The sequence below is a fragment of the Streptomyces altiplanensis genome, from assembly GCF_053591575.1.
On sequence record NZ_JBSFUB010000062.1, the window covers coordinates 1 to 43,141 of the forward strand.

General features: G+C 73.0%; 37 protein-coding genes, 1 pseudogene and 1 riboswitch. Of the genes and pseudogenes, 18 read left to right on the forward strand and 20 right to left on the reverse strand.

The window, feature by feature from the left end; genetic code table 11:
• Positions 1 to 60: 60 nt before the first annotated feature.
• The 4 genes and pseudogenes from ACWD0Y_RS24165 to lanKC form a co-directional block, all read right to left on the reverse strand.
• Positions 61 to 1,065, reverse strand: a pseudogene (locus ACWD0Y_RS24165) (hypothetical protein); the annotation flags it as partial.
• Complete coding sequence (locus tag ACWD0Y_RS24170) at positions 1,062 to 2,825, reverse strand: ABC transporter ATP-binding protein (protein WP_450262403.1); 1,764 nt, start codon at positions 2,823 to 2,825, stop codon at positions 1,062 to 1,064. The gene ACWD0Y_RS24170 and the pseudogene ACWD0Y_RS24165, both read right to left, overlap by 4 nt.
• A 156-nt stretch (positions 2,826 to 2,981) precedes the next feature.
• Positions 2,982 to 3,104: a SapB/AmfS family lanthipeptide gene (locus ACWD0Y_RS24175; protein WP_093801060.1), complete on the reverse strand. Its 123-nt coding sequence runs from the start codon at positions 3,102 to 3,104 to the stop codon at positions 2,982 to 2,984.
• A 79-nt stretch (positions 3,105 to 3,183) separates the two neighbouring features.
• Positions 3,184 to 5,763, reverse strand: a complete 2,580-nt coding sequence (gene lanKC / locus ACWD0Y_RS24180; RefSeq protein WP_450262404.1) for a class III lanthionine synthetase LanKC — start codon at positions 5,761 to 5,763, stop codon at positions 3,184 to 3,186.
• A 242-nt stretch (positions 5,764 to 6,005) separates the two neighbouring features.
• Positions 6,006 to 6,080: riboswitch (cobalamin riboswitch) on the forward strand.
• Between the two features lie 113 nt (positions 6,081 to 6,193).
• On the opposite strand from lanKC, the gene ACWD0Y_RS24185 reads away from it, so the two are divergent.
• The 7 genes from ACWD0Y_RS24185 (at position 6,194) to ACWD0Y_RS24215 (ending at position 14,103) form a co-directional block, all read left to right on the forward strand.
• The gene (locus ACWD0Y_RS24185; protein ID WP_450262405.1) at positions 6,194 to 7,444 is read left to right on the forward strand and encodes a prenyltransferase/squalene oxidase repeat-containing protein; all 1,251 of its coding nucleotides are present in this window, start codon (positions 6,194 to 6,196) and stop codon (positions 7,442 to 7,444) included.
• A 5-nt stretch (positions 7,445 to 7,449) separates the two neighbouring features.
• Positions 7,450 to 8,118: an SCO2322 family protein gene (locus tag ACWD0Y_RS24190; protein ID WP_450262436.1), complete on the forward strand. Its 669-nt coding sequence runs from the start codon at positions 7,450 to 7,452 to the stop codon at positions 8,116 to 8,118.
• A complete protein-coding gene (locus tag ACWD0Y_RS24195; protein WP_450262406.1) occupies positions 8,115 to 9,248 on the forward strand; it encodes an energy-coupling factor transporter transmembrane component T in 1,134 nt (377 codons plus the stop codon). The genes ACWD0Y_RS24190 and ACWD0Y_RS24195 overlap by 4 nt, the downstream gene beginning before the upstream one ends.
• Positions 9,245 to 11,038, forward strand: a complete 1,794-nt coding sequence (locus tag ACWD0Y_RS24200) for an ABC transporter ATP-binding protein (protein ID WP_450262407.1) — start codon at positions 9,245 to 9,247, stop codon at positions 11,036 to 11,038. The genes ACWD0Y_RS24195 and ACWD0Y_RS24200 overlap by 4 nt, the downstream gene beginning before the upstream one ends.
• Positions 11,035 to 11,889: an ECF transporter S component gene (locus tag ACWD0Y_RS24205; RefSeq protein WP_450262408.1), complete on the forward strand. Its 855-nt coding sequence runs from the start codon at positions 11,035 to 11,037 to the stop codon at positions 11,887 to 11,889. The genes ACWD0Y_RS24200 and ACWD0Y_RS24205 overlap by 4 nt, the downstream gene beginning before the upstream one ends.
• A gap of 242 nt (positions 11,890 to 12,131) precedes the next feature.
• Positions 12,132 to 13,355 (forward strand): cytochrome P450, encoded by a 1,224-nt coding sequence (locus tag ACWD0Y_RS24210; protein ID WP_450262409.1) that lies wholly within the window; start codon positions 12,132 to 12,134, stop codon positions 13,353 to 13,355.
• Between the two features lie 217 nt (positions 13,356 to 13,572).
• Positions 13,573 to 14,103, forward strand: coding sequence for a hypothetical protein (locus tag ACWD0Y_RS24215; protein WP_450262410.1), 531 nt, complete (start codon positions 13,573 to 13,575; stop codon positions 14,101 to 14,103).
• 157 nt (positions 14,104 to 14,260) lie between these two features.
• Here ACWD0Y_RS24215 and ACWD0Y_RS24220 read toward each other — a convergent pair whose 3' ends face one another.
• The 6 genes from ACWD0Y_RS24220 to ACWD0Y_RS24245 form a co-directional block, all read right to left on the reverse strand.
• Positions 14,261 to 15,532, reverse strand: a complete 1,272-nt coding sequence (locus ACWD0Y_RS24220; RefSeq protein WP_450262411.1) for a cytochrome P450 — start codon at positions 15,530 to 15,532, stop codon at positions 14,261 to 14,263.
• Complete coding sequence (locus ACWD0Y_RS24225; RefSeq protein WP_450262412.1) at positions 15,529 to 16,155, reverse strand: GTP-binding protein; 627 nt, start codon at positions 16,153 to 16,155, stop codon at positions 15,529 to 15,531. Before ACWD0Y_RS24225 ends, ACWD0Y_RS24220 begins: the two co-directional genes overlap by 4 nt.
• Positions 16,136 to 16,495 carry a DUF742 domain-containing protein gene (locus tag ACWD0Y_RS24230; RefSeq protein WP_450262413.1) on the reverse strand — a complete coding sequence of 120 codons (360 nt, stop codon included), beginning with the start codon at positions 16,493 to 16,495 and terminating at the stop codon, positions 16,136 to 16,138. Before ACWD0Y_RS24230 ends, ACWD0Y_RS24225 begins: the two co-directional genes overlap by 20 nt.
• The gene (locus ACWD0Y_RS24235; protein ID WP_176710300.1) at positions 16,492 to 16,911 is read right to left on the reverse strand and encodes a roadblock/LC7 domain-containing protein; all 420 of its coding nucleotides are present in this window, start codon (positions 16,909 to 16,911) and stop codon (positions 16,492 to 16,494) included. The genes ACWD0Y_RS24230 and ACWD0Y_RS24235 overlap by 4 nt, the downstream gene beginning before the upstream one ends.
• A gap of 133 nt (positions 16,912 to 17,044) precedes the next feature.
• The gene (locus ACWD0Y_RS24240) at positions 17,045 to 18,733 is read right to left on the reverse strand and encodes an ATP-binding protein (RefSeq protein WP_450262414.1); all 1,689 of its coding nucleotides are present in this window, start codon (positions 18,731 to 18,733) and stop codon (positions 17,045 to 17,047) included.
• 385 nt (positions 18,734 to 19,118) lie between these two features.
• Positions 19,119 to 21,236, reverse strand: a complete 2,118-nt coding sequence (locus tag ACWD0Y_RS24245) for a bifunctional glycosyltransferase 87/phosphatase PAP2 family protein (RefSeq protein ID WP_450262415.1) — start codon at positions 21,234 to 21,236, stop codon at positions 19,119 to 19,121.
• A gap of 368 nt (positions 21,237 to 21,604) precedes the next feature.
• On the opposite strand from ACWD0Y_RS24245, the gene proP reads away from it, so the two are divergent.
• Positions 21,605 to 23,035, forward strand: coding sequence for a glycine betaine/L-proline transporter ProP (gene proP, locus ACWD0Y_RS24250; protein WP_450262416.1), 1,431 nt, complete (start codon positions 21,605 to 21,607; stop codon positions 23,033 to 23,035).
• The gene (locus ACWD0Y_RS24255; RefSeq protein ID WP_093801048.1) at positions 23,032 to 23,364 is read left to right on the forward strand and encodes an antibiotic biosynthesis monooxygenase family protein; all 333 of its coding nucleotides are present in this window, start codon (positions 23,032 to 23,034) and stop codon (positions 23,362 to 23,364) included. The genes proP and ACWD0Y_RS24255 overlap by 4 nt, the downstream gene beginning before the upstream one ends.
• A gap of 142 nt (positions 23,365 to 23,506) precedes the next feature.
• Here ACWD0Y_RS24255 and ACWD0Y_RS24260 read toward each other — a convergent pair whose 3' ends face one another.
• From ACWD0Y_RS24260 to ACWD0Y_RS24270, 3 genes are all read right to left on the reverse strand, one after another.
• Entirely contained in the window at positions 23,507 to 24,628 is a 1,122-nt protein-coding gene (locus tag ACWD0Y_RS24260) for an amidinotransferase (protein WP_450262417.1), read from the reverse strand.
• A gap of 127 nt (positions 24,629 to 24,755) precedes the next feature.
• Positions 24,756 to 25,274 (reverse strand): hypothetical protein, encoded by a 519-nt coding sequence (locus ACWD0Y_RS24265; RefSeq protein ID WP_450262418.1) that lies wholly within the window; start codon positions 25,272 to 25,274, stop codon positions 24,756 to 24,758.
• The gene (locus ACWD0Y_RS24270; protein WP_450262419.1) at positions 25,274 to 25,927 is read right to left on the reverse strand and encodes a hypothetical protein; all 654 of its coding nucleotides are present in this window, start codon (positions 25,925 to 25,927) and stop codon (positions 25,274 to 25,276) included. The genes ACWD0Y_RS24265 and ACWD0Y_RS24270 overlap by 1 nt, the downstream gene beginning before the upstream one ends.
• Before the next feature lie 100 nt (positions 25,928 to 26,027).
• Between ACWD0Y_RS24270 and ACWD0Y_RS24275 the strand changes: the two genes are divergently transcribed.
• Positions 26,028 to 26,504, forward strand: coding sequence for a GNAT family N-acetyltransferase (locus ACWD0Y_RS24275; protein WP_450262420.1), 477 nt, complete (start codon positions 26,028 to 26,030; stop codon positions 26,502 to 26,504).
• An 80-nt stretch (positions 26,505 to 26,584) separates the two neighbouring features.
• On the opposite strand, the gene ACWD0Y_RS24280 is transcribed toward ACWD0Y_RS24275, so the two are convergent.
• Complete coding sequence (locus tag ACWD0Y_RS24280) at positions 26,585 to 28,648, reverse strand: DHA2 family efflux MFS transporter permease subunit (protein ID WP_450262421.1); 2,064 nt, start codon at positions 28,646 to 28,648, stop codon at positions 26,585 to 26,587.
• Between the two features lie 149 nt (positions 28,649 to 28,797).
• Between ACWD0Y_RS24280 and ACWD0Y_RS24285 the strand changes: the two genes are divergently transcribed.
• Together ACWD0Y_RS24285 and ACWD0Y_RS24290 are read left to right on the forward strand one after the other, a co-directional pair.
• Positions 28,798 to 29,880, forward strand: a complete 1,083-nt coding sequence (locus ACWD0Y_RS24285) for a peptidoglycan-binding domain-containing protein (protein ID WP_450262422.1) — start codon at positions 28,798 to 28,800, stop codon at positions 29,878 to 29,880.
• A gap of 174 nt (positions 29,881 to 30,054) precedes the next feature.
• Positions 30,055 to 30,717, forward strand: a complete 663-nt coding sequence (locus ACWD0Y_RS24290; RefSeq protein WP_450262423.1) for an HAD-IA family hydrolase — start codon at positions 30,055 to 30,057, stop codon at positions 30,715 to 30,717.
• 148 nt (positions 30,718 to 30,865) lie between these two features.
• Here the strand turns inward: ACWD0Y_RS24290 and ACWD0Y_RS24295 are convergent, their stop codons facing one another.
• Positions 30,866 to 31,447 (reverse strand): TMEM165/GDT1 family protein, encoded by a 582-nt coding sequence (locus ACWD0Y_RS24295; RefSeq protein ID WP_450262424.1) that lies wholly within the window; start codon positions 31,445 to 31,447, stop codon positions 30,866 to 30,868.
• 247 nt (positions 31,448 to 31,694) lie between these two features.
• The gene (locus ACWD0Y_RS24300) at positions 31,695 to 32,498 is read right to left on the reverse strand and encodes an ABC transporter permease (RefSeq protein ID WP_450262425.1); all 804 of its coding nucleotides are present in this window, start codon (positions 32,496 to 32,498) and stop codon (positions 31,695 to 31,697) included.
• Between the two features lie 175 nt (positions 32,499 to 32,673).
• Here ACWD0Y_RS24300 and ACWD0Y_RS24305 point away from each other — a divergent pair, with 175 nt between their 5' ends.
• The 4 genes from ACWD0Y_RS24305 to ACWD0Y_RS24320 all read left to right on the forward strand — a co-directional run bounded on the left by ACWD0Y_RS24305 (position 32,674) and on the right by ACWD0Y_RS24320 (position 38,156).
• Positions 32,674 to 33,360, forward strand: coding sequence for an HNH endonuclease family protein (locus ACWD0Y_RS24305; RefSeq protein WP_450262426.1), 687 nt, complete (start codon positions 32,674 to 32,676; stop codon positions 33,358 to 33,360).
• A 99-nt stretch (positions 33,361 to 33,459) separates the two neighbouring features.
• A complete protein-coding gene (locus ACWD0Y_RS24310; protein ID WP_450262427.1) occupies positions 33,460 to 35,139 on the forward strand; it encodes an alkaline phosphatase D family protein in 1,680 nt (559 codons plus the stop codon).
• A gap of 240 nt (positions 35,140 to 35,379) precedes the next feature.
• On the forward strand, positions 35,380 to 37,296 hold the full coding sequence (locus ACWD0Y_RS24315) for an FAD/NAD(P)-binding protein (protein ID WP_450262428.1): 1,917 nt from the start codon (positions 35,380 to 35,382) through the stop codon (positions 37,294 to 37,296).
• A 218-nt stretch (positions 37,297 to 37,514) separates the two neighbouring features.
• On the forward strand, positions 37,515 to 38,156 hold the full coding sequence (locus ACWD0Y_RS24320; RefSeq protein WP_450262429.1) for a DedA family protein: 642 nt from the start codon (positions 37,515 to 37,517) through the stop codon (positions 38,154 to 38,156).
• Here ACWD0Y_RS24320 and ACWD0Y_RS24325 read toward each other — a convergent pair.
• From ACWD0Y_RS24325 to ACWD0Y_RS24335, 3 genes are all read right to left on the reverse strand, one after another.
• Positions 38,153 to 38,380 carry a DUF2277 domain-containing protein gene (locus ACWD0Y_RS24325; RefSeq protein WP_450262430.1) on the reverse strand — a complete coding sequence of 76 codons (228 nt, stop codon included), beginning with the start codon at positions 38,378 to 38,380 and terminating at the stop codon, positions 38,153 to 38,155. The two genes, ACWD0Y_RS24320 and ACWD0Y_RS24325, sit on opposite strands and share 4 nt — an antisense overlap.
• A gap of 59 nt (positions 38,381 to 38,439) precedes the next feature.
• Positions 38,440 to 38,832 (reverse strand): hypothetical protein, encoded by a 393-nt coding sequence (locus ACWD0Y_RS24330; protein WP_450262431.1) that lies wholly within the window; start codon positions 38,830 to 38,832, stop codon positions 38,440 to 38,442.
• Positions 38,833 to 39,165: 333 nt separating this feature from the next.
• On the reverse strand, positions 39,166 to 40,098 hold the full coding sequence (locus tag ACWD0Y_RS24335; protein WP_450262432.1) for a MurR/RpiR family transcriptional regulator: 933 nt from the start codon (positions 40,096 to 40,098) through the stop codon (positions 39,166 to 39,168).
• Between the two features lie 213 nt (positions 40,099 to 40,311).
• On the opposite strand from ACWD0Y_RS24335, the gene ACWD0Y_RS24340 reads away from it, so the two are divergent.
• Positions 40,312 to 40,866: a flavoprotein gene (locus tag ACWD0Y_RS24340; RefSeq protein WP_450262433.1), complete on the forward strand. Its 555-nt coding sequence runs from the start codon at positions 40,312 to 40,314 to the stop codon at positions 40,864 to 40,866.
• Positions 40,867 to 41,133: 267 nt separating this feature from the next.
• On the opposite strand, the gene ACWD0Y_RS24345 is transcribed toward ACWD0Y_RS24340, so the two are convergent.
• Entirely contained in the window at positions 41,134 to 41,523 is a 390-nt protein-coding gene (locus ACWD0Y_RS24345; protein ID WP_450262434.1) for an excalibur calcium-binding domain-containing protein, read from the reverse strand.
• A gap of 876 nt (positions 41,524 to 42,399) precedes the next feature.
• On the opposite strand from ACWD0Y_RS24345, the gene ACWD0Y_RS24350 reads away from it, so the two are divergent.
• Positions 42,400 to 42,699: a hypothetical protein gene (locus ACWD0Y_RS24350; RefSeq protein ID WP_450262435.1), complete on the forward strand. Its 300-nt coding sequence runs from the start codon at positions 42,400 to 42,402 to the stop codon at positions 42,697 to 42,699.
• The last annotated feature ends 442 nt before the right edge of the window (positions 42,700 to 43,141 follow it).

Genomic DNA, 43,141 nt, shown 5'->3' on the forward strand with positions numbered 1-43,141 from the left:
AGTGCACGCGGGCCACCTTCAGCCCGTCCCGCAGCGCCCGCCCGTACACCGCGACGACGTCCTCCAGGGACATCGCGGCGGAGTCGAGGATCTCGAGGCGTCCGGTGCCCGCCCGGGCGCGGGCGGCCCGTGCCCGGGGGCCGTGAGGCGGCGGAGTACCACGGTCAGGCGGGAGCCGGCGGTGCCCAGGGCCTGCATCAGGCTCTGGAGGGCGGGCAGCAGGGCGTACATGAGGTACGTGAGGGCGCCCACCAGATCGCCGGGCGTCACCCCGCGGCTCAGCAGCCAGGGGGCGGTCACCAGCAGCAGGACCACCGGCAGCCGGCCGCCCACCGCCACCGCGAGCACCCGCAGCACGCCCCAGCGCGCGAGGGCGCGCGCGGCGCGGAACTCGGCGGCGAACCGGGCGTCCGCCTCGGCGGCCGTCCGCGTCCGCGCACCCGCCGCGGTGATGTCCCGCAGCCCGGCGGTGGTCGCGTCCAGCGTCTGCGCGACCGCTTCGTCGGCGGCGAGGAACGCCTCCTGGCGGCGGGCCATCGGCCGCAGCGTCACGAGGAACAGACCGAGACCGAGGACCAGCGGCGGTACCACGACGAGCAGCAGTACGGGCGCGAGTGAGGCGAGCCCGGCCAGCGCCCCGGCCGCCGTGAAGACGAACGACCGGGAGACCATCACCAGTCCGGCGAAGGTGTCCCTGGCGATCTCCACCTGATGGGTGAGCCGGGACACCGCCGCATGGTCGGCGTCCCGCAGGGCGCGGTCGACGACACGGCGTACGAGGCCGTCGCGCAGGGGCTCCACCAGCTCGGACACGGCCCTGAAGACCCGCCCGGTGCCGTACGCCCCGGCCGCGACGGACACCGCGGCGGCCGCCAGCCAGCCCAGCCCCTCGGCCGTACGGCCGGCCAGGAATCCGTGGTCGAGGGCGCGGGCGAGGGCGTAGCCGAAGAGGAAGGTCTGCGCTGCTTCGAGCAGCGACCAACCCGCCAGCCTGGCGAGTACGGGCCGACGCCGGTTCAGGAAGCGCAGGCCCTCGGTGCGCAGGCGGGGGGCGTCGGCCGTCATGACGGGCCTGCCCCGCCCGTGCCGGCGTCCGTGCCCGCGTCCGCGTTCACGTCTGCATCCGCGTCCGTGAACACCGCGCGGTAGTCGGCCAGTTGCCGCCAGAGACGCGCGTGCGGTCCGACCGCGCGGATGCGGCCTTCGTGGAGCCAGGCGACCCGGTCGGCGCGGGCCGCCGTCGAGGTCCGGTGGGCGATGATCAGGCGGGTGCCGGCACCGGCCTCACGGGTCAGGGCCTCGCCGACCCGCAGTTCGGTGACCGTGTCCAGGTTGGAGGTCGCGTCGTCGAGGATCAACAGCCGCCCGGGGTGGGCGAACGCCCTGGCCAGACCCAGGCGTTGCGCCTCCCCGCCGGAGAGCGGAGCCTCGGCGCACGGGGTGTCGTAGCCGTGCGGAAGGCGGCGTACGAAGCTGTCCGCGCAGGCGGCGCGAGCCGCCTCCCGCACGGTCGACGGGCCCGGTTCGTCGACGCCGAAGGCGATCGTGCCGCCGATCGTGCCCCCCAGCAGCGCGGGCCGCTCGAATGCCTGGCCGACGGCGCGGCGCAGTACGTCGTGGGGCAGCTCGCACAGCGGAACGCCGTCGAGCGTGACCGTTCCCGCGTCGGGATCGGCGAGGCGGCCGGCGACGGCGGCGAGGGTGGACTTGCCGGAGCCGGAGCGGCCGACGAGGGCGAGCGAGGTGCCGCCGGGGACGGTGAGATCGAGGCCGTCGAGGATCGTCCGGTCGCCGTGGGCCACCGTGATGCCGCGCAGCTCCAGCGTCCCGTCGCCGGGCGGGAGCGGCGTGCCGCCGTGCGCGGTGGCCGGTACGGCGAGCAGTGCCGCGAGGCGGCGGGCCGCGCCCCGGCTGCGCACCAGGCCGTTCAGCCGGCCGACCAGCATGCCGATGCCGGTGGCGAGCGCCGCGTACCGGGCGGCGGCGAGCAGTCCGCCCACCGAGAGTTCACCGGCCGCGAGACGGATTCCGGCCACCGCCAGTACGGCGATCTGGAGCAGGGGCACGATCACGGCGGCCTGTGCGGTGGAACGTCCCTGGACCCGCCACATCCGGTAGCCCTGGGCGCTGAGCTCCGCCAGCGGTTCCAGGATGCGGGCCTGCTCGCGGCGGGCCGTGCCGGCGGCCGCGATCGTACGGGCGCCGCCCACCGCCTCCACGAGGCGTGCGGCGATCTCGCCCTGGCGCTCCTGGTAGTGCGCGACGCTGTCGCCGGACTCGCGGACGAAGGCTTTCAGCAGCAGGACGAGCAGCGGCATGCCGACGAGGAACGCCCCTGCCGTCCACGGGTCGACGAGTGCGAGGGCGACGAGCCCGCCGACGGGTGTCACGACGGCGGCCACCGTGCCCGCGAGCGCGGCCGGGGCGCCGCCGGCGTGGGCCGCGTTGCCGACCAGGCGGGCCACGACGTCACCGGGCGGGTTCCGGTCCGTGGTGCGCGGGCCGGCCGCGAGGACGTGCCGCAGCAGACGCCGGCGGAACCAGGCGGTGGAGCGGGCGTTGGTGGTGGCGGTCAGCACGCCGTCGAGGGCGTCGAGGAGGACGAGCAGGCAGGTGAGGGCCGCGCAGAGGGTGAGCCAGGTGGTGGCGGGGCGCCCGGCCAGCAGCAGGTCGAGGGTGTGGCCGAGCGCGGCGGGCAGCGCGAGGCCGGCCGCGGCGCCCGCGGTGCTGAGGACCAGGATCACCGTACCGGGGACGGCACTGTGCCTCAGGGAGGCACGTAGCAGCCGGTCGGCCGCCCGGTGCCGGTCCGGGCCGTGCTCCATGCGCGCTCACCCCCTTTTCCTCAGTACGGCTCGTACGGCTCGTACGGCACAGAGATGCGGCCCCGGGCAGCGAGCGTGCCACCCGGGGCCGTGTCCCTGTCAGAACGCGTCAGGGATTTCTCCCGACGTCACAGGCACGACGTCACAGACACGACGTCACAGGCACAGCAGGAAGCTGTTGGAGCTGTGCTTGTCGCACGCCAGCAGGCTCAGGCTGCTCTGGTCGCCGCCGCCGTCGGTCTCGGGGGTGTCCAGGCTCTGAAGGTCGAGAAGTGCCATGGTGGTTCCCTTCGGTTGTCCGTTCCCGTGGGGACGGGGTTTTGTAGCGGTCCGGCTCCGGGCTGGAACAGGACCGGTTCTAGGGCCGCTTCAGCGGCGGGAGGAAAGGCAGGTGGGCACCGGTGCCGCGGGCCGCTGCCAGCGCGAGGAGCACGCCGGCGCCGCCGGTGCCGAGGTCCATGGAGAGGCGCATCATCTGGTCGCCGGGGAAGGCGAGGTGCCCTTCGTACGGCAGGGCGTACCAGCCGAGTCCTTCGAGCTGTGCGGCGAGGTGGTCGGGGCGCGCCTCGCGGGCGGTCGTCCTGGCCAGGTGGAGGACCATGCCGGCACGTCCGTTGAACAGCCCCGGCTGGGCGTAGTAGCGCGAGCGGGCGGCCCGTACGATGCCGCCCCGCGCCGCCTCGAACTCCTCGTCCTCGCGGTGCCCGAGGAAGTCGTCGAGCACCATGCCGATGCCGACGGAACCGGCCCCGAGGTAGGGCATGGTGCGCGCCCCCTCGTCCACGAGCAGCGTGCCGGCGCTGTTGCGGACACAGCGTGCGAGGTCGGCGCGCAGGGCGTCGGCGGCCAGGTCCAGGAGCTGCGGCGCGCCCGTGTCCTCGTAGAGCCGCAGGAAGAGCAGCGCGGGACCGGTGGCGCCGTGCAGCAGCCCGGCGCGCTTGCCGGTGCTGGTGCCGCTTCCTGACTGCTGCTGGTCGGCCAGGAGCTGCGCGGCTTCCAGCGCCCGTTGCCGCAGGGACGTTTCCCCTGTGGTGCGGGACAGTTCCGCGAGTACGAGGCCGATGCCGGCGAGTCCGCCGTACAGTCCGGGAACGAGCCGCTGCCACTTCTCGTCCAGCACCCGCTGGACCAGCTCCAGGGCACGGGCGCGGTGACCGAGTCCGTCGAGGACGTGGGCGACGCCCGTCAGCCCGTCGTAGAGGCCGAGCGGGGTGCCGAGCGGCGGCGGGGCGGTCTGTCTCAGCAGCCATTCCTCACCGTCCTCGTACCGGCCGGCGCCGGCCTGGCCGAGCGCGTGGAGGACACCGGCGGCGCCGTGGGCGATGCCGAGACCGCCGCCGTCCGCGAACTGCGCGATGTCGCCGGGGAAGATCCGGTCGTCGCGTCCGGGAGTGGCGGAGGCGAGGACGCCCGCGGTGATCGAGTCGCGGCTGCGCGGCCAGTCGGCGGGCTCCACGGGCACGTACGGCGTGCCGCGGGCCGTGTCCGTCCCGCAGATCACCGCCACCGCGTCGTCGAAGAACTCCCGCGGGACGTCCGGGAACCGGCGCGCGGCGACCTCCGCCAGGTGGCGGGCCTTGTCGCGGTCGACGACCAGCAGCGTGGTCATGGGCAGGAAGAGCGCCAGCCGCAGACAGGCGAGGGCGTAGAGGTCGACGTCGAACCCGGTGCGCTCGCGGGGCGCGATGAAGCCGGGGTGTGCGATGGCCTGACGGTGGTTCTCGTCGACGTGCGCGGCGGCCTCGAAGTCCAGCAGGCGCACGGACTCCTCGTCCGGCCCGACCATGATGTTGAACATGTGCAGGTCGTTGAAGACGACGCCCCGGCTGTGCACGGCGGCGACGGCCTCCTCGACCGCGCGGTGGATGCGCAGCGCCCAGCGGGTGTAGTCGGCGACGGCGGCCGGGTCCGGCTCGGGTTCGAGCAGCGGGTGCCGCTGCGCGAAGAAGGAGTTGAGGGTGCGGCCGGGCAGGTGGTCCATCACCAGGAAGCGGTGGTCGCCGAGCAGGAACCAGTCCCGGGCCTCGGGGGCGACACCGAGTCCGGACAGCCGTTCCAGCGCGGCGCGCTCCCGCTCCAGGCGGGTGACGGCGTCGGCCCGGTCGGCGGCGAGCCCGGCATACGGCCGCGCCTCCTTGAGGACCACCTTCTCGCCGCTGCGCAGGTCCTCACCGAGGTAGACCCCGCCGCCGTTGGAGAAGTGCAGAGCGCTTTCGATGCGGTACGGCAGGTCGTTGGTGGTGGTGGCGTTGCGGGCCGCGAGGTGCGGTTCCAGGAACGCGGGGAGCTCCACCCACTCCGGGACGTGGAAGGCCGGCTCGCGGAGGTCGGGGACGAGGGTCCCTTCGGGGTTCTCGATCGCCGGGACGAGGGCGCCGGCGGCGTCGACGCAGTAGCGGTGCGCGAAGCCTCCGTAGCGGACGTACAGCGGGCCGTCGCCCCAGCGGAGGTCGGTGAGGATGTACGGTCCGGGCTCTCCGTCGAGCAGGCCGCCCAACTCCTTGAGGACGAGGTGCAGTTCCTGCTCGTCCGCGGGATAGAGCGTGGCGAACTTGCCGCTGGAGCCGCGCCCCGCGTACTTGGAGTTGCGCAGGTGGAGCGGTTGCGGGCCCGGTACGAACTTGAAGGGGAGAGCGCGCGGGACGCAGTAGTCCCACACCCTGGCCGCCGTCTTCTCGGCGTTGTCCAGGCAGGCCGACACGTGGATCTTCCAGCCCTGCGTCGGCCGGCCGGGGAGCGGTGCGCCGTCGGCGCCGACCGGGTTGATGTGCATCCAGTCGCCGGAGACGAACCGGCGCCACCCCGGCGGGAGCTCGCGCTGGGCCGCCTCGTACAGCGGCACCGAGGAGGACTGTCCGGGCCGGCTCGCGGAGAGCCGGTCCGGGGTCTCGTAGAACTGTCTGTCGGCGAGGCAGAAGACCTCGTACCGGTTGTCCATGGGTCCCCCCTCGGCTGCGGTGCCACCGAGATTTCCACGCGGCCCAGGGGCGGGAACAGTCACACCTGTCACGTAGTGACAGTGCGGTACTCATGGATAAAGAATTGTTCGCCCCTGTTCGAAAGCGGGGCGGCACGCGACGGTCTCCGCCACGGAACCCCATGGTCCCGCCGCCCCCGGCACCCCCCGGAGCCGCCCGCCACGGGCCGGTAGAGTGTGCGAGTCGTCATCATGCCGTTCTGGGGGAAGCCGGTGCGAATCCGGCACTGACCCCGCAGCCGTAAGCCGTCCCCGGTGGACGGTGAGTCGGAACGCCCGGTCCGGCATGACCACTGGCTCGGCACCGTCGAGGTATACGGAGCCGGAGCCTGGTGCGTGTGTTTCCGCGTGCCCGGGCCCGGCTCCTCAGCAGGAGAGGCCCCCGCCCGTCATGACCCCCCTTCGCCGCAGCGCAGCCACCGTGCTCGCCGCTTCCGCCGTCCTCTGCGCGAGCGCGGCCACGGCTGCCGTCGCCGCGCCGTCCCCGTCCCCGTCGCCCGTGATCCCCTCGGGCCTCTACGGCGAGAAGGACCCGACGTACGACGGTGTCTGGCGGCAGTCGCTGGCCCTCCTCGCGCAGGACACGGTGGGCGTGAAGCCCGCCGGGAAGGCCGTGAACTGGCTGGTCGGGCAGCAGTGCGACAACGGCGGCTTCGCCTCCTTCCGCGCCGACGCCGCCGAGCCGTGCACGGCGAAGACCGTGGTGGACAGCAACGCCACCGCCGCGGCCGTGCAGGCGCTGAGCGCCCTCGGCGGGCAGGACGCCGCCGTGGAGAAGGGCGCCGGCTGGCTGAAGTCCGCGCAGAACCAGGACGGCGGCTGGGGCTACAACCCGGGCAGCCCGAGCGACGCCAACTCCACCTCGGTCGTGATCGGCGCGCTGGCGGCGGCGGGTGAGAAGCCCGGCGAGGTGAAGTCGCCGAAGGGCAAGTCGCCGTACGACGCGCTCGTCACCTTCTCGGTGCCGTGCGACGCGAAGACGGGCGGCGGCGCGTTCGCGTACCAGCCGGACAAGGACGGCAAGCTCGCGCCCAACGCCGACGCGACGGCGGCGGGTGTGCTGGGCGGACTCGGGAAGGGGCTGGCCGCCGAGGGCGGCGAGAAGGACGCGAAGGCCGGCGCGTGCGTGAAGGGCGAGCCGACGCCCGCGCGGGCCGCCGCGAACGGTGCCGCGTACCTCGACGGCGTACTCGCCGGGTCCGGGCACCTCGACACGCCTCCCATGCCCGGCGCCGAGGACACCGAGGCGCAGCCCGACTTCGGCAACACCGCGGACGCCGTCGTCGCGCTGGCCGCGCAGGGCGGCGCCGCGCGGGCGCAGAAGCCGCTGGAGTGGCTGGAGAAGAACGCGGCGGGCTGGGCCGAGGAGCACGGCCCCGCCGCCTACGCCCAGCTGGTCTTCGCCGCGAACGCGACCGGCACCGACCCGAGGAACTTCGGCGGCGCCGATCTGGTGAAGGGGCTCAACGCGACCGGGCCCGCGCCCGAGGCCGCCGAGAAGTCCGCCGACAAGTCCGACGAGGAGAAGAAGGACAGCGACGGCGGCTTCGGTGCCTGGTGGATCGTCGCCGTCTTCTTCATCGCCAGCGTCGGCGCCGGCATCCTCTTCAGCGGCCGCAAGAAGAAGAACCAGCAGCTGTGACGAGGGTGCTGCGGACGCGGCTGACGGCTCTCGTCCTGCTGCTCGGGGCCGCGCTCGCGGTGCCGGCCGGGGCGGGGGCCGCGCAGGCGGCGACGGGGTACCGCTACTGGTCGTTCTGGGAGAGCGACGGCGGCGAGTGGACGTACGCGAGCCAGGGGCCCGCCACCGCCAGGCCCGCCGACGGTGATGTGATCGGCTTCCGGTTCTCGGTGAGCGAGAACGCGCAGGACTCCGCGAAGCCGCGCCGCGCGGCGGACGGCTTCGACGCGATCTGCGGCAGGACGCCCGCCGGCGACGGCACCAAGCGGATCGCTGTCGTCATCGACCCCGGCACTGCGGCCGACGCCCCCGACGGCGAGCAGCCGCCCGCGCAGCGTTCCGTGTGCGCGCGGACCCCGGCGGACGCGACCGCTGCGGACGCGCTCGCCTCGGTGGCGAAGCCGCTGCGCTACGACAGCACGGCGCTGCTCTGCGCGATCTCCGGCTATCCGAAGACGGGGTGCGGGGAGCAGGTGTCCGGCCGTGACGGCACGCCCCGCTCCTCGGCGACCGCCGGGCCCACCGACGACAGCGACGACGGCGGCGGCCCCTCCGCCGGGCTGCTCGCCGGCCTCGCCGCCGTGTTCGCGCTCGGCGCCGCGGGCGTGTGGCAGGCGCGCCGCCGCCGCGGATGACCTCGATGCTCCTGCGCGCGCCGCGAGCGAGCCGCAGCAACGCCCTGCACGCCGGGGCCTGGTGGCTGTGGGCGCTCGGTCTGGCCGCCGCCGCGTCCCGGACCACCAATCCGCTGCTGCTCGGGATGCTGGTGGGGGTGGCCGGGTATGTGGTGGCGGCGCGGAGGACGGATGCGCCGTGGGCGCGTTCGTACGGGACGTTCGTCAAGCTCGGGCTGCTCGTCATCGGTGTCCGGCTGGTGTTCTCGGTCTTCCTGGGCTCGCCGATCCCGGGCAGCCACACCCTCTTCACGTTGCCCGAAGTGCCCCTGCCCGACTGGGCGCAGGGGGTGCGGATCGGTGGGCGGGTGAGGGCCGAGCAGCTGGTCTTCGCCCTGTACGACGGGGCGAAGCTGGCCACGCTCCTCATCTGTGTGGGCGCCGCGAACGCGCTCGCCAACCCGGCCCGGCTGCTCAAGTCCCTGCCGGGCGCGCTGTACGAGGCCGGGGTCGCCGTCGTCGTCGCGATGACGTTCGCGCCGAACATGGTGGCCGACGTGGTGCGGCTGCGCACCGCGCGCCGGCTGCGCGGCCGGCCGACGGGTGGCGTGGGGGCCGTACTCCAGATCGGGCTGCCGGTCCTCGAAGGCGCGCTGGAGCGGTCGGTGGCGGTGGCCGCGTCGATGGACGCGCGCGGCTACGGGCGCACGGCGCCGGTCCCGCCCGCCGTGCGGCACACGACGACCGTGCTGACGCTGGGCGGGCTGCTCGGGGTGTGCACCGGGGCGTACGGGCTGCTGACCGCCGACGGTGCGGCGTACGGCCTGCCGGTCTTGGCCGCGGGGGTCGTCGCCGCGCTGGCGGGGCTGCGCCTGGGCGGCCGGCGCAGCGTCCGTACGCGCTACCGGCCCGACGAGTGGGGCGTACGGGCGTGGCTGGTGGCCGGGTCGGGTGCGGCGGTCGCGGCGCTGACGATCTGGGCCGCCTCGTACGACCCGGAGGCCCTGCACCCGGGGGTCGTGCCGCTGGTCGCTCCCGAGTTCCCGCTCTGGCCCGCGGCGTCCGTGCTGATCGGCCTGCTCCCGGCGTTCGTGGCTCCCGTACCTCCCGTACCTCCCGTACCTCCCGTAGTGAAAGAGACTCCGCAGTGATCCGGTTCGAGAATGTGTCGGTCGGCTACGACGACGCCGCGCCGCCCGTGATCCGGGGCGTCGACCTCACCGTGCCGGAGGGCGAACTGGTGCTGCTGGTCGGCCCTTCCGGGGTGGGAAAGTCGACCCTGCTGGGCACGGTCTCCGGGCTCGTGCCCCATTTCACGGGCGGCACCCTGCGTGGCCGCGTGACGGTCGACGGCCGCGACACCCGCACCCACAAACCGCGCGAACTCGCCGATCTCGTCGGGACGGTGGGCCAGGACCCGCTCGCCCACTTCGTCACCGACACCGTCGAGGACGAGCTGGCGTACGGCATGGAATCACTGGGCGTCGCACCGGACGTGATGCGCCGCCGGATCGAGGAGACGCTGGACCTGCTCGGCCTCGCGGAGCTCCGCGACCGCCCGATCGCCACGCTGTCGGGCGGCCAGCAGCAGCGCGTCGCGATCGGCTCGGTGCTCACCCCGCACCCGAAGGTGCTGGTCCTCGACGAGCCGACGTCCGCGCTGGATCCGGCGGCGGCGGAGGAGGTGCTGGCGGTGCTGCAACGCCTGGTCCACGACCTGGGGACGACCGTGCTGCTGGCGGAGCACCGGCTGGAGCGGGTGGTGCAGTACGCGGACCAGGTGATCCTCCTGCCGGGCCCGGGAGAGGCGCCGCGCATGGGCGCGCCCGCGGAGATCATGGCGGTCTCGCCCGTGCACCCGCCGGTGGTGGCACTGGGCCGGCTGGCGGGCTGGGACCCGCTTCCCCTGTCGGTACGGGACGCCCGCCGCCGGGCGACGGCCCTGCGGGCGAGCCTGGCCGGCGCGGAGCCGAAGGGGCGCGGAGGAACCGCCCGGCCGCACCCGGCCCCTCCGGCTTCCGAGGAGCGGGGCCCGGGACGGAGCCCCTCACGCGGCGGAGCCGCACAAGACCACAGCGGGAAGGGGCGGGCGGGGGAAAGGCTCGCGCGCCTGCTGCGCCGCCACGGCACGGAACCGGCCCGCGCCGCCGAGGCCACCGCCGCCGGCGCCTCCGCCACCGCCGTGGCCACCGTGGCCGGCCTCGGCGTCCGCCGCGCCCGCGTCGAGGCCCTCCGCCGCGTCACGCTCACCGTGTCCCCCGGCGAGACCATCGCCCTCATGGGCCGCAACGGGGCCGGCAAGTCCACCCTCCTCTCCGCCCTCGTCGGCATGATCGAGCCCACCTCCGGCACGGTGTCCGTCGGTGGCCGCACTCCTCACCGCGCCCGCCCCCGCGACATGGTGCGCGAGGTCGGTCTGGTCCCGCAGGAGCCGCGCGACCTGCTGTACGCCGACACCGTCGCCGCCGAGTGCGCGGCGGCCGACAGCGACGCGGGCGCGGTCCCCGGCACCTGCCGGGCCCTGGTCGCGGAGCTGCTCCCGGGCATCCGGGACGACACGCATCCGCGCGATCTGTCCGAGGGCCAGCGCCTCGCCCTCGCCCTCGCCCTCGTGCTCACCGGGCGCCCTCCGCTCCTCCTCCTCGACGAGCCGACGCGCGGCCTGGACTACGCGGCGAAGGCCCGCCTGGTCGGGGTCCTGCGTTCCCTGGCAGCCGAGGGGCACGCGATCGTACTGGCGACCCACGACGTGGAGCTGGCCGCGGAGCTGGCGCACCGCGTCGTGATCCTCGCCGACGGCGAGGTGGTCGCGGACGGCCCGACGGCCGACGTGGTCGTCTCCTCCCCCGCCTTCGCCCCGCAGGTCGCGAAGGTCCTCACCCCGCAGAAGTGGCTGACCGTGGCACAGGTGCGGGACGCGCTGGAGGAGGGAGCGGTATGAGCGACGCGAAGCCGGTGCGTCCTCCACGCCCCGTACGCTCCCCACGCCCCGTACGCCTCGGCCCGCGCTCCGTCGCCGCGCTGCTGCTCATCAGCGTGATCGGCGTGATCGCCGTCGGCTGGCCGCTCCTCGCCGACCCCGCCTCCGAGCTCACCCGCGACCACTCCCAGGACGCCGCCTGGCTGCTCGCCGTCCTCCTCCCCCTCCTCGTCGCCGTGGTCGTCGCGACCATCGCCGACTCCGGGCTCGACGCGAAGGCCGTCGCGATGCTGGGCGTACTGGCGGCGGTCGGGGCCGCGCTGCGTCCGCTCGGGGCGGGGACGGCCGGCCTGGAGCCGATGTTCTTCCTGATGGTGCTGAGCGGGCGGGTCCTGGGCCCCGGTTTCGGCTTCGTGCTCGGCTCGGTGACGATGTTCGCGTCCGCGCTGCTCACCGGCGGGGTCGGGCCGTGGATGCCGTTCCAGATGCTGTCCATGGGCTGGTTCACCATGGGCGCGGGCCTGCTGCCGGGCGCGGAGCGGCTGCGCGGCCGGGGCGAGCTGGTGATGCTGGCGGCGTACGGCTGCGCGGCCGCCTTCCTCTACGGCACGGTCATGAACCTCCAGGGGTGGACGTACATCGGCGGCCTCTCGACCGGCGTCTCCTTCCACCCCGGCGACCCGGTGCACGAGAACCTGGTCCGGTTCCTCGCGTACTGCCTCGCCACCTCCCTCGGCTGGGACCTGGGCCGGGCCGTGCTCACCGTCGTACTGACCCTCGGCATCGGTGCGCCCCTCCTGAAGGCGCTGCGCCGGGCCACGCGCCGCGCGGCCTTCGAGGCCCAGGTCACGTTCGAGGGCCCGCAGCGGTGACGGGACGCTGAGAGGCCCGCGTGATCCCGGTCCTCGGCCACGGCGGGCCGTGACCGCCGCAGCGCCCCGCGGCGGAACCCGCCTCGCTCGCCTCCGCTCCTTCGGGTGCGGTGTGCCCCCGCGCCGTCGCCGGCGGCAGCCGCATGGACGCGCTCCCGTAAGCGGATTCGGTCTATCCGTTCCGGCGGTTGGTCAATAACGTTGCCCCGACCGCGTATTGCCTTCCGAGGGAGCATCCGACCATGTCCACGGCCCAGCAGGTCCCCGACATACTTTCGCCCGAGTTCGCCGAGAACCCGTACGCCGCCTACGCGGTGATGCGAAAGTCCGCGCCGCTGTTCTGGCACGAGACGATGCAGAGTTACGTCATCTCCCGGTACGAGGACGTGGAACGGGCCTTCAAGGACAAGGAGTCGGTGTTCACCACCGACAACTACGACTGGCAGATCGAGCCCGTGCACGGGAAGACGATCCTTCAGCTCAGCGGCCGGGAACACGCCGTGCGGCGTGCGCTGGTGGCCCCCGCGTTCCGGGGCAGGGACCTCCAGGAGATGTTCCTCCCGGTCATCGAGAGCAACGCCCGCGAGCTGATCGACACCTTCCGGGACCGGGGCGCGGCCGATCTGGTCGGTGCGTTCGCGACCCGTTTCCCGGTGAACGTCATCGCCGACATGCTCGGTCTCGACAAGGGGGACCACGCCAAGTTCCACCACTGGTACACCACGGTGATCGCCTTCCTCGGCAACCTGGCCGGTGACCCCGAGGTGGCCGCGGCGGGCGAGCGCACCCGCGTGGAGTTCGCCGAGTACATGATTCCGATCATCCAGGAGCGCCGGAAGGCGCCGGGGACCGACCTGCTGTCCACCCTGTGCGCGGCGGAGGTCGACGGGGTGCGGATGAGCGACGAGGACATCAAGGCGTTCTGCAGCCTGCTGCTCGCCGCCGGCGGCGAGACCACCGACAAGGCGATCGCGGCGCTCTTCGCCAACCTGCTCGCCCACCCCGACCAGCTCGCCGCGGTGCAGAAGGACCGGAGCCTCATCGACCGGGCCTTCGCCGAGACGCTGCGCTTCTCCCCGCCGGTGCACATGATCATGCGCCAGACGGCGGCGGAGGTGACCCTCAGCGGTGGCACCGTCCCCGCCGGCGCCACCGTCACCTGCCTGATCGGCTCCGCCAACCGCGACGAGAGCCGTTACGCCGACGCGGACACGTTCAACATCTTCCGGGAGGACCTCAACGCGACGAACGCCTTCTCCGCGGCCGCCGACCACCTGGCCTTCGCCCTGGGGCGGCACTTCTGCGTCGGAGCCCTGCTGGCGCGGGCCGAGGTGCAGATCGGAGTGAACCAGCTGCTCGACGCGATGCCCGGCATCCGGCTCGCGGACGGTGCCGGGATCACCGAGCAGGGGGTCTTCACCCGGGGGCCGAAGGCCGTGCCGGTGGTGTTCACACCTGCCGGCTGAGGACCGCGGCCGCTCCCCCGCGCCGGTGACCGGACGGTGGTCAGGAGGCCCCGGCACGGGGAGTGGCCAGGGCGCACGGGGGTGGGAACCGCAGGCGGGCGGAGCGCGCCCGCTCCCGGCTCCGCCGTTGCGGCCGCCCCGGGGACCGTTGACCCGCTCTCGGACGTCACCGTAGGGTGAAGCGCACCAACAGCGCTAATCGCCCATTAGGGTCACTATGGTTGCTATCTTCCACGTCCGTCGCCGGGCAGCCGTCTTCGCCGGCTCGGTCCTTCTGGCCACGGGCCTCCCGTTCACCCTCTCGGCATGCGGTTCCACCGCGCCCCCGGCGGGGCAACAGGCCGGCGAACCGGCTCTCGTTTCCCCGGGGTCCCTGGATTTCGGCCCCTCACTCACTGAAACGCTGAAGGCCCAGGCCACGGCACAGGACGCGGCGGCGCGGAAGGCCGCCGAACGCGAGGCCGCGAAAGCGCCTGACCGGACCCCGGAACCCGCTCCGGAATCCGGGCGGTCCGGCTCTGCCACGGACAGCCCGGGGGCGTGTACGACGGACCCGGCCGACCGGGCGGCCTGCCGCAACCCGGGCGGGACGATCGATCCCGACGGCGGAGACCTGGACGGCGACGGCGTCTACGAGCCGCACGAGCCGGTCGGTCCCGGTTACAAGGACCCGCGCGCGTACGACGGCGGCAAGACGTCCGGCGAGACCCAGTGCGAGTGGCTGCGCTCCCAGGGCATCGCCTGCTGAGCGCCCGCCCCGGCGGCCCGCTCTCCATGACGGGCCGGGCGGACAGGCGTACGGCTCCCGCAGGTGCCGCGCCTGCCTGCGCAGGCGCGGTACCGGGGCGGCCGTGCCGGTCCCGGCCCTCGACCGGGCGGCGGTGACCGGCGCTTCGCCGCAGGCCCTAGTGGGACACGGGGGTGAAGGACACCGGCAGGGTGGTCAGGCCGCGCATCCAGATGGACGGGCGCCAGGTCAGCTCCTCCGGTTCGACCGCGAGCATCAGGTCGGGGAGCCGTTCCAGCAGGGCCTCGACGGCGGTACGGGCCATGACGTCGGCGAGCTGGGGCGCGGGGTAGGGGCAGCGGTGCTCGCCGTTGCTGAAGGACAGGTGCGAGGAATTGCCCTCCGCGCCGACGTGGCCCTCGGGCCAGATCTGCGGGTCGGTATTGGCGGCCGCGAAGCCGAGCACCAGGCAGTCGCCGGCCTTGATGTGGCGGCCGCCGAGCTGGACGTCGCGGTCGGCCCAGCGGCCGATGAAGTTCTGGGTGGGGGTCTCCAGCCAGAGGACCTCGTTGAGGGCGTGCCCGACGCTGAGCCGCCCTCCGGAGACGTTCAGGGCGAACCGGTCGTCGGTGAGCAGCCGCCGCAGCGTGTTGCCGATCCAGTTCGCGGTCGGCTGCTGGGCGGCGGCGATGACGGAGATGAGGTCCTGGACGATCTCCTCGTCCGCCAGGCCCGCCGGGTGGGCGACCATGCGGGAGATGATGTCCGGGCCGGGCGCGACCCGCTTGTCCACGACGAGCTGCTGGAGACGCTCCCCCACGCGCGCGTAGGCGGCCACCGGGTCGTCGCCCTCCGACGCGTCGAGGGACATCCGCAGGTCCTCGACCAGGTCGTCGGTGTCGGTGCCGTGGGCCGGCATGCCGCACATCTGGACCACCGCGCGCATCGGCAGGGCGTGGGCGTACGCCGACATCAGCTCGGTCCGGCCGCTGCCCGAGAACCGGTCGATGAGCTCGTCGGCGATCCGGCGGCAGTTGTAGCCGAGCTCGAACTGGTCGACGGCTTCCAGGGCGTCGCTGATCACGCCGGCGCGCCGCTGGTGCTCGGCGCCCTCGGTGAACAGGACCGAGGGCTGGTAGCCGACGAAGGGCAGCAGCGGCCAGTCGGCGGGGATGGAGTCCCACTGGTTCCAGCGCCGGGAGTCGCGGGCGAACAGCTCGTCGTGACGGGTGACGTAGGAGACCTCGGAGTAACCGAGGACCAGCCAGGCCGGGATGTCGCCGTCGAGCAGCACCGGGGCCACGGCTCCGTGTTCGCGCCGCATCGCCCGGTACAGCTCGGAGGGGGTCTGCTGGTACTGGAGGCCGCTGAGCCTGATCGCGCCCGGCTGGTGCGCGGGGCAGCCCGGCGGAGGCGTCACCGCGGAGGCGGAGGCGGTGAGGTCGCTCATGAGGTCGTCTCCTGTGCCAGAGCCAGTTTGTAGAGGTGGTCGACGAGGGTGACCAGGACGTGCTTGCCGTCGCTGCGCACGCGGGCGTCGCAGTCGAGCAGCGGGATGTGGGCGGGCAGCGACAGCGCCTGACGGATCTCGTCCAGGGAGTAGTACGCGGCGTCGTCGTCGAACCGGTTGACGGCGACGACGAACGGCGTCCTGTGGTGTTCGAGCCGGTCGATGGCGTACCAGGAGTCGCTCATGCGCCGGGTGTCGACCAGGACGACCGCGCCCAGGGTGCCGGAGAACAGCCGGTCCCACAGGAACCAGAACCGTTCCTGTCCGGGGGCGCCGAACAGGTAGAGCACCATGGTCTCGTTGAGGCTGATCCGCCCGAAGTCGAAGGCCACCGTCGTGGTGGTCTTCTGGGCGACCCCCGAGGTCTCGTCGACGCCGACACCGGCCTGCGTCATGTACTCCTCGGTGTTCAGCGGGCGTATCTCGCTCACGGACCTGACCAGCGTGGTCTTGCCCACGCCGAACCCGCCGACGACGACGATCTTCAGTCCGGTGTCGGCGGCATCGGCGAGCGGTGTGCGCTCCGACGCCGGGGAGATCGCCTCAGAGATTGCGGAGTCCATGCAGCACCTCCTTCAGCAGGGCGGATTCGGGCAGGTCGGCGGCGGCCGCGGCGCGAGGACGGCGGGCGGTGATCCGCCCGGCGGCCAGCAGGTCCTCCAGGAGGATCCGTACGACGGTGATGGGCAGTTGCAGGTCGGCGGCGATCTCCACCACCGCGGCGGGGTGACGGCACAGGGTGAGGATGCGGACGTGCTCCGACTGCATGCCCGGCGTCGGGTCGCACTCGCTGACCACCAGGGTGACCAGATCGAACACCGCGGTGTCCACGGGGTGACTGCGGCCACCGGTCACCGTGTAGAGGCGGTCCGGGGACCCGGTGTCGACGGGGCGGCGGATCATGACGTCGGGGTGTCCTGCGCACTGGTGCGGGGTTCGGCCCGCAGGTGCTCACCGATCTGCTCGACCAACTCGCTCATGTTGTGCCCGACCACGCCCGGGTCGGCGCCGTCGCCGGCCACGACGGCGAGGTGGGCGCCCTCGCCTGCCTCGACGATGAGCAGCAGCCCACCGCGGAACTCGGCCATCAGGTGGTTGACGCCTCCGGTGCCGTCACCGAACTCCACCGAGGCGCCGTGCGCGAGGGCCTGCATTCCGGAGGAGATGGCCGCGAGCTGGTCGGCCTGGTCGAGGGTGAGGTGGCTGCTGCGGCACAGCTTGAGACCGTCGCGGGAGAGCACCAGGGCGTGCCGGGTGCCGGGGGTGCGCTCCACGAGGTTGTCCAGGAGCCAGGTCAGGCTGGTGTCGGTGGTCTGCACGGTGGTCATGGGCCGGTGCGGCGCGGTGCTCCGGTCGGCCCGTGCCTCCAATCTCAAGGGTCATGGGAAAGGTCGGTCGTCTGCGGGACGGCAGCGCGCGGAGATGCGGCGCGCGGAGGTGGGACCGTTGCGCTCAGGCGGGCGGGCGCGGGTCCTTGCGGCGCTGGGACTGGTGGAAGGCGCCGAAGCTCGCCCCGGCGTTGCGGGCGGGCGGGGCGGGGCGGGCGTCCGGGGTCTCGGGGCGCTTCTGGTCCGCGGCGGCCATCGTGCGTCCCGGCGGGCGTACCGGAAGGCCGCCCGCGGTCGCGGGGCGCGGTGCCCTGCCGGCGGCGTCGGCGCGCGCGGGCGCCGGCGGGAACGCGGGCGCCGGCGGGACCTCGGGGACCGGCGGGAGCGCCGGCCGCGGGGCGGGCTCGGGCAGCGGCGCGGGGCCGGCCGCGGGAGCCGCGGGCGTCCGCGCCGGTACGGGGGCCGGGACGCGCTGCTGGGCCAGCAGCTGCGGCGGGAGCAGCACCACCACTCCGGTGCCGCCCCGGGAGGAGGGCCGGTAGTTCACGGAGATGCCGTACTTGGCGGCCAGGATGCCGACCACCGCCAGGCCGAGCCGGGTGCCCTGAAGGGCCGCCAGGTCGGTGGACCGGCCCGACACGGCTTCCACGGCGCGGCGCATCGCGGCGTCGGCCATGCGCAGGCCGCTGTCCTCGATGGTGACCACGATGCCGGCGCTGCGCTCCTCCACGTACACGTGGACCTCGTCGATGGGCGGCGAGAAGTTCGCGGCGTTGTCCATGAGTTCGGCCAGCAGGTGCATCACGCCCTCGGCCGCGAACCCCGCGACCGCGGCGGTGCTGGCCGAGTGCAGCCGTACCCTGCGGAAGTCGGCGATGCGGCCGACCGCGCCGCGCAGGACGCTCTCCATGACGATCGGCTTGTTCCACGCCCGGCTCGCCCGGCCGCCCATCAGAATGGCCAGCCGGTCGGTGAGCAGCCCGAGTTGCGAGGTGCTGTGGTCCAGCTTGAGCAGGTCGCTGAAGACATCGGCTCCGTGCCGGTCCTGCATCTCGCGCAGGTCGGCCAGCATGCTGACGGCCCTGGCCTGCACCCGGCCCAGCGCCTTGGCGCTGGCGGCCTGCGCGGCAGCCGCGCGGCGCTCGCTGACGCCGAGTTCGCGCACCATCTGCTCCAGCAGCGCCCGCAGCCGTTCGTCGGCGGGCAGGTCCAGTCCGGCGAGGACCGTGTCGGCGGAGGCGCCCTGGCGCAGTGCCGCCACGGCTGCGGGCAGCGCGGTGGCCGTCAGGCGCTCCAGGTCGGCCGCGCCCCGGGTCATCCGCTGGACGGCCGCCGTGTGGTCGGCTTCCGCCGCCGCCGTACGGCGGGCCGTCTCACCCAGTTCGGTGGTGAAGACGCGCAGCAGGTTCTCCAGCTGGGGGTCGGCGGGCCGCTGGGCGGAAGCGAGCGCTTCGCCGGCGTCCGAACCGTCGCGCAGGCGCTGGACCATCTGCGGCAGCGTGACGTTCACCAGGTGCGCGGTCTCACCGGTGCTGCGGGTTATTCGCTCGCGCAGCGCGGCCTGCTCCTCGTGGGCCGCGCGCCTGGCGGCGGCGAGCCGTTCGGTCAGTACCGCGGCGACGACGGAGAGCGCGAGGACGCACAGGACGCCGGCGGCGGCCGTACCGAGCACCCACGGGCGCGCCTCGTCCGGGGCGGCCCCCACCGCGGCGCCACCGGCCGCGGCGGCGACGACGAGACCTGCCACCGGCGCAGTCCAGGGCGGCCGCCGTTTCGATGCGCGGCGCGGGCGGACGGCGGCAGGCATGGTCATAGCGCGGATCCCTCAGACGGTGTGTGGGGGTGGCCGGCCGGCAGCGGAGACACCATGTGATGACGGAGCGAGGAAAGTTGACGGTGATGTTCCGCTGGGCCGTGGCCATGGTAACCACGGAACGTGATGCGCCAGGGCCACGTCCGCCTTTGCCTCCGGCTTGCCCCCGGCTCCTACGGAGATCATCCCGATTTACCCCGCCCGACCGAAAGAGTCGGGCCAGCGGACCAACTGGACTGGACCGGTGGGGAAAGGGGAGCGGGGCAACAGAATCAGCAGCGGACCGTGACGCACGTCGACGGGCCGTCGGGACGGCGCCCGCCCCGGGACGGGGACGGCCCCGACGGGGGCCGGGGCGGTGGGCGGGAGTCGTGCCGGTGCGCGCCTACTTCGGCGTACCGGAGCCGGATCCCGCGCTGCCCGCCGGGACTTCCCTGCCGTCGGACCTGCCGGCGCCGGGGAGCGGAACTCCGGGTGCGGGCAGCTGCGGCGCGGAGGACGGCTGCGGCACGGGCGGCCCGGACGACGGCTGCGGCACGGGCCGGAGGAGCTTGCGCGGGCCGGCCAGGACGTATGTCAGGCCGAAGCCCGCGCCGACCACCGCCGCCCCGCCCACCGCGTCCAGCACCCAGTGGTTGGCGGTGGCGACGATCGCGCACACCGTGAAGAGGGGGTGGAGCAGGCCCAGCAGCTTCATCCACAGTTTCGGCGCGATCAGGACCACCACCAGCCCGCACCACAGCGACCAGCCGAAGTGGAGGGAGGGCATCGCCGCGTACTGGTTGGTCAGGGCGGTCAGCGCGCCGTACTCCGGGCTCGCGAGGTCCTGCGGGCCGTGGATCGTGTCGATGTAGCCGAGGCCCGGCACCAGGCGGGGCGGCGCCAGCGGGTAGAGCCAGAAGCCGACCAGCGCGAGCACGGTCGCGAACCCCAGCGAGCTGCGGGCCCAGCGGTAGTCGGCGGGGCGGCGGGCGTACAGCAGGCCGAGGATCGTCAGCGGTACGACGAAGTGGAACGACGAGTAGTAGAAGTTGAAGAAGGCTTCCAGCCAGTCCGCCTTCACCACCGCGTGGTTGGCCCAGCGCTCGATGTCGATGTGCAGGAACCGCTCCACCGAGACGATCTGCCGGGCGTGCTCCTCGGCGGTGGCGCGCCCGCCCGCCGCGGCGGTGCGCACCTGCGAGTAGAGGGAGTAGCCGGCGCGGATCAGCAGCAGTTCGAGCAGCAGGTTGGGGCGGGTCAGCACCCGGCGCCAGAACGGCGCCAGCGGCACCCGGCTCCAGCGGGCCGGCGCCGGCTCCGCGTAGTCGGTGGGGACGGGCCGGCTCCAGTACGGCGAGGTCCGCGACACGAAAGGCACCGCGCAGGCCGCCGCCACCGCCGCCACCAGCAGCGCGTTGTCGCGGACCGGGACGAGCGGCGCCACGTTCGGCAGCAGCATCGTGCCCGGCAGCGTCATCACCAGCACGACGGCCGCCGGCCACACCATGCGGTCCGACGCCCGCCTGCCGACCCGTCCGACCACCGCGAGCAGCACCCACAGCAGCTGGTGCTGCCAGGCCGTCGGCGACACGGCGACCGCGACGCAGCCGGTCAGCGCCACGGCGAGCAGCAGCTGGCCGTCCTGGGCGTAGCGGACGGCGCGCCGCAGTCCCAGGACGACGACGGCCGCGGCCAGCAGGAGGAAGAGGGCGATCTCCAGCGGGCCTTCCAGGCCGAGCCGCAGCAGTGCGCCGTGCAGCGACTGGTTGGCGAGGCTGTCGGGGCGCGCGCCGAGCCCGGCGCCGGCCATGTGGTGCACCCAGTACGTCCAGGAGTCCTGCGGCATCGCCGCCCAGGCCAGACCCGAGCAGACGGCGAACGTGGCGCCCGTGGTGAGCGCGGCGCGTCTTCGTCCCGTCAGCCACAGCAGCGGTGCGAACAGCAGCACGGTGGGCTGGAGGGCGGCGGCGATCCCTATGAGGACGCCGGAGCCGCGTTCCCCGCGCGCCTGGAAGCAGCCGAGGAGGACGAAGAGGACGGGAATGACGCTGGTCTGGCCGAGGTGGAGCGTGTTGCGCACGGGCAGCGACAGCATCAGCAGGCTGATGGCGACGGGCGCGGCGAGCAGCGCGGTGCGCCGCGAGACGGGCCCCGGCAGGGCGCGGGCGGCGACCACGCCCAGTACGGCGACGAGCAGCAGCGTCCCGAAGGTCCAGGCCATACCGAGGCTCTGCTCGGCCGAGCGGGCGAGCGGTTTCAGGACGAGGCCGGCGAAGGGCGTGCCGTTGAAGCGGTCGGTGTCGTAGAGGGAGCCGGTGACGTGCAGCACACCCCGGTCGCCGATCCAGGTCTCCAGATCGGTGAAGCGCTCGCCCGGCGGCGTGCGCAGGACCGTCGCGATCTGCCGCACCGCCAGTGCGGCCACGACGGCCCACAGCACGATCCGTGCCACGCCGACCCTGTCCCCGGCGCCGATCGCACCGACGGCTCCGCCCGGTCCGCCCCGCTCCGCATTCGCCATGTCGCGCCGACCCTCCCCACCTGTCCCGCACCCGCGTGCACGGTGCGTAGAGCGTCGCACTGCCCCGTACAGAAGACGCAGGCAACCCCCGATTCGCCTGGCCGTCATCCGGTTTTGTCTGAAGGACGACTCCTTCCACGATCCTCGTTCCACCGGCGGGGCGCGAGATGGATCACAGGCGAGGGGTGCGGGGCGGACCCGGTGTGCGGCACGTTTGCCCAGCTGGCGGGCGGTCAGATGGACGAAGAGCGATCAACTCCGCACCATCCGTAAAGACCGGTTAAGCACCTATGGTCTTTTTTGAGCCGCCCCGACGAGGCGGCTCATGTCGTGCCGTCCCACACGAGAAAGCGCAGGCGGGCAAATTCGTGCCGACCCCCACACCCGTTGACTCCCGATCCGGCATCACCGACACCCCCGACACCCCCGACATCACCGTCACCGATCCCGCGATGGTCAGGCGGGCGGTGAAGGCGGCCGCCCTGGGCAACGCCATGGAGTGGTTCGACTTCGGCGTCTACAGCTACATCGCGGTGACGCTCGGGAAGGTCTTCTTCCCCTCCGGCGACCCCACCGCGCAGTTGCTGTCGACGTTCGGAGCGTTCGCGGCGGCATTCCTCGTACGGCCCGTCGGAGGCATGGTCTTCGGCCCGCTCGGCGACCGCGTCGGCCGCCAGAAGATCCTCGCCATCACCATGATCATGATGGCGGCGGGCACCTTCGCGATCGGCCTGATCCCGTCGTACGCGACGATCGGCATCTGGGCGCCCGCGCTCCTCTTCCTGGCCCGCCTGGTCCAGGGCTTCTCGACGGGCGGCGAGTACGGCGGCGCCTCCACCTTCATCGCGGAGTACGCGCCCGACAAGCGCCGCGGTTTCTTCGGCAGCTTCCTCGAATTCGGCACCCTCGCCGGCTACATCGGCGGCGCCGGCCTGGTCACCCTGATGACCGCCCTGCTCAGCGCCGACGACCTGGTCTCCTGGGGCTGGCGCATCCCGTTCCTGATCGCGGGCCCGATGGGCATCATCGGCCTCTACCTGCGCCTGCGCCTCGAAGAGACCCCGGCCTTCGCCCGGTTGGAGAAGGAGGCGCGCGCGGACCAGGCGGCCCGCAAGGAGAAGGCGGGCCTGAAGGACATGCTGATCGGGCAGTGGCGGGCGATGCTGCTGTGCATCGCGCTGGTGCTCGTCTTCAACGTCACCGACTACATGCTGCTCTCGTACATGCCGACGTACCTCACCGAGCAGCTGGAGTACGACGCGACGCACGGCCTGCTGGTGGTCCTCGGCGTGATGGCGCTGATGATGTGCGCGCAGCTCTTCATGGGCCGTCTCACCGACCGCGTCGGCCGCCGCCCGGTGATCGCCGCGGGCTGCGCCGGTTTCCTGCTCCTGTCCGTGCCCGCCCTGCTGCTGATCCGCCAGGGTTCGCTGCTCGCCATCGCGCTCGGCATGGGCGCGCTGGGACTTCTGCTGGTCTGCTTCACCTCGTCGATGCCGTCCGCGCTGCCCGCGCTCTTCCCGACCAGGGTGCGCTACGGCTCGCTGTCGATCGGCTTCAACATCTCGGTCTCGCTCTTCGGCGGCACGACGCCGCTGGTCGTCACCGCGCTGATCGGCGCGACCGGCAACATGATGATGCCCGCCTATTACATGATGGGCGCGGCCGTCGTCGGCGGCATCGCGGTGTTCTTCATGACGGAGAGCGCCCGCAGGCCCCTGCCGGGTTCGCCGCCGTCGGTCGCCACGCAGGAGGAGGCCCGCGAACTGCGGGCTTCGTACGGCAGGATGGCCGCATGAGCATCGTGAAGATCAATGTGCTGAGTGTGCCCGCCGAGCAGCGCGAGGTACTGGAGAAGCGGTTCTCGGCGCGGGCCGGGTCCGTGGAGAACTCCGACGGCTTCGAGTGGTTCGAGCTGCTGCGGCCCGTGGAGGGCACCGACCAGTACCTCGTCTACACCCGGTGGGCCGACGAGGCGTCGTTCCAGGCCTGGATGGAGGGGCCGATGAAGGCCGCCCACCAGGGTCCGGGCGCGGGTGAGGGCGGCGAGCGTCCCAAGCCCGCCGCCTCCGGCTCCACGCTGTGGTCGTTCGAGGTGGTCCAGCAGGCCGCGCCCAAGGGCGCGTAGGTCTCCCGCAGCGGCAGTCCGTCCCCGGGCCGCGCCGGCCCGGGACGGCACCGGCCCCTGCCCGGCTTCGGCCCTGCGCCCCGTACCCGGACCGATCCGGTACGGGGCGCGGCCGTTTCGGCGCGCCCGGACCGTCGACCGCTCAGTCGAAATACGATTCGAGCGTGCCGCGGCGCCGGACATCGAGTGTCGCGCAGTGGAACGAGCCGCCGAACGGCGCGTAGTGCAGCAGGTCGCAGGGGATCGGCTCGAACCCCCACGCTTCGAGCGCGCGCAGCATGCCGGTGTGGTGCCGCTCCGCGATCACCCGTTTCTCGTCGACCATGAGAATGTTCATGCTGAGCCACTTGCCGCACATCGAGGTGACCTTGAGCAGGCGCTCGTCGATCGGGTCGGGCTCGGGAGCGATCAGGACGTCCCACGAACTCAGGACGTCGGGCAGGCGGTCGACGTCGATGTACTCGGGGTTGACCAGCACCTTGCCGGGCGCGAGCACGAGGAACGTCGTGTCGATGTGCATGGGCGTGCGGCAGCGGCTCTCGATCTCGTGGATGCGGTAGCCGGGGCCGAGATGGCGGCGCAGCCAGTCGATGCCCATGCCGTTGGTGACGTTGCTCCGCGTGACGAACAAATCGCGTCCCGCGCGCACGAAATCCGCCGCGTCGAACACCGGCTCGAACTCGGTGAGGATGTAGCGCATGGGCTCGCCGGCCGCGGGGACACGGAAATCCACCTCGAACAGTTCGTCGGTGAGCTGCGGTTTCGGTGCCGCCGTCCAGCGCGCGCCGCGCCGGAAATAGTCCTTGAGAATCGCGCGGTAGGAGTGGGTCTCGAAATACCGGCACGGCCACGCCATCGGGGTCTCGATGATCTCGTCGCCGATCACGAGCATGCTGTCACGCGGGCAGGTGTTGCAGAAGCCGCGCGACGACCAGTCCGGGGTGCTGAAGCGCTGTCTGTGGTCGACCGCGTCCGGGCGCGCGACCGTGACACCGAGGGACCCCAGGAGGGCGATGAACTGGTCGAGTTCCTGCTGCGCCCGTTCGATCAGCGCGCGCGGATATTTGAAGCCGGCGGCAAGTCCCTGCAATCGCGCCGCCCATGGCGGGATGTTGCAGGCCACGACCGGATGGTGGGAGGGAATCGTCGCGCCGTCGAGACGCCCGACAATGATCTCCTCCAGCGGGTCCCATTCGTTGTGCGAACTGACCGGCGAGACGAGAGATTCCGCAGCGTTGGCGTCGGGCTTCTGCACTGTCGCCATGCTCAACCGCTTTCGGTCGCAGAATTCAGTGACTCATTACATCCGGTACGTTACCCAAAGCGAATGCGCAGAGCCGTTCGCGGCACCGGGCAGATAATTCTGCCCGGTGCCGCGAACAGCAGGAACCTCATACCCGCAGAAGACGCTCCGTCACTTCGCGGTACGTACGCAGGGCCACCCGCAGTTCCTCCGTCTCGGCCTCGCGGTCCCTGCCCGCCCAGGCCGTGCGGAGGGAGCCGCGCCGTTCGGCCACGGCTTCGGTCAGGCAGCGGGCCGCCTCCTCGAAGACGCTGTCGGCCTCCTCGACCGAGCGCCGCGGGCCGTCCACGAAGGCGTTGACGGCCTGCTGGAGGCGCAGGGCCAGCTTGTCGCGTTCGTCGTGCGGCAGGAGCCCATGAGGGGCGGGTTCCTGAGCAGACGCTGCGGAGGCGGAGGCGGTTTCGTGACCGGGACCGGTTGCGTGACCGGGGCCGTGGCCGTGGCTAGAGCCGTGACCGGGGCCGGGTTCTGTCGTCGCGTGCCGGGCGGTCTGCCCGGGCACGGTGAGCGGCGGTGGCGGCGGCTGCGGGGGTTGCTGCTGCTGCGGTTGCTGTGGCGGCTGCTGCTGCCGCTGTGCACGGTGGTCCGCGTCGGTCTCGTACGTCATTACGCGCCACTTCCCTTCGCGTGGTGGCCCCGGCCCGGCGACCACGAGACGTGGGAGCGGGCCCGGCCGGAACGGTCACGGTCGCCGGCGTGGTGCGGACGGTGCCGGCCGCTGTCCGCCGGCTTGGCGGTGACCAGCGCCTCGAAGAGCTCACGCGCGTCGAGCATGGCCTCGCGCATCTGCTCCGTACTGCTGTCGGTGTGCGCCGCGCGGTGGATCCTGCGGTAGCCCTCCACATGTCCCGCGTGGTGCACGGAGAGCGCGGAGACCTGCTCGTCGTACTGTTCGTCGGCCGGGAACCCGCGGTCGGCCGCGAGCCGTGCCAGCAGCCGGTCGGCCTCGGCGACGGCCTGGCGCGGGGAGTCGACGAACTGCTCCTGGACACCGGCCCATCGGGCGACGTACTGCTCACGCGTCTCGGGGGGCAGCGGCCGCGGTTCCAGCGACCCGTACCGCTTCACGCGCTCGTCGAGTTCGCGCTCGGCCGCCTTGGTGTCGCCGTCGTGGCGGGCCACGGCCCTGTCGTACTCGGGGCCGAACCGCCTCTTGAGCCCGCGACCGCCGCCGCCCCTGCCCGGTCCGGCGACGATGAAGACGGCGACGACGGCGACGACGACCACCGCCAACAGGGCGATGATCCAGAGTGTGGACATGGCTGCCTTCCCGGTTCTCGTTCCGTCAACGGCTTGTCACGCAGCGGGTTGCCCGTAATCCGTTGGCCAAACGGCCGGGCGCTCCGGTACAGACGTGACCATGACCTGGAACGTGACCCCTGAGCGCTACGACACCCCTGAGGCGACGGCGCTGCGCCGCGACTACTACGACGAGGTGGCCAGCCGTTACTGGGGGCGCCCCGCGACCGCGCGGGAGGTGGACGAGGGGCTCACCGGCGACGGCGTCGAGCGGCTCACGGCGCCCACGGGCGAGTTCGTCGTCGGCCGGTACGACGGCGCGGCCGCCGCCTGCGCCGGGCTGCGCGTGATGGATCCGGACACCGCCGAACTGACGCGGGTGTACGTACGCCCCGCCTTCCGCGGCACCGGCGGCGGCGCTCTGCTGCTGGACGCGATCGAGACGGCGGCCCGCGGTTTCGGCGTCAAGCGCGTCCGGCTGGACACCCGCAACGACCTGGTGGAGGCGCGGGCGCTGTACACCCGGCACGGGTACGCCGAGGTCCCGGCGTTCAACAACGGCCCGTACGCCGAGCACTGGTTCGCCAAGTCCCTGTAGCCCCGCAGGGCGGTCCGGCCGCCGTGGGAGCGGGCGCCACGGGCCTCAGGGCGCCCCCCGGTCTCAGGGCGCCGCGGGTCTCAGAGCGTGTGGTCGGACCTGGGCGCCGGGGCGTACGGGCGCTCCTCGTCGGAGCCGCTCACCTCGGCGCTCAACTCCTTGACAAGCTTGACCAGATCGGTCGGCCGGTCGGGTCCCCACCAGTCGCCGAGCAGCTCGGCCAGGGAGTCCTCGCGCGCCTTGGCGAGTCTTTCCGCGACCGCCTCCCCCTTCTCCGTCAGCACCAGTTGCAGACCGTCGCGCCGGGCGAGCCCGCGCTCCTCCACCTGCCGGGACGCTTCGGTGATCACCCGCAGCGGAACCGGGGTGGCGTCGGCGAGCATGCCGGGTTCGACGGCGCCCGAGCGCCTGATGCGCAGCAGCAGCCAGCCGGCCGCGGGCAGCAGGTCGTAGCCCGCCCTGGCGGTGATCTCCTCGTAGACCCTGCGGCGCCCCTCGCGCGTGGCGAGCAGCGAGAGCGCGCGGGCGCATTCGTCGTACGAGGAACGCTCGACCGGGTTGGACGCCAGCGTCTGGCCCGCGTCGGGCGCCGTCACCGACCGGCGCAGCTTGTCCTCCTTGAACAGCCAGGCGATCAGGAAGGCGACGAGGACGACAGGGGTCGCGTACAGGAAGACGTCGGTGATGGACGTGGAGTACGCGTGCAGCGCCGGCGGGCGCAGCCCCGGTGGCAGCAGCGCGATGGCGCGCGGGTCGGCCGCGACCTGGTCGGGGCCGGTGCCGGGCGGCAGTTGCTGGCCGGCCAGGGCGTCACCGAGCTTGTCGACCAGCCGGTGGGTGAAGACGGTGCCGAAGATCGCGACGCCGAAGGACGCGCCGATGGAGCGGAAGAAGGTCGCGCCGGAGGTGGCGACGCCCAGGTCCTCGTACCTGACGGCGTTCTGCGCGACGAGCACCAGCACCTGCATGACCAGGCCGAGTCCGGCGCCGAAGACGAAGAAGAAGACGCTCGTCTCCCAGGCGCCGGTGGTCTCGGTCAGCTGGTGCAGGAGGAGGAGGCCCAGGGCGGTGATGCCCGTACCGGCGATCGGGAAGACCTTCCAGCGGCCCGTACGGCTGACGATCTGGCCGGACGCGGTCGAGGTGAGCAGCATGCCGAGCACCATCGGCAGCAGGTGCACGCCGGACATGGTGGGGCTGACGCCCTGGACGACCTGGAGGAACGTCGGCAGGTAGGTCATCGCGCCGAACATCGCGAAGCCGACGACGAAGCTGATGACCGCGACGAGCGTGAACGTCCGGAGTTTGAAGAGCTTCAGCGGCAGGACGGGCTCGGCGGCCCTGCGCTCCACGAGGACGAACCAGACCAGCAGGACGACGCCGAGGACCGCGAGCCCGACGATCTGCGCCGAGCCCCAGGCCCAGGTGGTGCCGCCGAGGGAGGCGACGAGGACGAGGCAGACGGCGACCGAGGCGATCAGGGCGGTGCCGAGGTAGTCGATGGTGTGGCGCGTGCGGCGGACCGGGATGTGCAGTACGGCGGCGATCACGAGGAGGGCGACGATGCCGACGGGAAGGTTGACGTAGAAGACCCAGCGCCAGCTGAGGTGTTCGGTGAAGAGCCCGCCGAGGAGCGGCCCCAGGACGCTCGTCGCGCCGAACACCGCCCCGAACAGGCCCTGGTACTTCCCGCGTTCGCGGGGCGGCACGAGATCGCCGACGATCGCCATGGACAGCACCATCAGACCGCCGCCGCCCAGTCCCTGGACCGCGCGGAAGCCGATGAGCTGGGACATGTCCTGCGCGACGCCGCACAGCGCGGAGCCGATCAGGAAGATGACGATCGCGGCCTGGAACAGCTTCTTGCGGCCGTACTGGTCGCCGAGCTTGCCCCACAGGGGTGTGGCCGCGGTCGCGGCGAGCATGTACGCCGTGACCACCCAGGACAGGTGCTCCATGCCGCCGAGTTCGCTGACGATCGTCGGCAGGGCGGTCGAGACGATGGTCTGGTCGAGCGCGGCGAGCAGCATGCCGAGGAGCAGCGCTCCGATGGCTGCGAGAACGGTCCGCCGGCTGTCACCCGTGCCTGCGCCGGGGCCGGCGGCCGGGGCCTCGGCGGGGGCACCGCCCGGTTGCTGGGCCATGGACTTCTCCTCGGGTCCCCTGGGAGTCGTGCACCCTTTCCATCCTGGGTGGTGCGGGCGGATACGGCCTGCCGAGCGGGGGCGCACCTGCTGGGAATCCCTTCGGCGGATCTGCATAATCGCTGGCAGTTCGAGGGAGGGGACCCAAGGTGAACGGACACATATGTCCCGAGTGCGGTACGGGCCGGGGGGCCGCGTCCGACGACGCGGGCAGACCCGGCTGCGGGTGCGCGGAGCGTACGGCCCGGGCCGTACGGGCCGAGCGGTCGGCCGAGATCGCGGCGGCGGAGGATTTCGATCCGCTGCGGATACGCCCGTATGTGACGCTTCAGGAGACGGACGACGGGACGCCGCCGCCGTCGCCGTCGTACGCGGAGCCTGGGGGCGACGCGGCGATGACGATGCCGCTGGGAGTGCCGACCGGGCCGGGGGGCGGGCCCGGGGACGACGCCACCGGCTCCGCCGACACCACTGCCCTCATGGGCGCCGTGCCGTCGTACGGACCGCCGCCCGGCGCGGGCCCGGGGCACGGCTCCGGCTCCGGCTTCGGCGAGGAGCCGCCGGAGCCCCGCGGGCGGCAGCGCAGAGGGCCGGTGCTGTGGCTCGTGGTGGGGGCGGCCGCTGCCGCGGTCGTGGGCACCGCGGTCTTCGCGGGCGGGCTGTTCTCCGGGGACGACGAGCAGGAGCGCGCGCTGCCGGACACGGTGACCGGCGTGCCGAGCGCGAGCGACGGCCCCGAGACGTCCGCGTCGGAGTCCGGCGCAGGATCGCGGTCTCCGACTCCCTCGGCATCGGCATCGGCATCGGCCTCCGCGTCGGTCTCCCCGTCCGCATCGGCGTCCGCATCCACGTCCACGTCCGCAGACGCGTCCGCCTCCGCATCCGCATCCGCCTCGCGCTCGGCCACCGCGTCCCCGAGTGCTTCCGCCGGCCCGTCGAAGCCGGCCGCGCCGGTGACGCCCTCCGCCGTACGGCCCACCACCACGGCGGAGGAACCGCCGGAGCCCGCCGCCACGCTGAGGAGGGGCGACCGGGGCCCCGAGGTCGCGGAACTCCAGGACAGACTGGCGCAGCTCTGGCTCTACCGCGGCCGGAGGAACGGTCACTTCGACGACCGGGTGGAGGAGGCCGTGCGTACGTACCAGTCGTACAAGTACATCCAGGGCGACCCCGAGGGCGCCTACGGCCCCCACACCCGCCGCGCGCTGGAGGCGGAGACGGAGGAGCCCTGACGGGCCATGGGTTCGCGCCGCCGCGGCAGCTCTGCCGGCGCCCTAGGAGGGGGGCGGGGTGGCGCTGTCCCCGACTCTTTTGTATCGTGATGGAACAAAGTGGCCTCCGCTCGTTTTCCCTGACCGGCGGGCGGGGCCGCTTGTTCTCTTTCCTCCGCGCTCTGGAGTACGCCGATGCCGGCCACCACCGTTCTGAACGCCAACGCGCTCCTCCTGGACATGGACGGCACGCTCGTCAATTCCGACGCCGTCGTGGAGCGCGTCTGGCGCCGCTGGGCCGAGGCGCACGGCCTGGACCCGGAAGAGGCCCTCAAGGTCGTCCACGGCCGTCAGGGGTACGCCACCATGGCCGTCCTCCTCCCGGAGCGCCCCGTCGAGCAGAACCACGCCGACAACCGCGAGCTCCTCGCCCAGGAGACCGCCGACGTCGAGGGCGTCGTACCCGTCCCCGGCGCCCCCGCCTTCATGGCCGCGCTGGCCGGCCTGCCGCACGCCCTGGTGACCTCGGCCGACGAGGGGCTGGCCCAGGCCCGCATGAAGGCCGCCGGGCTGCCGATGCCGCGCACCCGCGTCACCGCCGAGCTGGTGGGCGCGAGCAAGCCGGACCCCGAGGGCTTCCTGAAGGGCGCGGCGGAGCTGGGCCACGCCCCGGCCGACTGCATCGTCTTCGAGGACTCCGAGGCGGGCATCACGGCGGGCAGGGCGGCCGGGATGCGCGTGGTGGGCGTGGGACCGCGCGCGGCCGTGCACGCCCCGACGGTGCACGTGAACGACCTCACGCAGGTACGGATCGAGGCCCTGCCCGACGGCACGCTGCGGCTGCACGTCACCGCCTGAGAGCGGGCGGACGCCGGGGCCCGCGCCCGAGGGCGGCCGCCCGGTGCCGGGGCTCCGGGGCGGCCCGGCCGCCGGTACCGGGGCTCCGGGAAGCCGGCGCGGTGCGAACAGCGCCGCTCGGGCCGGGATGCGGCCGAGGGGGCGGCGGTCAGCCGACGGCGGCCTCGTACAGGCTGAACGCCGCCAGCGCCAGCATCAGCGCCGCCGCCACCTTCGTGATCAGGCTCAGGGGCACGTACTTCATGAGCGTGCGGCCGCCCACGATGCCGATGCCCGCGACCGCCCACAGGGCCAGCACCGCGCCGATGCCCACGGACACCGGGTTGTCGTAGCGGGCCGCCAGGGTGGCCGTCATGATCTGCGTGAGGTCACCGAACTCGGCGACCAGGATGAGCATGAAGCCCGCGCCCGAGACCTTCCAGAAGGACTGGTCGGCGGGGGCCTTGATCTCCTCCTCGCCGTCGTCCTTCTTGAAGAGCAGCACCATCGCGCCCGCGAGGAAGAGGACGCCCACGACGGCCTGCACCAGCCGGTGCGGCAGCAGGGTCAGTACGCTGCCCGCCGCGATGGCGAGGGCCACGTGGACGGCGAAGGCGGCCGCGACGCCCGCGAAGACGTACGACGCGCGGTAGCGGGTGCCGAGCATGAGACCGGCCAGGGCGGTCTTGTCGGGGAGTTCGGCGAGGAAGACGGTGCCGAAGGTGATCGCCATGATGGTGAAACTGATCACGGGGGTGGGGTTCCTCAATCGGTCGGGCTGCCCGCGCCGAGAGAAACCTGCGTGAATCAGGGGTCGCTTCGGCACGGCAGCGTCGTGGAAAGACAACAACACTGCGGCCGAAGGTCTCGCTGGCGGACGTGGTTCCGTGTCCGCCTCCGGGCGCCGGCTGAGGCGTGCTCAGCAGTATGTCGACGGTCCGGCGAAGAGCTACTCCCCTTCTGCTCCGTACAGGGTACGCGAACGGGCTCCGGCCCCCTCAGGCCCCTTGGTCCCGGTGCAGCCGCCCCCGCGCCACCAGTTCCAGCACCGCCGCCACCGCGGTCGCCTGCACCGCCATCAGTGCGACCAGCACGAACAGCTGCACCACCCCGGCGAGCAGCGGCGAGGCGCCGCCCAGCAGCATGCCGACGAAGGCGCCCGGCAGTGTGACCAGTCCCACCGTCCTGGTCTGGTCGAGACCCGGCAGCAGCGCGTCCGAGGCGGCGGGGCGGGCGATCTCCAGCCGGGCCTCGCGGTCGACGAGGCCGAGCGCCAGGCCCGCCTCCACCTCCCCGCGCCGCACCGCGAGCTCGTCGAGCGCCCGCCGCCCGCCCAGCACCGTCGCGGTGAGCGCGCCGCCGATGAGGATGCCAGTGACGGGGACGAGCGCGATGCCGTCGACCGGTACGAGGCCGGTGAGCACGAGCGCGGCGACCACGGGGACGACGCCCGCGCCGATCGGCACGGCGGCCCACCACCAGGTGCCGTTGGGGGTGACGCGGCGCCCGGCGGTGCGTACGGCGACGGCGTACATCAGGGCGAGGAAGGCGAGCAGCAGCCATCCGGAGCGCACGACCCAGCCGATCAGGAGGGACACGGCGGCGAGCTGGACGGCGGCCCGCAGGCCGGCGGTGGCGACGGAGCGGGCCCGGCCGCGGGACCCGTCGTCGGAGAGGCGGGCGCAGGCGACGACGGTCACCGCGACCGCGAGCAGCACGGCGAGGACGGCTCCGAGCGTGGGGCCGACGGGCAGCAGGACGTGGCCCGCTGCGGCGAGGGGCGGCGCTGACGAGGCGGTCACCGTCCAACTCTAGGGCGGTGGAGGAACGGTGTCGGAACGTCAGAACCCTTGATGTGACGTGCTCATGTCGTCACGCTGTTACCCGGCGCCCATCCCCCGGTAACCCTGCGCCGCCACGATGACCGGGCCCGGCGACGGGCAGTCCGGTCGGTCCCCCCACCACAAGGGAGTTCACATGTCAGGTGTCTACGCGCGTCGAGTGCCGCTCCGCACACTCCGCACACTCCGAATACCGCGCCGGATCGCCGTACTCACCGCGTCTGCCGCCCTCGCCGGCACGAGCGTCCTGCTCACGTCCCCCACCGCCCAGGCGTCTCCGCCCACCCCCGTGAGCGCCGCCACCGCCCGCACGTACCTCGGCGAGCTGACCGAGCGCGCCGAGGGCTCGTCCACCGGCTACAGCCGCGACAAGTTCCCGCACTGGATCACCCAGTCCGGCGCCTGCAACACGCGCGAGGTCGTCCTCAAGCGCGACGGTACGAACGTCCAGCAGGATTCCAGCTGCGCCGCCGTCAGCGGCAGCTGGTACTCCGAGTTCGACGGCGCCACCTGGACCGCCGCGTCCGACGTCGACATCGACCACATGGTCCCGCTCGCCGAGGCCTGGCGCTCGGGCGCGAGCAGCTGGACGACCGCGCAGCGGCAGTCCTTCGCCAACGACCTCTCCCAGCCGCAGCTCATCGCCGTGACCGACAACGTCAACCAGGAGAAGAGCGACCAGGACCCGGGCGAGTGGCTGCCGCCGCGCACCGCCTACCGCTGCATGTACGCCCGGATGTGGGTGGACGTGAAGCACCACTGGAAGCTGACGGTGAACTCCGCGGAGAAGAGCGCGCTCCAGGGCGTCCTGAACAACTGCTGAGCAGGAATCCCACCACCCTCCTCCGTCGTTCCGTACCGTACGGGGGCGAACCCCGCACAGGGCCGATTCCTGTGCGGGACGCGACGGAGGAGGGCACACATGGCCGGGCTGCGGCTGGGACCACTGCTGCGGTACGTCGACGGAGCCGGCGACGCCGCGACCGTCTGGGTCGAGGCGGACCGGCCGTGCACGGCGGAGGTGCGGTGCGAGGACGGGACGGGCGGCGCGGGCGGTTCGTCCCGCACGTTCCGGATCGCCGGACACCACTACGCGCTGGTCACCGTGACCGGGCTGCGCCCCGGCTCGGAGACGGCGTACGAGGTGCTGCTCGACGGACACCGGGTGTGGCCGCTCGAAGACTCCCGCTTCCCGCCGAGCACCATCCGCACACCGGCGGGGCCGGACGAGGAGGTGCGCGTCTCCTTCGGCTCGTGCCGGTGGGCCGCGCCGGCCCACGGCGGCAAGGACCCGGTGGGGCCCGACGCGCTGAACACGCTCGCCCGGGAACTGGCCGCGGCCCCGCCGTCGGCCCGCCCCGACGTCCTGCTCCTGCTCGGCGACCAGGTGTACGCCGACGAGACGTCGAAGGCGACGCGGCGCTGGCTGGCCACGCGGCGCGATCTGCGCGAGGCGCCGGGCGCGGGGGTCGCCGACTACACGGAGTACACCCGGCTCTACGACGAGTCGTGGCTGGACCCGGAGGTGCGCTGGCTGCTCTCCACCGTCCCGAGCTGCATGATCTTCGACGACCACGATGTGATCGACGACTGGAACACCAGCGCCTCCTGGGTGGCGGACATGCGCGCCACGCCCTGGTGGCGGGAGCGCATCCTCAGCGGCCTGATGTCGTACTGGGTCTACCAGCACCTGGGCAACCTCTCCCCCGCCGAGCTCGCGAAGGACGAGCTCTACGCGGCCGTACGGGCGGCCTCCGACGGAACGGAGCTCCTGCGGGAGTTCGCCTCGCTCGCCGACAACGAGCCGGCCCGCGTCCACTGGAGCTACCGGCGCGACTTCGGCCGGGTGCGCCTGCTGATGGTCGACACGCGCGCGGCCCGCGTCCTGGAGGAGGACAAGCGCGCGATGCTCGACGACGCCGAGGAGCGGTGGGTGCGCGACCAGGCGCTGGAGGACCCGTCCTCGTACGACCACCTGCTGATCGGGACCTCGCTGCCCTGGCTGCTGCCCCCGCTCATCCATGAGGCGGAGGGCTGGAACGCGGCGCTGTGCCGGGGCGAGCGGGGTGCGCGCTGGGCGCGCTTCGGCGAGAACCTGCGCAGGAAGGCGGACCTGGAGCACTGGGCGGCGTTCCCGGATTCCTTCGACCGGCTGGCCGACATGATCGCGGAGGTGGGTTCGGGTTCCGACGCCCCGGCGACGGTGTGCGTGCTGTCGGGCGACGTGCACCACGCGTACGTCGCCGAGGCACGCTGGCGCGGCGAGGACGGCGGTCCGGCGGCGCAGGTGGTCCAGCTGACCTGCTCCCCCGTGCACAACAGCATCTCGGCCTCGATACGGCTCGGCTTCCGCTTCGGCTGGAGCGGGACGGGCCGGCGCATCGGCCGTCTCCTGGCGCGGCACGGGCGGATGAGGGAGCCGCGGCTCGGCTGGCGGAGGACGTCGGGGCCGTGGTTCGGCAACCAGCTGATGACGCTGACGATGCGGGGCCGGTCGGCGGCGCTGCGGCTGGACCAGGCGCGGGCGAAGAAGGGCGGCGGCACGGGGCTCGTGACCGTACTGGAGAGGGAGCTGACCCGGCCGGGGCGGACCGGCGGCTGAGGGTCCGGGCGGGCCGCCGGCCGACGGCCCGGACCTGCCGGCGGCCGGGGTCCTGGACGGATCCGGCGGGCGGGGCCCGGGCCGGTCCGCGGTCCGGCCCCGTGATCCTTCCCACAGCGGGTGGAGATCACCGGTACAGGGCTACGACTTCCCGTGCTCCCCCGGCATGATGATGCGAACCCTCCGCCTCCGGCGCCCCACGCCGCACCCGCCGCCGCACCCGTCCCGGGAGTCCACGCTTTGTCCGCAGTGCACCAAGCCATCGCTGTCGTGGGCGCCGGCCCGCGCGGCACCAGCGTGCTCGAAAGGCTCTGCGCCTCCGTGCCGGACCTGGCCCCGGACACCCGGCTGACGGTGCACGTCGTCGACCCCGCGCCGCCGGGGGCAGGCCGGGTCTGGCGTACCGACCAGCCCGCCGAGCTGCTGATGAACACGGTGGCCTCGCAGGTCACGCTCTTCACCGACGCGAGCGTCGGCTGCGAGGGCCCGATACGCCCGGGGCCGAGCCTGTACGAGTGGGCCGCCTCCCGGAGCGGCGAGGCGGAGCTCGGCCCCGACGACTACCCGACCCGCGCCTGCTACGGCCGCTACCTGGAGTGGGTGTTTCGCCAAGTGGTGCGCGGGGCGCCGGAGTCGGTCACCGTACGGGTGCACCCGGCGCGGGCCGTGAACCTCCAGGACACCCACGGCTCCCCCGGCGCCCCCCAGACCCTCACCCTCGACAACGGCGAGGCACTCACCGGCCTGAGCGCGGTCGTCCTCGCCCAGGGCCACCTGCCCGTGCACCCCGGCCCGTCGGACGCGCGTCTCACCGCGCACGCCGCCCGCCACGGCCTGCGCCATCTGCTCCCCGCGAACCCCGCCGACCTCGACCTGTCGTTCCTCGCCCCCGGCGAACCCGTCCTGCTGCGCGGCCTGGGCCTCAACTTCTTCGACCACATGGCGCTGCTGACCACAGGGCGCGGCGGCACCTTCACCCACGCCGCGGACGGCGGCCTCGTCTACCACCGCTCGGGCCGCGAACCGCGCCTGTTCGCGGGATCGCGGCGCGGCGTGCCGCACCAGGCGCGCGGCGACAACGCGAAGGGCCCGTACGGCCGGCACGAGCCGCTGCTCCTGACCCCCCGCGTGATCGCGGCCTTCCGCGCCCGGGCGGACGCGGGCGACCCGCCCGACTTCCTGGCCGAGATATGGCCGCTGGTCGCGAAGGAGGTGGAGACGGTCTATTACGAGACGCTGCTGGGCGCACACGCCACCGCCACGCCAGGCGGCGGCACCGGCTTTCGCGGACGTTTCCTCGCCACCGCGCACCGCAGCGCCGAGGAGGCGGACGTGCTGGCCGCGTTCGGGGTGCCGCACGCGGAGCGCTGGTGCTGGGACCTGACCGCCCGCCCGTACACCGGACAGACCTTCCGCGGCCCGGCGGACCACCGCGCCTGGCTGCTGCGCCACCTGCGGCGGGACGCGGCGCACGCGGCGCTCGGCAACGTGGCGGGCCCGCGCAAGGCCGCCCTCGACGTGCTGCGCGACCTGCGCAACGAACTGCGGCAGATCGTGGACCACGCCGGCCTGCCCGGCGCGTCCCGCCGCGACCATCTCGACCGCTGGTACACGCCGCTGAACGCCTTCCTCTCCATCGGGCCGCCGCGCAGGAGGATCGAGGAGATGACGGCGCTGATCGAGGCGGGCGTACTGGACGTGGTGGGGCCGCGCATGACGGTGGAGACCGCGGACCACGCCTTCGTCGCCCGCTCCCCCGACATAGCCGGGTCCGAGGTCGCGGCCACGACGCTCATCGAGGCACGGCTGCCGGAGCCCGATCTGCGGCGTACGGCGGACGAGCTCCTCGCACGCCTCCTGAAGACCGGCCAGTGCCGCCCGCACACGGTCGACGGGTACGAGACGGGCGGCCTCGACGTCACCCGGCGCCCGTACCGCCTGACGGACGGTGAGGGACGGCCGCACCCCGGGCGGTTCGCGTTCGGGGTGCCCACGGAGGGTGTGCACTGGGTGACCGCGGCGGGCGCCAGGCCCGGGGTCGACTCGGTCACGCTGGCGGACGCGGACGCGGTGGCGCGCGCGGCGCTGCGGGCGGCGGTGACGGTCCGTACGGCCGCGGTCCTGACCTCGCTGCCGACGGACCGGAGCGCGACCTGATCCGACCGCTCCCTCCCGCTGTCCCGGCCGTGTCCCAGGCCGTATTCCCGGCCGTATTCCCGGCCGTATTCCCGACAGCCCGTTGAACGTGACATGTCCAACATCGCCGGGCCCCTGACGATCTCGGCCGATATGGCAGGCGTACGCTGTATGGCTGTACTGCCGCCCCTGCCGCTCCCCTGCGACGTCGCGGCGTTGTCACGAACCGGGGAGTCACGTTGTTGGAAAGTGTGGGGGCGCTGACCGGCAGCCCTTGGATCTACGCGGTGGTCGCGCTCTCCGTCGTCCTGGACGTTTTCGTACCGGTCCTCCCCAGCGGAGTCCTGGTGATCACGGCCGCCACCGCCGCCGCGGCGGGCACCACGACCGTCGCGGGAGCCACCGGCCAGGTCGCGCACCAGGTGCCCGACATCCTGGCGCTGATGGTGTGCGCGACGGCGGCGTCCGTACTGGGCGACTTCGTGGCGTACCGCCTGGCCTGGCGCGGCGGCGAGCGCCTCGACCGCGCCATCGCCCGCTCACGCCGCCTGACCACCGCGCAGGAACGTCTCGGCGCCGCGCTCAGCCGTGGCGGCGGCATCCTCGTCGTCATCGCCCGCTTCGCCCCGGCGGGCCGCTCCGTCGTCTCCCTGGGCGCGGGCGCCGCCCACCGCAAGGTGAAGGAGTTCCTGCCCTGGTCGGCCCTGGCGGGCGTCGCCTGGGCCGGTTACAGCGTGGGCCTCGGCTACCTCGGCGCCCAGTGGCTGGGCGCGTCGTGGCTGGGCGCGGCGGTCTCGCTGCTGGCGCTGTTCGTGGCGGGCACCCTGGCGGCCCTGTTCGTACGCCGCCCGGCGCCGGCCCCCGCGCCGGCCGCGCCCTAGCCCTGCCTGGCCGCCCCTCCTCGCACTTCGATCCCGGCGAGCAGCCTGCGGGTCGCCTCGGCCACTTCGGAGACGGCCCGGTCGAACACCTCGCGGTTGTGGGCGGCGGGCGCCCGGAACCCGGAGACCTTGCGCACGTACTGCAGGGCAGCCGCGTCGATCTCCTCGTCGGAGGCTTCCCCGGGCAGAACGGGCGGACGGAGCGTCTTGATACTGCGGCACATACTCACGACGGTATCCCCGGGCCGCCCTCCCCGGCACGGCCGCCGCGGAGGAATCCCGCTCAGCGGCCCTGCCGCCCCTGCCCGGCACGGGCGCCGGCGAGGAGCGCCTCGGTGATGAGCCGGACGGCGCGGGCCAGGCGGCCGAGCTGCTCCAGCTCGACGGCGTAGAGCCGGATGGTGCTCTCGATGACCCTCTCGGAGACGTCGAGGGCGGGCAGTTCCGCCCGGCAGGTGCGCAGCGCGACCCGTACGGCACGGATCTCGTGCTCGACCTGGAGCTGCGCGTGGCGGGCGAGGAGGAGGGGGTGGCGGGTGAGCGCCGGGTACCCGGCGTAGCGGGCCGGCAGGAGGTCCCGCAGCCACCGGGCCGCCGTGCGCTCCCAGTCCTGGCTGCCGGGGGCCTTGACCTGACACGGCCAGTCCGGGCCGGTCGGTGAGAGGGTCTGCGGCATCGTCGTCGCTCCGGCGGGATGGTGGACGGGTTCTCTGGTCGCGGAACACCGTGGAGGTGTGCGGCGGTCCCGGCCCAGGGGTTGACCGGGACCGCCGAGGGGGGCGTCCGCCGGGGAAAGCGGAGTGCCCGGGTGGAACACCCGTGGGCCGGCGTGAGGAGGAGTGCGCCGCCCGTGGGTGTCCGGTCATGTGAGGCGCGAGGATGCGGCGACCACAGGCAGTAAACATATATACGGCCGAGTAAGCAAGGGTATGAAAAAATTCATTCCTCAAGTGTCATGAAAAGCTGCGTTCCGTGACTCCGTGACTCCGCTGTTCCGCCCGGGCCCGGATCAGTCCTCGATGAAGAAGTCGTGCTGCTCCGCGACCTGCTCGTACCCCTCCAGCCGTGACTGCGTACGCACGGGGTCGGCGTCGGCCATGGCCTGGAGGACGGCTGCGGACAGGACGCCCGGCGCCGAGTAGGAGTCGAAAACGAGACGGGATCCGGTGCCGGCGGTGAGCGCCACATCGGCCTCGTCCACGAGCGCCCCGAGCGTCAGATCGGTGATCAGCGCGACGCGCAGCCCCGTGCTGCGGGCGGCCTGCAGGGCCGCCAGGGTCTCGTTGGCGTGCCTGGGCATCGCGAACGCCACCACCCACGTCCCGCCCGCCTCCCGCGACTGGAGCAGCGCGTCGTAGGCGACGCTGCCCCCACGGGTCACCAGCCGCACGTCGGGGTGGATCCGCCGCGCCGCGTAGGCGAAGTACTCCGCCAGCGACACGGAGATCCGCAGCCCCAGAACCGTCAGAGGCACGGACCGGGCCAGCTCCCGGCCGATGTCGAGGACCCGGCCGGGATCGGCCAGAGTGCGCCGCAGACTCTCCAGGTTCTCGATCTCGGCGTCGACGGCCGCCTGCAACTCGTTGCGGCGGATCTCCTCCCGCGTCTCCCGCGTGTCCGGGGAGCCCGCGACGGAGCTGAGCGCGATGGGCTGCAGGGCCTCCCGCAGGGCGGGGTACCCGCTGAAGCCCAGGGAGGACGCGAAGCGGGTCACCGACGGCTGGCTCACCCCGACGCGCTCCGCCAGGTCCGTGATCGACAGGAAGGCGGCCTCGGTGAGGTGGTCGACGATGTACTGGGCGATACGCCGCTGCGCGGGGGACAGCCGGTGGCCGCCGAACAGTGCGCGCACTCTGTCCGTGGGGGATGCCTCCGTGTCCGGAGACTGCCTTCCCGGCGTGATCGCGGACGCCTGTGCGCGTGCCTGCTGCCTTGATGGCACCGGCGTGCCTCCCTCTCGTCCCACTGATGCTCAACATAGCCCACGCCTCGCGACCGCAGCCCGGGCAACCACGCGAAACAGCCGGCCCCCGCGCAGCCCCCGCGCAGCGCCCCGTCCCGCCCGGAACCGCCTCCGTGCCCCATGGTCCAAAACCCGCCATCCACCCCTGTTCCTCTTGGTCCGGGGGATGTCGCGTGTGATCCACTGGACGGCATGACGAGGACTCTGTACCTGTTCTGCTCGGCCGCACCGCCCGTATTCGACGTGGCCCGGATCGTCGAGGACGCGCAGGCCCGCGGGTGGGACGTGTGCCTGGGACTGACGCCGACCGCGGCCCGCTGGCTCGGCAACAGCCTCGACGGGTTGGCTGTGCTGACCGGGCATCCGGTGCGCTCCGAGTACAAGATGCCCGGCGAACCGGACGTGTGGCCGGAGGCGGACGCGATCCTGTTCGCGCCGGCGACGTTCAACTCGGTCAACCAGTGGGCGCAGGGGATCACTTCGTCGTTCGTCGTGGGCGTGGCAGCCGAGGGGATCGGCAAGCGGATCCCGTTGGTGACGATGCCGTGTGTGAACGCGGCCCACGTGCAGCACCCGCAGTTCGAACGGTCGGTGGCGATGCTGCGGGGAGCTGGTGTGACGGTGCTGTACGGGGACGGCGGGTTCGCGCCGAACGAGCCGGTCCAGGGACTCCAGGGGCAGCCGGAGGGGTACCCGTGGGGCCTGGCTCTCGAAGCGATGGAGACGGTCGCCGCCCCCTCCCTGTAGCCGGGCGTGCGGGGCCGTTCTCCCGGCCTGCTCCCACTGGATCGCCAGAACGCCCCCGCCCTGCTTGGCAGCACATGGGTGCACAGGAGACCGGGGCGTGGTCGACCGCTCGTTGCCGTTGATGTCCGCCGTCGTTGCCGTCCGCCGTCGTTGATGTCCGCGACGGCTGCCGGCACGACGCTCGAAAGGAACGGCGCGCACCCACGGCGACCCCTGCCTGACGACGAAGCCCTTGCCCCTTCCGAGGGGCACCCTGTGTGACGCGCGCTATTCGCAGGCGACGCCGTCGCCGTCGCGGTCCAGGTGCCTGCCGTAGCCTGCGTCCCCCGTGCGGATCGGAGCGGCGCCGGCGGCGCGCACCGCGGTGCAGTTCGCGTAGTAGGCCGAACCGCCAGACCCGCTGCTGTCGTCGCTGCTGTCATCGCTGCCGCCCGCAGCGGGGGCCACCGTGACATGGACGGTCTTCGTCTTCGTCACAGTCGGCGCAGGTTCCGGCTTGACCTTCACCGTCGCCGTCGCCGTCACCGTGGCAGCCGGCGCCGGAGTGGCTGTGACCGTCGCGGTCACGGTTGCGGCAGGCGCCACCTTCTTGCTCGCCACGGTGTCGGTCTTCGTCTCGCCGTCGGACCCGGCGACGACGCCGATGAAGAACAACATCAGCGCAGCCGGGATCAACACCCGCTTGCGTGCCCACTTCGAGCGCTCCGGCTGCGGAGCCGGAGGCGTGTAGGGCGTGTAGGGCGTGTAGGGGCTGGGGCCCCCAGGGGCGGGCGGCTGGCCCCAAGGGGGCTGCTGCGGCGGCGGGTTGTACGACATGGTTCCCCCAAGGGACGCGGCGAAAGAAGCCGACCGTAGCGGATACGCCGTTGGATACTGGGCAGTTTCGCCAGATAGGGGTACCTCGCCAAGCTTCTGTCGCAGGGGGAAGCCGAGGCCTGGAGGCTTTCGACCTCGGCGAGGCCTGCGCAAGTGCCCCGGCAGGATCGGTCAGCGAGGGGCGTGCCGGCCGCTACGAGGTCTCGGAGAGGCGGCAGCGGGCGGGGCCGGTCGCTGCGGTCGCGGTACTGCGGCGCTGCTGTACTCCTACGGCGAACCGGCGGCCTTGCCGCTTCGGCGGGCCGTCCCGCGACAGACCACCCAAAGGCTGACCAGAACCAGGAGCACTCCGCCGGTCAGCCACCCGGGGGACCCGCTGTCGCGGTACTCCCTGACGCCGGCTGCAAGCATGAGAGTGGAGGGAATCAGCCCTGCCCAGTCCATGACTCTGCTCAATTTTGCGGCTTTCGAAGACTTGATCACGGCCTGATCCTGGCAGGCGGCTGCCCCCTCCACCAGGTACGAGCGCACCGACGGAGTCTCAGTGGCCCGGTCGAGCACCGACACGACGGGCCCGGGAGCACCGGTGGCCCGGGGCACAACCGGGGGCGTCTGAGTACGCGTGCTCATGTGAAACGCCGACGGGGCCGCCATGCTGGTTCGCGTGGCGATCGACGGGTGGTCGCCTTCAAGCGGACTTGTGGGGGCGGGGAGCTCGTGAACAATCCGTCGACCGGCCGGCAGGTGGGGGCAAGCGTTGCGCTGCTCGTCATCGATCTCTTGGCCATGGCCTGGCTGCTGTACGGCTACGGGATTTCCGGCTGGGCCGACAGCTTCGACGGAGACAACGCGCCGGAGGCACCGAGTTTCGCGCGGCGAGCGATGTGGTTCCTGGCTGGTGGCGCTGCGGTCACAGGCGGTGGTCTGCTTGCCCTGCGATGGCACATCCCTGGCGTGGTTCAGCTCTTGACCCTTGGCTGCGGAGCAGGGGCGTTCGCCTACTTGGCCGCCCTTTAGCAGCGTGCGCCGGCCGACCAGCCCATCCCACCACTCACCTCAGCTCCCACCCATCCCACGCCCGCCCCGCCGCACCCTCACTCGGGTACGGCGCCCCCTCTCCGCCCCGGCGTCGGCCGGTCCCCCGCCCCCGCCGGAGGCTTGTTCTGGCCCCCTGCCCCGTGTGGCCGCCCGGAGGAGCGGAGCGACGGCGGGTGCTTGACAAGCGGGAGATACGGGTTCGTACTCACGGGGGGTACGGGTTCGTACTCAGCGGCAGCGTCCCGACCGTGGGTGACCACGCCCGTTGACGTCAGAAGTAGATGCCGAAGGCCCCCAACCATGATCGGTTGGGGGCCTTCGTACTGGTGGGCGCGGACGGTTTCGAACCGCCGACATCTGCTTTGTAAGATCCCGTAGACCACCCCCCGAGAACTTCCGAGAGTTTCCGAGACCTTCCGAG

What these genes read in the sequence shown, in the direction of transcription:
- lanKC (WP_450262404.1), bottom strand. Translation starts at nt 5,763, where the DNA reads ATGGACAACCGGTACGAGGTCTTCTGCCTCGCCGACAGACAGTTCTAC.
- ACWD0Y_RS24185 (WP_450262405.1), top strand. Translation starts at nt 6,194, where the DNA reads ATGACCCCCCTTCGCCGCAGCGCAGCCACCGTGCTCGCCGCTTCCGCC.
- ACWD0Y_RS24220 (WP_450262411.1), bottom strand. Translation starts at nt 15,532, where the DNA reads ATGAGCGACCTCACCGCCTCCGCCTCCGCGGTGACGCCTCCGCCGGGC.
- ACWD0Y_RS24240 (WP_450262414.1), bottom strand. Translation starts at nt 18,733, where the DNA reads ATGACCATGCCTGCCGCCGTCCGCCCGCGCCGCGCATCGAAACGGCGG.
- ACWD0Y_RS24330 (WP_450262431.1), bottom strand. Translation starts at nt 38,832, where the DNA reads ATGCCGCAGACCCTCTCACCGACCGGCCCGGACTGGCCGTGTCAGGTC.
- ACWD0Y_RS24340 (WP_450262433.1), top strand. Translation starts at nt 40,312, where the DNA reads ATGACGAGGACTCTGTACCTGTTCTGCTCGGCCGCACCGCCCGTATTC.
- ACWD0Y_RS24195 (WP_450262406.1), top strand. Translation starts at nt 8,115, where the DNA reads ATGACCTCGATGCTCCTGCGCGCGCCGCGAGCGAGCCGCAGCAACGCC.
- ACWD0Y_RS24205 (WP_450262408.1), top strand. Translation starts at nt 11,035, where the DNA reads ATGAGCGACGCGAAGCCGGTGCGTCCTCCACGCCCCGTACGCTCCCCA.
- ACWD0Y_RS24255 (WP_093801048.1), top strand. Translation starts at nt 23,032, where the DNA reads ATGAGCATCGTGAAGATCAATGTGCTGAGTGTGCCCGCCGAGCAGCGC.
- ACWD0Y_RS24310 (WP_450262427.1), top strand. Translation starts at nt 33,460, where the DNA reads ATGGCCGGGCTGCGGCTGGGACCACTGCTGCGGTACGTCGACGGAGCC.
- ACWD0Y_RS24270 (WP_450262419.1), bottom strand. Translation starts at nt 25,927, where the DNA reads ATGTCCACACTCTGGATCATCGCCCTGTTGGCGGTGGTCGTCGTCGCC.
- ACWD0Y_RS24260 (WP_450262417.1), bottom strand. Translation starts at nt 24,628, where the DNA reads ATGGCGACAGTGCAGAAGCCCGACGCCAACGCTGCGGAATCTCTCGTC.
- ACWD0Y_RS24345 (WP_450262434.1), bottom strand. Translation starts at nt 41,523, where the DNA reads ATGTTGTTCTTCATCGGCGTCGTCGCCGGGTCCGACGGCGAGACGAAG.
- ACWD0Y_RS24265 (WP_450262418.1), bottom strand. Translation starts at nt 25,274, where the DNA reads ATGACGTACGAGACCGACGCGGACCACCGTGCACAGCGGCAGCAGCAG.
- ACWD0Y_RS24290 (WP_450262423.1), top strand. Translation starts at nt 30,055, where the DNA reads ATGCCGGCCACCACCGTTCTGAACGCCAACGCGCTCCTCCTGGACATG.
- ACWD0Y_RS24305 (WP_450262426.1), top strand. Translation starts at nt 32,674, where the DNA reads ATGTCAGGTGTCTACGCGCGTCGAGTGCCGCTCCGCACACTCCGCACA.
- ACWD0Y_RS24275 (WP_450262420.1), top strand. Translation starts at nt 26,028, where the DNA reads ATGACCTGGAACGTGACCCCTGAGCGCTACGACACCCCTGAGGCGACG.
- ACWD0Y_RS24325 (WP_450262430.1), bottom strand. Translation starts at nt 38,380, where the DNA reads ATGTGCCGCAGTATCAAGACGCTCCGTCCGCCCGTTCTGCCCGGGGAA.
- ACWD0Y_RS24170 (WP_450262403.1), bottom strand. Translation starts at nt 2,825, where the DNA reads ATGGAGCACGGCCCGGACCGGCACCGGGCGGCCGACCGGCTGCTACGT.
- ACWD0Y_RS24210 (WP_450262409.1), top strand. Translation starts at nt 12,132, where the DNA reads ATGTCCACGGCCCAGCAGGTCCCCGACATACTTTCGCCCGAGTTCGCC.
- ACWD0Y_RS24280 (WP_450262421.1), bottom strand. Translation starts at nt 28,648, where the DNA reads ATGGCCCAGCAACCGGGCGGTGCCCCCGCCGAGGCCCCGGCCGCCGGC.
- ACWD0Y_RS24230 (WP_450262413.1), bottom strand. Translation starts at nt 16,495, where the DNA reads ATGATCCGCCGCCCCGTCGACACCGGGTCCCCGGACCGCCTCTACACG.
- ACWD0Y_RS24215 (WP_450262410.1), top strand. Translation starts at nt 13,573, where the DNA reads ATGGTTGCTATCTTCCACGTCCGTCGCCGGGCAGCCGTCTTCGCCGGC.
- ACWD0Y_RS24245 (WP_450262415.1), bottom strand. Translation starts at nt 21,236, where the DNA reads ATGGCGAATGCGGAGCGGGGCGGACCGGGCGGAGCCGTCGGTGCGATC.
- ACWD0Y_RS24225 (WP_450262412.1), bottom strand. Translation starts at nt 16,155, where the DNA reads ATGGACTCCGCAATCTCTGAGGCGATCTCCCCGGCGTCGGAGCGCACA.
- ACWD0Y_RS24175 (WP_093801060.1), bottom strand. Translation starts at nt 3,104, where the DNA reads ATGGCACTTCTCGACCTTCAGAGCCTGGACACCCCCGAGACCGACGGC.